At 59.4% G+C, this 57,671-nt stretch carries 50 protein-coding genes and 2 tRNA genes (2 of these 52 only partly in view); 17 read left to right on the top strand and 35 right to left on the bottom strand.

Annotation, left to right across the window (positions count from 1 at the left end; all coding sequences use genetic code 11):
* On the top strand, window positions 1-321 hold the 3' portion of the coding sequence (locus BM344_RS01100) for an isochorismatase family protein (RefSeq protein WP_091985041.1). Its footprint begins 210 nt before the window's first position; 321 of the gene's 531 nt are visible here — the last part of the coding sequence; the start codon falls outside the window, past its left edge; the stop codon is at window positions 319-321.
* A 68-nt stretch (window positions 322-389) separates the two neighbouring features.
* On the top strand, window positions 390-1,052 hold the full coding sequence (locus tag BM344_RS01095; RefSeq protein ID WP_091985038.1) for a cupin domain-containing protein: 663 nt from the start codon (window positions 390-392) through the stop codon (window positions 1,050-1,052).
* 71 nt (window positions 1,053-1,123) lie between these two features.
* Here BM344_RS01095 and BM344_RS01090 read toward each other — a convergent pair whose 3' ends face one another.
* From BM344_RS01090 to BM344_RS01065, 6 genes are all read right to left on the bottom strand, one after another.
* On the bottom strand, window positions 1,124-1,489 hold the full coding sequence (locus BM344_RS01090; RefSeq protein ID WP_091985036.1) for a DUF7352 domain-containing protein: 366 nt from the start codon (window positions 1,487-1,489) through the stop codon (window positions 1,124-1,126).
* Between the two features lie 107 nt (window positions 1,490-1,596).
* On the bottom strand, window positions 1,597-2,499 hold the full coding sequence (locus tag BM344_RS01085) for a LysR family transcriptional regulator (protein WP_091985033.1): 903 nt from the start codon (window positions 2,497-2,499) through the stop codon (window positions 1,597-1,599).
* A 20-nt stretch (window positions 2,500-2,519) separates the two neighbouring features.
* Window positions 2,520-3,137 carry a flavin reductase family protein gene (locus tag BM344_RS01080; protein WP_091985031.1) on the bottom strand — a complete coding sequence of 206 codons (618 nt, stop codon included), beginning with the start codon at window positions 3,135-3,137 and terminating at the stop codon, window positions 2,520-2,522.
* A gap of 11 nt (window positions 3,138-3,148) precedes the next feature.
* The gene (locus BM344_RS01075) at window positions 3,149-4,336 is read right to left on the bottom strand and encodes an MFS transporter (RefSeq protein WP_091985028.1); all 1,188 of its coding nucleotides are present in this window, start codon (window positions 4,334-4,336) and stop codon (window positions 3,149-3,151) included.
* A gap of 3 nt (window positions 4,337-4,339) precedes the next feature.
* Entirely contained in the window at window positions 4,340-5,167 is an 828-nt protein-coding gene (locus BM344_RS01070) for a CheR family methyltransferase (RefSeq protein ID WP_091985025.1), read from the bottom strand.
* Window positions 5,168-5,203: 36 nt separating this feature from the next.
* Window positions 5,204-6,133 (bottom strand): chemotaxis protein CheV, encoded by a 930-nt coding sequence (locus BM344_RS01065; protein ID WP_091985023.1) that lies wholly within the window; start codon window positions 6,131-6,133, stop codon window positions 5,204-5,206.
* 184 nt (window positions 6,134-6,317) lie between these two features.
* Between BM344_RS01065 and flgA the strand changes: the two genes are divergently transcribed.
* From flgA to BM344_RS01050, 3 genes are all read left to right on the top strand, one after another.
* Entirely contained in the window at window positions 6,318-7,019 is a 702-nt protein-coding gene (gene flgA, locus BM344_RS01060; protein ID WP_208603361.1) for a flagellar basal body P-ring formation chaperone FlgA, read from the top strand.
* 155 nt (window positions 7,020-7,174) lie between these two features.
* Window positions 7,175-7,501, top strand: a complete 327-nt coding sequence (gene flgM / locus BM344_RS01055; protein ID WP_091985017.1) for a flagellar biosynthesis anti-sigma factor FlgM — start codon at window positions 7,175-7,177, stop codon at window positions 7,499-7,501.
* Between the two features lie 7 nt (window positions 7,502-7,508).
* Window positions 7,509-7,979, top strand: a complete 471-nt coding sequence (locus tag BM344_RS01050; protein ID WP_091985015.1) for a flagella synthesis protein FlgN — start codon at window positions 7,509-7,511, stop codon at window positions 7,977-7,979.
* Window positions 7,980-7,998: 19 nt separating this feature from the next.
* Here the strand turns inward: BM344_RS01050 and BM344_RS01045 are convergent, their stop codons facing one another.
* Window positions 7,999-8,730, bottom strand: a complete 732-nt coding sequence (locus BM344_RS01045; RefSeq protein WP_091985012.1) for a pilus assembly protein PilB — start codon at window positions 8,728-8,730, stop codon at window positions 7,999-8,001.
* Window positions 8,731-8,940: 210 nt separating this feature from the next.
* Between BM344_RS01045 and BM344_RS01040 the strand changes: the two genes are divergently transcribed.
* The 3 genes from BM344_RS01040 (at window position 8,941) to BM344_RS01030 (ending at window position 12,147) form a co-directional block, all read left to right on the top strand.
* On the top strand, window positions 8,941-9,552 hold the full coding sequence (locus BM344_RS01040; protein WP_091985010.1) for a peptidylprolyl isomerase: 612 nt from the start codon (window positions 8,941-8,943) through the stop codon (window positions 9,550-9,552).
* 4 nt (window positions 9,553-9,556) lie between these two features.
* Complete coding sequence (mnmC, locus tag BM344_RS01035) at window positions 9,557-11,443, top strand: bifunctional tRNA (5-methylaminomethyl-2-thiouridine)(34)-methyltransferase MnmD/FAD-dependent 5-carboxymethylaminomethyl-2-thiouridine(34) oxidoreductase MnmC (protein ID WP_091985007.1); 1,887 nt, start codon at window positions 9,557-9,559, stop codon at window positions 11,441-11,443.
* A 71-nt stretch (window positions 11,444-11,514) separates the two neighbouring features.
* Window positions 11,515-12,147: a CBS domain-containing protein gene (locus tag BM344_RS01030; protein ID WP_091985005.1), complete on the top strand. Its 633-nt coding sequence runs from the start codon at window positions 11,515-11,517 to the stop codon at window positions 12,145-12,147.
* On the opposite strand, the gene BM344_RS01025 is transcribed toward BM344_RS01030, so the two are convergent.
* The 5 genes from BM344_RS01025 to BM344_RS01005 form a co-directional block, all read right to left on the bottom strand.
* Window positions 12,144-14,885 carry a hypothetical protein gene (locus tag BM344_RS01025; RefSeq protein ID WP_091985002.1) on the bottom strand — a complete coding sequence of 914 codons (2,742 nt, stop codon included), beginning with the start codon at window positions 14,883-14,885 and terminating at the stop codon, window positions 12,144-12,146. The genes BM344_RS01030 and BM344_RS01025 overlap by 4 nt on opposite strands.
* A 133-nt stretch (window positions 14,886-15,018) precedes the next feature.
* A complete protein-coding gene (gene ligA / locus BM344_RS01020; RefSeq protein ID WP_091985001.1) occupies window positions 15,019-17,055 on the bottom strand; it encodes an NAD-dependent DNA ligase LigA in 2,037 nt (678 codons plus the stop codon).
* A gap of 86 nt (window positions 17,056-17,141) precedes the next feature.
* Window positions 17,142-18,263 carry a cell division protein ZipA gene (gene zipA, locus BM344_RS01015; RefSeq protein ID WP_091984998.1) on the bottom strand — a complete coding sequence of 374 codons (1,122 nt, stop codon included), beginning with the start codon at window positions 18,261-18,263 and terminating at the stop codon, window positions 17,142-17,144.
* A gap of 122 nt (window positions 18,264-18,385) precedes the next feature.
* A complete protein-coding gene (gene smc, locus BM344_RS01010; protein WP_091984996.1) occupies window positions 18,386-21,880 on the bottom strand; it encodes a chromosome segregation protein SMC in 3,495 nt (1,164 codons plus the stop codon).
* Window position 21,881: 1 nt separating this feature from the next.
* A complete protein-coding gene (locus BM344_RS01005) occupies window positions 21,882-22,565 on the bottom strand; it encodes a GntR family transcriptional regulator (protein WP_091984993.1) in 684 nt (227 codons plus the stop codon).
* A 286-nt stretch (window positions 22,566-22,851) separates the two neighbouring features.
* On the opposite strand from BM344_RS01005, the gene BM344_RS01000 reads away from it, so the two are divergent.
* Window positions 22,852-23,778 carry a GGDEF domain-containing protein gene (locus BM344_RS01000; protein WP_091984990.1) on the top strand — a complete coding sequence of 309 codons (927 nt, stop codon included), beginning with the start codon at window positions 22,852-22,854 and terminating at the stop codon, window positions 23,776-23,778.
* Window positions 23,779-23,781: 3 nt separating this feature from the next.
* On the opposite strand, the gene rluB is transcribed toward BM344_RS01000, so the two are convergent.
* The 13 genes from rluB to sdhC all read right to left on the bottom strand — a co-directional run bounded on the left by rluB (window position 23,782) and on the right by sdhC (window position 38,897).
* Window positions 23,782-24,759: a 23S rRNA pseudouridine(2605) synthase RluB gene (rluB, locus tag BM344_RS00995; protein ID WP_091984987.1), complete on the bottom strand. Its 978-nt coding sequence runs from the start codon at window positions 24,757-24,759 to the stop codon at window positions 23,782-23,784.
* 38 nt (window positions 24,760-24,797) lie between these two features.
* A complete protein-coding gene (scpB, locus tag BM344_RS00990) occupies window positions 24,798-25,454 on the bottom strand; it encodes an SMC-Scp complex subunit ScpB (RefSeq protein ID WP_091984984.1) in 657 nt (218 codons plus the stop codon).
* 44 nt (window positions 25,455-25,498) lie between these two features.
* Window positions 25,499-26,332 (bottom strand): segregation and condensation protein A, encoded by an 834-nt coding sequence (locus tag BM344_RS00985; RefSeq protein ID WP_091990646.1) that lies wholly within the window; start codon window positions 26,330-26,332, stop codon window positions 25,499-25,501.
* A 68-nt stretch (window positions 26,333-26,400) separates the two neighbouring features.
* Window positions 26,401-27,615, bottom strand: coding sequence for a tryptophan--tRNA ligase (locus tag BM344_RS00980; RefSeq protein ID WP_091984982.1), 1,215 nt, complete (start codon window positions 27,613-27,615; stop codon window positions 26,401-26,403).
* A gap of 120 nt (window positions 27,616-27,735) precedes the next feature.
* Window positions 27,736-28,608 (bottom strand): succinate--CoA ligase subunit alpha, encoded by an 873-nt coding sequence (gene sucD / locus BM344_RS00975; RefSeq protein ID WP_091984979.1) that lies wholly within the window; start codon window positions 28,606-28,608, stop codon window positions 27,736-27,738.
* Window positions 28,608-29,774, bottom strand: a complete 1,167-nt coding sequence (gene sucC, locus BM344_RS00970) for an ADP-forming succinate--CoA ligase subunit beta (protein ID WP_091984976.1) — start codon at window positions 29,772-29,774, stop codon at window positions 28,608-28,610. Before sucC ends, sucD begins: the two co-directional genes overlap by 1 nt.
* A gap of 36 nt (window positions 29,775-29,810) precedes the next feature.
* On the bottom strand, window positions 29,811-31,253 hold the full coding sequence (gene lpdA / locus BM344_RS00965; protein ID WP_091984974.1) for a dihydrolipoyl dehydrogenase: 1,443 nt from the start codon (window positions 31,251-31,253) through the stop codon (window positions 29,811-29,813).
* A gap of 35 nt (window positions 31,254-31,288) precedes the next feature.
* The gene (odhB, locus tag BM344_RS00960; protein ID WP_091984971.1) at window positions 31,289-32,518 is read right to left on the bottom strand and encodes a 2-oxoglutarate dehydrogenase complex dihydrolipoyllysine-residue succinyltransferase; all 1,230 of its coding nucleotides are present in this window, start codon (window positions 32,516-32,518) and stop codon (window positions 31,289-31,291) included.
* A gap of 25 nt (window positions 32,519-32,543) precedes the next feature.
* Window positions 32,544-35,378 carry a 2-oxoglutarate dehydrogenase E1 component gene (locus BM344_RS00955; protein ID WP_091984968.1) on the bottom strand — a complete coding sequence of 945 codons (2,835 nt, stop codon included), beginning with the start codon at window positions 35,376-35,378 and terminating at the stop codon, window positions 32,544-32,546.
* Between the two features lie 311 nt (window positions 35,379-35,689).
* Window positions 35,690-36,394: a succinate dehydrogenase iron-sulfur subunit gene (locus BM344_RS00950; protein WP_091984965.1), complete on the bottom strand. Its 705-nt coding sequence runs from the start codon at window positions 36,392-36,394 to the stop codon at window positions 35,690-35,692.
* A gap of 14 nt (window positions 36,395-36,408) precedes the next feature.
* Entirely contained in the window at window positions 36,409-38,181 is a 1,773-nt protein-coding gene (gene sdhA, locus BM344_RS00945) for a succinate dehydrogenase flavoprotein subunit (RefSeq protein WP_091984963.1), read from the bottom strand.
* A 3-nt stretch (window positions 38,182-38,184) separates the two neighbouring features.
* Window positions 38,185-38,529, bottom strand: a complete 345-nt coding sequence (gene sdhD / locus BM344_RS00940) for a succinate dehydrogenase, hydrophobic membrane anchor protein (protein WP_091984961.1) — start codon at window positions 38,527-38,529, stop codon at window positions 38,185-38,187.
* A complete protein-coding gene (gene sdhC, locus BM344_RS00935; RefSeq protein WP_091984957.1) occupies window positions 38,523-38,897 on the bottom strand; it encodes a succinate dehydrogenase, cytochrome b556 subunit in 375 nt (124 codons plus the stop codon). Before sdhC ends, sdhD begins: the two co-directional genes overlap by 7 nt.
* Window positions 38,898-39,409: 512 nt before the next feature.
* On the opposite strand from sdhC, the gene gltA reads away from it, so the two are divergent.
* Window positions 39,410-40,684 (top strand): citrate synthase, encoded by a 1,275-nt coding sequence (gltA, locus tag BM344_RS00930; protein WP_091984954.1) that lies wholly within the window; start codon window positions 39,410-39,412, stop codon window positions 40,682-40,684.
* A 190-nt stretch (window positions 40,685-40,874) separates the two neighbouring features.
* A complete protein-coding gene (locus BM344_RS00925) occupies window positions 40,875-41,750 on the top strand; it encodes an NAD(P)-dependent oxidoreductase (RefSeq protein WP_091984950.1) in 876 nt (291 codons plus the stop codon).
* Between the two features lie 59 nt (window positions 41,751-41,809).
* Here the strand turns inward: BM344_RS00925 and topA are convergent, their stop codons facing one another.
* The 3 genes from topA to fadB all read right to left on the bottom strand — a co-directional run bounded on the left by topA (window position 41,810) and on the right by fadB (window position 48,063).
* On the bottom strand, window positions 41,810-44,446 hold the full coding sequence (topA, locus tag BM344_RS00920) for a type I DNA topoisomerase (RefSeq protein WP_091984948.1): 2,637 nt from the start codon (window positions 44,444-44,446) through the stop codon (window positions 41,810-41,812).
* Between the two features lie 261 nt (window positions 44,447-44,707).
* Window positions 44,708-45,883, bottom strand: a complete 1,176-nt coding sequence (gene fadA / locus BM344_RS00915; protein WP_091984945.1) for an acetyl-CoA C-acyltransferase FadA — start codon at window positions 45,881-45,883, stop codon at window positions 44,708-44,710.
* A 32-nt stretch (window positions 45,884-45,915) separates the two neighbouring features.
* Window positions 45,916-48,063, bottom strand: coding sequence for a fatty acid oxidation complex subunit alpha FadB (gene fadB / locus BM344_RS00910; RefSeq protein WP_091984942.1), 2,148 nt, complete (start codon window positions 48,061-48,063; stop codon window positions 45,916-45,918).
* Between the two features lie 428 nt (window positions 48,064-48,491).
* On the opposite strand from fadB, the gene BM344_RS00905 reads away from it, so the two are divergent.
* Window positions 48,492-49,310: a hypothetical protein gene (locus tag BM344_RS00905; protein ID WP_091984940.1), complete on the top strand. Its 819-nt coding sequence runs from the start codon at window positions 48,492-48,494 to the stop codon at window positions 49,308-49,310.
* A gap of 168 nt (window positions 49,311-49,478) precedes the next feature.
* On the top strand, window positions 49,479-49,910 hold the full coding sequence (locus BM344_RS00900) for a universal stress protein (protein WP_091984937.1): 432 nt from the start codon (window positions 49,479-49,481) through the stop codon (window positions 49,908-49,910).
* A 68-nt stretch (window positions 49,911-49,978) separates the two neighbouring features.
* On the opposite strand, the gene BM344_RS00895 is transcribed toward BM344_RS00900, so the two are convergent.
* The 6 genes from BM344_RS00895 to BM344_RS00870 form a co-directional block, all read right to left on the bottom strand.
* Window positions 49,979-50,647, bottom strand: a complete 669-nt coding sequence (locus tag BM344_RS00895; protein WP_091984934.1) for a DUF6901 family protein — start codon at window positions 50,645-50,647, stop codon at window positions 49,979-49,981.
* Window positions 50,644-52,596, bottom strand: a complete 1,953-nt coding sequence (locus tag BM344_RS00890; protein WP_091984932.1) for an ATP-binding cassette domain-containing protein — start codon at window positions 52,594-52,596, stop codon at window positions 50,644-50,646. Before BM344_RS00890 ends, BM344_RS00895 begins: the two co-directional genes overlap by 4 nt.
* Window positions 52,597-52,604: 8 nt before the next feature.
* Window positions 52,605-53,399 (bottom strand): MOSC domain-containing protein, encoded by a 795-nt coding sequence (locus tag BM344_RS00885; RefSeq protein WP_091984929.1) that lies wholly within the window; start codon window positions 53,397-53,399, stop codon window positions 52,605-52,607.
* Between the two features lie 138 nt (window positions 53,400-53,537).
* A tRNA-Gly gene (locus BM344_RS00880) sits at window positions 53,538-53,613 on the bottom strand.
* A 58-nt stretch (window positions 53,614-53,671) separates the two neighbouring features.
* Entirely contained in the window at window positions 53,672-54,388 is a 717-nt protein-coding gene (locus BM344_RS00875; RefSeq protein WP_091984926.1) for a murein L,D-transpeptidase catalytic domain family protein, read from the bottom strand.
* A gap of 176 nt (window positions 54,389-54,564) precedes the next feature.
* A complete protein-coding gene (locus tag BM344_RS00870) occupies window positions 54,565-55,167 on the bottom strand; it encodes a DUF924 family protein (RefSeq protein ID WP_091984923.1) in 603 nt (200 codons plus the stop codon).
* Window positions 55,168-55,276: 109 nt separating this feature from the next.
* On the opposite strand from BM344_RS00870, the gene BM344_RS00865 reads away from it, so the two are divergent.
* The 3 genes from BM344_RS00865 (at window position 55,277) to BM344_RS00855 (ending at window position 56,802) form a co-directional block, all read left to right on the top strand.
* The gene (locus tag BM344_RS00865; protein WP_091984921.1) at window positions 55,277-55,651 is read left to right on the top strand and encodes a sirohydrochlorin chelatase; all 375 of its coding nucleotides are present in this window, start codon (window positions 55,277-55,279) and stop codon (window positions 55,649-55,651) included.
* Window positions 55,652-55,704: 53 nt separating this feature from the next.
* On the top strand, window positions 55,705-56,622 hold the full coding sequence (locus tag BM344_RS00860) for a TIGR01777 family oxidoreductase (protein ID WP_091984918.1): 918 nt from the start codon (window positions 55,705-55,707) through the stop codon (window positions 56,620-56,622).
* Window positions 56,623-56,726: 104 nt separating this feature from the next.
* A tRNA-Glu gene (locus BM344_RS00855) sits at window positions 56,727-56,802 on the top strand.
* Between the two features lie 41 nt (window positions 56,803-56,843).
* Here the strand turns inward: BM344_RS00855 and ccoM are convergent.
* Complete coding sequence (ccoM, locus tag BM344_RS17525; protein ID WP_167363197.1) at window positions 56,844-56,999, bottom strand: cytochrome c oxidase subunit CcoM; 156 nt, start codon at window positions 56,997-56,999, stop codon at window positions 56,844-56,846.
* Window positions 57,000-57,238: 239 nt separating this feature from the next.
* On the opposite strand from ccoM, the gene BM344_RS00850 reads away from it, so the two are divergent.
* Window positions 57,239-57,671, top strand: the beginning of a protein-coding gene (locus BM344_RS00850; protein WP_091990644.1) for a bifunctional diguanylate cyclase/phosphodiesterase. 1,979 nt of this gene lie beyond the right edge of the window; the window shows 433 of its 2,412 coding nt (coding positions 1-433); its start codon is at window positions 57,239-57,241; the stop codon falls past the right edge of the window.

Raw genomic sequence — 57,671 nt, 5'->3', positions numbered from 1 at the left:
GTGCTTGCCAAGCACCACTTTGATGCCTGTCCGGACGGGTTGGTGGACCTGCTACCCGAGGGCAGGCAGCAGATTGTCGTGGGCGGCTGTGAAACCCATGTGTGCATGCTGCAAACCGCACTGAGCCTGCTCGACGCCGGCTACAAGGTATGGGTGGTGGCCGATGCCACCGGCTCCCGGAATGAATTTGATCGGGATGTCGCGCTGGACCGCCTGAGTGAGAGCGGTGCTCGGATTGTCACTGTGGAGATGGTGGCCTTCGAGTGGATGCGTCATAGCCGCCATCCGCAGTTCCGGAATATTCAGGCACTGATCAAGTAGACACATCTGCGGCAGGGTGTCGAACGTAGATTCATGCCCGGTCCGTTACCCGATTTCCGAGGTGCTTTGTGATCAATATGGATTTTTCCCGCCGGGTGGTGGTTCGCAGCCAGGAACAGGACTGGGTACCGAGCCCCGCCGGAGGCGTAATGAGAAAGCCGCTTGCCCGCGAGGAGGCCGAACGCGGCCATGCCACCAGCGTGGTGCGCTACGAGCCGGGCGCGACGTTCAAGCGCCATGAGCACCCGCTTGGCGAGGAAATACTGGTTCTCGAGGGGGTGTTTTCAGACGAGACAGGGGACTACCCGGCCGGTACCTATCTGCGCAATCCACCAGGCAGTGGCCACGCACCATTCAGCAAGGATGGCTGCACCCTGCTGGTAAAGTTGCATCAGTTCCATGAGCGCGATACCGCCACCGTGCGCATCGACACCAACAGCCAGCCCTGGCTACCGGGCATCGGGGGCCTTGAGGTGATGCCGCTGCACGAGTTCGAACATGAGCACGTTGCCCTTGTGAAGTGGCCAGCCCGGGAAGTGTTCCAGCCCCACCGGCACTTTGGTGGCGAGGAGATCTTCGTGCTTAGCGGGGAGTTCTGTGATGAACACGGCCGCTATCCGGCCGGCACCTGGATTCGCAGCCCCCATATGAGCCAGCATCACCCGTTTGTCGACACCGAAACAGTTATCTGGGTTAAAACTGGACACCTGCCGCTCACCCAGGCGCAGTAGTGTTCACTCGCGCACACCAGACGCCCACAAAAAAGGGCCCCGCAGGGCCCAAGTCTCGTCAGGAAACTGGTTTATGAAATCGCTGTGTGCTGCCAGTTGTGGCGGCTGAGAGTATCGTTGCTGGCCCCCTCACCCGCGGGATTGAACAAGGATTCTTCTCCAACCGGCACGGCAAACACGTGATAGGCTTCCGGATCGAACGGATCCAGCGCCGTGTCCAGATACTCATAACTGTCGGGCACCGGCTCTCCGGAGTGCGCGACACGGAACTGCCGTTCCAGCGTTGGAGTGGTTACGTTCAGCGGCTGCTCCACCCAGAGGTAAACGGCCTTGTGCGGCACGATGTATTCGCTACGTACCACCCGATAGCCCTCTTTGAGCGTGAGCGTTGTCGGCTCTTTGCCCGGTTCCAGGCGGAATTTATGGATGGTCTTCATGGCTCCTGCTCCTCTTCGGATTGCTGCCTCTCACAACTCCATCATGAACAGGTACAGGGATCGATAAAATAAGCTTTTCTGATCTTATTAGTTCGTTTTTTTCGAGGTCAATGCGTATCCTGGGGAACGCCGTGGGCCTCGCAAATGGCCCGTACACCCTCGTGGGCAATGTTCCGGCCCCGGGTGATCGCGAACAGCTCGTCCACCACCTCGTTAACCGAGGCAATCTGCTCAACCTCGTACTGTCGGCACACCTCGTCGCGAATGGCCGTCGGCGCGGCAAACACGCCGTACCCCTGGCTGCCAAACACCTTGATCAGCGCACTGTCGTCCACACGGGCCACCAGCCGCATGCGAACGCCTTTCAGCGAGAACCAGTTCATCAGGCGCTCGAAATACGGGGCATCCGTGGCATTGGCCAGCAAGGGCTGACCATTGAGGGACGCTGGAAAGCCCTTTCGCAGCCCGCGGGCCAGTTCCGGTGCAGCAAAAAGACTCATGGTTGAGCCCGCCAGCGGGTGAACGGTGAGATTGCCCTCTTCCTGGAGGCGCGGCATCCGGTCGGTCAGGACCACATCCAGTTCTTTACGCTTCAAGCTCAGGATCATGTCTTCGGTCCGCCCGGTCTGGCATTCCAGCTGTATCTGGCGGTCGCCGGCCATGGCGGGCTGCAGCAGGTAATAGGCAATGAGTTTATGAATGGAGGCGGACACGCCTGCCCGCAGCGTCAGGGGCCGCTCGGAAGGATCGAGACGGAGCGTTTCGGCAAGCTCGCCGGTCAGCTCGAAAATTTCGTCCGCATAGGTGAGTATCATCCGGCCCAGATCGGTCAGAATCAGCTTACGACGCTCCCGAATGAACAGTCGCCCACCCACCGACGCCTCGAACGTGGCCAGTTGACCGCTCAGAGTCTGGGGCGCCAGTTCAAGTACCTCGCTGGCGCGGGCAATTGAGCCCTCACGGCTGATCACCCAGAAGTAATAAAGATGGCGGAGGTTCAGCTGTTCCATAGCGGTTTCCTGTGTCCGGCTCAGGTGGGACGCGGAATCTTGAATACCTCACCAAACGTGACGTACTCGCTGCCGCCAAGGCGACCAATGGGATCTATGGCCGCGCCGTCAAAGCTCAGACGATTTTTTTCGTCGTATCGGGCAACACTGTCCGCCACCCAGGCTGCCGTTACCCTGCCGAAAATCAGGGATTGCGGCGCCGCGCCGATTTCCTTGATGTCGTAGAGCTCGCACGCCAGTGCCACGTGGCAATCCTTCACACGGGGCAGAGGCGAGCCCTCGAAGGGTGCCAGGTCCAGGCCCAGATGATCCAGTTCGGATTCTCCATGGGGCAAGGGGCGGGAGGATTCTGTGACGGCCGGCGCCAGGGCACGGTGCGCGATGTGGACCACGAAATGCTTTCTGGCCTCGATATTGACCCGCGTATCCTTCGCCACGCCCTCGGCAGGCTTTCGGCCCACCGAAATCATCAGAAGGGGCGGGTTACTGGTGATGGGCGTAAAAAAGGAAAACGGCGCCAGATTGAAATCGCCGTCGGGATTCTCGCTCAGGACCCAGGCGACCGGTCTCGGGATAACCGTCTGGGTGAGAATGTGATAAGCCTCTGTCGGATCCAGTCCGTCAAAATCGATCAGCATCAGTCATACCTTCAGTCTGTTGCGGCCGCCGCTGACCGCTCTCGCAAAAGCCAGAGCGTCATCAGCAGCCCGTGAAGAACGAGGAACGGCACGGCAACCATCACCAGACCACCCCACCCCAGCCAACTCAGGATGGCCCCGGCGGACAATGCGGCCGTGGCCTGGGAACCGAACACCATGATGTCGTTCAGGCCCTGCACCCGGAAGCGCTCGGCGTCCTGGTACCCGCGGGGCAGCAACGTGGTGCCACCAACAAACAGGAAATTCCAGCCGATGCCCAGTAACAGCAACGCCGACAGGTAATGGTGAAAGCTGATGCCGCTGGCCGCCAGACCAACGCAACCGAGATAGGCCAGCAGGCCCAGGGCCATCATCAGAGGAATGCCCAGCACCCGTGTCAGCCAGCCACTGATCAGTGACGGCAGGTACATGGCCATGATGTGGAGCTGGATAACCCGCTTGGCATCGTCGAGATCATGCCCGGCAATCTCGGTCATGCTCAGTGGCGTGGCGGTCATCACAAAGCTCATGACCGCGTAACCAATCGCCGCGGCGCTGATGGCCGCCAACACCAGCGGGTTGGCAACAATCTGCCGCAACGGTCGGCCTCCGCCAGGAAGAGACTCGCGAACCAGTTCCCCTTTTGCCCGGTAACCGGCGCCAAGCGTCACCAGGGCCAGGGCCTGAACAACCGCCAGAGCCGCCCAACTGGAAAGGAAAGGATGGGCCTCGCCCGCCCCACTGCCAATTCCCGCAACCTCGGGCCCAAGCCACGCCGCCACCAGCCCACCCAGGAGCACCCGTGCGGCTGCGGAGCCCGCCAGCTCCGACGGAACGGACTCCATGGCGGCAAACCGGTACTGGTGAACCACAGCCAGGCCCGTACCGCCAATCACCGACGCCAGGCACAGCAACAGGAAAGAGCCCGCCCAGGACGCCGTGGCGCCAACGAGGCCAGCCACTATGCCCATTATGGCGCCGAGCAGCATGACCCGCTTGCGCCCCACCCGCTCCATCAGCCAGGTTGCGGGTTTGATAGCCAACACGGTGCCCACCACCACAAGACCCACCGGAAGCGTGGCCCACTCGGGCGCCGGAGCGAGCAGGCGCCCCTGGATACTGCCGATGAACACAATGAAAGGCGCCGTACACATGGCCAGCGCCTGTGCAGCAACCAGAACCCAGACATTCAGGGGCATGGGTTATTTTTTCCTGTAGATGATGCCCGGGTGACACTGCACCATTTCGTAGAGATGCGGCAGCCCGTTCAGTGACTCGGATGCCCCCAGCACCAGATAACCGCCGGGGTTCAGGGTGGCGTGAATCCGGGTAAGGATGTCTTTTTTGAGGTCCGCCGAAAAGTAGATCAGCACGTTGCGACACATCACGATGTCGAACTTGCCCAGCATGTAGCGTTCCAGCAGATTCAGCTCCTTGAATTCCACCATGGTCTTGATCTGGGGCTTGATCTGCCAGCCGCCATTGAGAGAGGGCGTGAAGAACTGCTTCTGGCGATCTGGAGAGAGACCGCGGCCAATGGCGATCATCTCGTATTCGCCCTTGCGGGCAACCTCGAGGACGCTCTTGGAAATATCCGTCGCGGTGATTTTCACGTCCCGCAGTTTTCCTGGCCGTAGGCGGCGGAATTCTTCCACGATCATCGCGATGGAATAAGGCTCCTGCCCCGTGGAACAGGCGGCCGACCATATCCGTAGCGGCTGGCTGCCCTTGCTTTCCGCAAACTCGGGAAGCAGTTTCTCCTGCAGGATACGGAACGGATGACTGTCCCGGAACCAAAGGGTTTCATTGGTGGTCATGGCGTCGATGACCACCTCGCGCAGACTGCCCCGCCCGGGCCGACGCAACCGATCGAGAAGCTCACCCAGAGAATTGAGAGTGTTCTCCTCCAGGATCCGGCGCAGCCGACTTTTCACCAGATACTGTTTATTGTCACCCAGCAAAATGCCACAGGCATCCTGCAGGAACGACTTGAAGGCTTCATATTCCTGTGGGGTTATATCCGCTTTCATTGGGTCTCTGTTCTGAGTGAATCGATCGGCTTCCCATCAACCCTGGTCGATGATGTCCATCACCCGCTCGGCGAGTTCGTCGGGACTGAACTTCGCCATGAAGTCGTCTGCCCCGACCTTCTTGACCATGGCCTGATTGAACACGCCGCTGAGCGAAGTGTGGAGCATCACGAATATGTCCTCCATCGCGGGGTCACCTTTTACCTTGGTGACCAGCGTGTAACCGTCCATCTCCGGCATTTCGACGTCAGAGATGATCAATGAGAAGTGATCTCGTGCCCGGGAACCGTCGGCCGTTACCTCCTTGAGGTACTCGTAGGCCTGCTTGCCGTCGTTCTTGGTGACCACCTCCATGCCGATGGCCGTGAGGCAGCGCTCGATCTGCCGACGGGCGACAGCGGAATCGTCAACCACAAGCACCGGCAGGTGCCCGGGCACCCGATCGGCACTCTTGCTCAGGACCGCTTCCGTAACGTCCTCACCGAGCGGAGAAACTTCTGCAAGAATCTTCTCTACATCTATGATTTCGACCAGCTTATCATCAATCCGGGTGACAGCGGTAAGGTAAACATCCTTACCGGCACCCTTCGGTGGCGGGAGAATCTCCTCCCAGTTCATGTTCATGATGCGATCGACGCCGGTCACCAGGAAGCCCTGGGTCTTGCGGTTGTATTCGGTAATGATCACGAAGCTGCTGGCAAGCTCTTCCTGCGGAATGCCCGGCAGCCGGATGGCCATGCTCAGATCGATAATCGGGATAGTCTCGCCGCGGATGTGAGCGACTCCCCGAACCACCTGACGGCTGTTGGGGATGGAGGACAGCCGGGGGCACTGAAGCACTTCCTTCACCTTGAAGACATTGATGCCATAAATCTGGCGCCCCCGAAGCCGGAAAAGAAGCAGCTCAAGACGGTTCTGCCCTACCAGTTGCGTACGCTGGTTAACACTGTCCAATACCCCTGCCATTTGGTTTCTCCTGGCTTGCCGATTGCCGACGGCATATATCTTGCTGGTTACTCGTGTAAACGTGGAAAGACGGGAATTTGTCGCCCCACTGCCGATCAGCCCGGTTAACGGCCGACCGTGCCGAATCATTAATGCATTCGGCAGATCCACACTGATACCAACAGCATAGGACAAACTGATACGTATGCGCATCACCAATTTGGCTCTGATCCTGGTAATGTCCATCGCGAGTGGACCGCTGATGGCCGAAACCACGGCCGGACAGATCCGGAAGGCGGCGGTGGCATTTCTCCAGGCCTTTGCGACGGAACAGGCGGGCCAGGGTTACACCGTGACCTTCGAGCCCGGCGCCATTGACAGCCGCCTGGCGCTGGCCGAGTGCGCCGCGCCGCTGGAGGTACAATTCAGTGGTGATCCCTGGAAAACAACCAGCCCCTCCCTGCTGGTTGCCTGTGAAGGCGAGCGTCCCTGGCGGATGTTCGTTACCGCATCACTCTCCATCAAGGGCCCCGCCCTGGTGGCCGCTCGCCCCCTGACCCGTGGCGAGCGCATCACCGAGGCGCTTCTGATGAGCCATTCAGTGGAGGTAAATGCCTCCCGGCGTGGTGTCATCACCGACCCTCGCCAGGCGGTCGGCATGGAGGTCCGGCGCTCGGTCAATGCCGGCTCGCTGATTACCCCGGACATTCTCTCGGCTCCGGATGCCGTTGCCCGGGGTGACCATGTTATTATCACCGCCCGAAGCGGCAACTTCTCCGTGCGCTCCCGAGGCAAGGCACTGGCCAGTGCCAGCATCGGTGAGCAGGTCCTGGTTGAAAACCTGCGGTCCTCCCGCACTATCAAGGCGAATGTGGTAGGCCCGGGTCAGGTCGAGATTCCCATGTAGTCGGCCACCGGCAAGCGCTTGCCGAGGCGGCAAGGCTCTGCCCTGTAAAATCTGTCAAAAAAAGGTTAAAGAATTCGGCACCGCAGCCGATATGCAGATACAAACTCGAGTTAATGCCCTGTAAACAAGGGCTCATCAGGCAAGCAGGTACGATTATGTCAGTTGACTTTAATGGAATTGGCCCCGGCCAGGTCAACACCCAGAGAACCACGGCCGACAAGAGCACGGGCAACCAGAACACCCAGCCCGCAGCGCCGGAACAGGCGAAATCCCAGGCGCAGGGCGCCCGGGGCGACAGCGTCAGCCTGAGCAACCAGGCCAAGAATCTGAAACAGCTGGAACAGAAGCTGGGCGATTACCCGGAAATGGACGACGATCGCATCGAACAGATCCGCACCGCCCTGGAAAACGGCACCTACAAGGTCGATGCAGAGAAGCTGGCCCAGAAAATGCTTGAGATGGATGAAAGCATTTTCGGATGAGTAAATCATGGCCGCAATTGATGACCTGAAAACCCTCCTCGCCCAGGATATCAGCCAGCTCGACGAACTGGCCGATGTTCTGGGCAGGGAAAAGACCCTCCTTGGTAATTCCGATCTCCGCCAACTCGAAGCCCTGACGCAGGAAAAGAATCGCTTGCTGGGTGCTATCCGCGAACGAGCGAAACAGAAAATCCGCACTCTGGTCCAGATGGGCTATCGGCCTGAAAACGGTGAGCCTTCCCGGTTCATTCGCAGTGCAGGGCTGATTGACGTGACGGAGCTCTGGCAACAGGCCGACAGCAAGCTGAAAACCTGCCAGGCGCTGAATCAGACCAATGGTCGGGTTATCAGCCACCTGCAAAAGCGGCTTTCACGCCTGACGGACATTTTCCGCGGCGCCACGGGCCAGCAGAAACTTTACGGTGCCAGGGGCGAACAGACCTCGGTTTCAAGCTCCACCGTGCTCGCCAGCGCCTGACCCCGGCGCTGGCCGGGCGCTAGCGCGTGTACAGGGTCATTCGCGAATCCGGGTGAAACCGGATATTCTGGATGCTCACGTTCCCCATGGAAGCACCGTGACCGCCGGCGACCCGGATATTGTCCATGCGTATCTGCTCGATTCGCTCTGGCAGCGCGAGGATAACGGCACCATCGTCCCGGACCCGAAAGCGTGGTTCGCCGTCCCGATAATGCACACCGGACACCCTCAGGTCCGACTCCAGAAAATTCAGAACTGGCACAAACACGTTGGCGGCAAGCTTCAACCCCTCGATAGCGTCCGGTCTGCTCTCCGGGTCTTCCGGCTGGGCGGCCATGGCCGACACCGTTGCAATTCGCTCAAACAGCGCCGGGTCGCCCTGACCCGCAAATGACGCGAGCTCTGCCTCGGAAAGCGGTGAGAGGCCACCCTTTTCATAGAGCTGACCTGCCTCGGCACTTGCCTGGGACGACGCGGTGTTGCTAGCGGCAAAGCTGACCAGAGGCTGGAACGGCAGGGCCACCATGGTCACCAGCGCCGCGGCGTTTCGGTACCTGGACTGATGTTTGAGAACCCGATGCAGCTCCTTCTCGCTGATCCAGCCAGCCTGAATCAGCACCTCGCCCAGACGCTGCCCGGTTTCTCGCTGGAGAATCAGGCCGCGGTCGAGCTGGCTCTCTGACAGATAACCACGGTTGACGAGCAACCGCCCAAGACGCGATTTTTCCTCAAATCCCTGACGGATATTCACCCACCTTCTCCTTATGTCGAAAGCCGCACCGCCCGGCTCGGCAATCAGTGTCCTGACTCGTCAAGAAGATTAGTCGATTGTCAGGCAATCTGCGTTGATCCAGTCGCCGTTTTTCCACCGGCTTCTGATAAACTCTGGCGCCAGAGAGCACACTTTACTGCCCGACTGCGGGCCTGAACCAACTGCCACCTGACGAGAGAGCAGCTGACAATGACACATCCGGTCAAATTCCTGAAAAGCATGATTTCACTGTTCGTGCTGTTTACCACATTCGCGGCCTTGCCGGCCCTGGCACAAGAGAGCTCAACCAGTGGCGCATCGCTGCCAAAGGTCCGGATGGTCACCAGCGAAGGGGCCATCGAACTGCAATTGCGGCCGGATGTTGCGCCCGACACCGTGGCCAACTTCCTGCAGTACGTACGGGAGGGTTTCTACGACGGTACGGTATTCCACCGGGTGATTCCCGGATTCATGATCCAGGGTGGCGGCTTTACCGAGACCCTGTCCAGAAAGCCAACCCGCGACCCCGTTCGCAACGAAGCCAGCCCAACGCTACCCAACCTTCGCGGAACCATTGCCATGGCTCGTACCAACGCCCCGGATTCCGCCACATCGCAATTCTTTATCAACGTGGCCGACAACGGCTTTCTGAACGCAGGTGTTCGTGGGGCCGGCTACGCTGTATTTGGCAAGGTGACCGAGGGCATGGGCGTTGTCGACGCCATCGCCCGCAAACCGACAACCCGTAAACAGGGCATGGCCGACGTACCGGTTGAGCCGGTACGGATCGAGAAAGCCACGGTGATCGAACCCGCAGAGTAACGCCGTGGAATCAGCGCTCAAACCTCCGGCGATTGAGCCGGCCGATCTGGTCTGGCGCGAAGGCGTGCCGGAATCGGTACGCTTCGGTGATGTCTATTTCAGCCGGGATAACGGCCTGGAAGAGACACGCCACGTGTTTCTCCGCCACAATGATCTGCCCGAGCGCTTCGCCAAGGTGCCTGCCGGCGGCAGCTTTGTGGTTGCCGAAAGCGGCTTCGGCACCGGTCTCAACTTTCTGGCAACGTGGCAGGCCTGGCAAAGGTATCGGCCTGACCACGAGTCAACGCTGCACTTTGTTTCGGTGGAACGATTTCCGCTGACCCGAACAGACCTCGCAAAGGCACTGGCGCTCTGGTCGGAACTGGCGCCCCTGGCTGGCGCCCTGTTGGCCAGCTACCCCCCCCTGGTTCGTGGTACCCATCGGCTGGTCCTGGACGGTGGTCGGGTACGACTGACGCTGTTTTTCGGCGACATCGGTGACGCCTGGCGGGCACTGGATTTCCGGGCCGACGCCTGGTTCCTCGACGGCTTCGCCCCGGCTCGAAATCCCGACATGTGGCTCGAAAGCACCGTTGCCGACATCCGCGCGCACAGTAAACCCGGCACCTCCCTGGCCACCTTTACCTCGGTGGGACGGGTTCGACGCGCGCTGGCAGAGAGCGGGTTTGAAATGCAGAAAGTTCCCGGCTTTGGGCGTAAGCGGGAGATGCTCAAAGGGGTTCTGCCGCCCGTCGACCGGGTGCAAGCTCCCGACCTTAGCCCGGTGGCGATCATTGGCGCAGGCATTGCCGGTTGCACACTGGCTGCGAACCTTGCGGCGAGGGGAATACCGGTCACTCTCATTGATGAGGAGGGCCCCGGCGCGGGCGCCTCCGGCAACGCCCAGGGCGCGCTCTATGTGAAACTGGGCGTGGATTACAATGACCAGACCGAGCTGGCGCTGACTGCCCTCACCTTTTCCCAACGCTTTTACCGCCCGTTCAGTAACGAGGGCTGGTACCCGACCGGTCTCCTCCAGCTGGCCCACAACGACCAGGAGGCGGATCGTCAGCGCCGTTTTCTGGAGCGCAATGGCTATCCCGGCGACGTGCTCAGCGGGGTAAGCCGGGAACAGGCCTCGGAGCTGACGGCGGTTCCCGTGAATACTGGTGGGTTATGGTTCCCGGCCAGTGGCTGGTTGGAGCCGGCGCGGTTGTGTCATGCACTGGCCCGAGTGAGAGGCGTAACCGGCGTCTGGCACTCGCCAGTGGAAAAGCTGCTCCCTGAAGCAGGCGGCTGGCGTATTGAGATAAACAATGCCCAGCCGGTTTGGGCCCGACGCGTAGTGGTTTGCGGGGGGCCGGCCAGTGGCGGCCTGTTACCTCTGGCGGGCACCGTTCGACTCAAATCCATCCGTGGTCAGGTCACACGCCTGCCGGACTCCGAACTGAACCCGCCCAGGGCGGTCATATGCGGCAGTCGCTACCTGAATCCGACACTGGACAATAAAGTGTTGACCGGAGCGACGTTTGACCTCCATGACGACAACCCGGCCCCTACCCTCGAAAGCCGCGCTGAAAATATCCAGGAGTTGAAGGCCATGCTTCCCGGCGCTTTTTCTGGCGCTGATGCCGGGCAGGAAAAGCAGGCCAAACAGAGCCAGGGCGACAACCTTGCGGACGACCGGGTGGCCTTCCGATGCACGACGCATGATTACCAGCCGGTTGCCGGTCACGTGCGGGATGAGCTGCACCTGTTTACCGGCCTCGGCAGCAAAGGCCTGACCTACGCCCCACTCCTCGCCGAGTATCTCGCGGACCAACTGACCGGACAACCTGGCTGTTTGCCAGCCAATCTGGTGCGTCGGCTGGAAACCGGACGCCTTTACCAGTCTGATATGGCAAACTCGTAATAAACTTTCACTGGAGAATGTGCTGCGATGGCCGATAAACGGCTATAGAAACCTGTTTACGGAGACAGTCCATGTCCATATTCGTCAGCGAACCGGGCCGACCGGTCGGAACCCGGCTTCCGGAAGCCTTTCGGGCCAGGCGCGTCGGTGACGTGACAGAGCTGACGGAATCCCATGCCATCAACCCTGGCCGCAGCGAAGCCACCGATGCCGAGTTCCAGGCAGCAGCCAATGCGGGCCGCTACCGAGCCCTGCAGGAGTATGGCGCCGCAGCCGCCGGAGAGCGCCGGGAACAGCGCCCGTATCTGCCAGTCTCGGAGATTGCCTCACCCGCTCTCTACCGCCTGCCAGCAACGGCAACCATTTCCGAGGCCCTGTCAGTCATGGATGAACATCAGGTTCACCATCTTGTCATTACCGCTGACGAGAATGTGGCGGGCCTGATCGACCTGCGTTGGCTCCTGGCGTGGCTGCACGAAAACCAGGGCGATGCCATGAGCCAGACCTTTGTTCATATCGAGCTGCCGGCCTTTCTCACCGCCTCCCCGGAAACCGACGCCCATCAATTGGCCAGGCTGATGCTGGCACATCAGTTGAACGCCGCCCTGGTTGTTGATGAACGGGGTGTCGCCTCTGGTATCGTAACCAGCACAGATTACCTGCGTCTGTATGCCAACGCCGGCCGCCACGAGGGCACTGTTTAGGGCAAGGGCGTCAGCAACTGCCCCTCCGGGCTGAACACCAGCAAGCGCCAATCACTACCCAGCCGGGCCAGCGTTACGATTTCATCATCCCGATAGGTTTGCACGGCCAGGAATCCGGAATTGTCTGCTGCCAGCTGATAACGCCAGTTTCGGAAAGCAGCGCTGCCAGTATTGGTATTCGTGGCCACCGGCAGGCGGGCAATGATCGCCTGTTTCTGGCCGGAAGTGGCTGCCTGGCTGGCGAAATCGCCGTCCGAGTTCCCGGCAACCACCAGATCGCCATCGAATCCGGCCAATGCCCGCAGTTGCTCCGTTGCCGTGTCATTGTCATCGTTCAGCGAGAACGCCTGTCGCACCTGCCCGATGGTGGAGTAACCCAGCAGGAATCCGGCATCGCTGCTGGCCTGTTCACGGGTCAGTTCCGGGTCGCCCTCGTCAGGGTTCGAGACCCCATAGAGGCCGGTGCTGCTGCCGGTCAGCCAGAGCAGATTGCCGAACAGCAGGCCATCAGAGACTGGTTCATCGGCGTCTGACCCCACCTGATACACGTTCAGATTGCCGCTGCCACTCTGGGTGTTGTAGAAGAAAGCATCAATGCCACCAATTACCGGAGCGCCGCCCACGGAGCCGGACGCGGAGCCGAACAGCAAGGGGGTCACCGTCTCAGTGCTGCCACCCGCCACCTGGTCGTTGTTACCTGAGCCGGCCTGACGGGTCCAGGCCACCACCGGCACCTGGGAATTGCCATCCAGTTCTGTATCAATTCGTTGAAGGAAACTGTCTACACCGCCGGCTGCGGTCTGGCCTTCAAAGGTGCCATCGGTTTCGCCCGCCAGCACCACATAACCGCCCTCCTCGTCGATACCCGCCCATCGCACATGGTCATTTCCCGACGTGCCGGTCCGTGTTGTCCAGGTTTCGACGTATTCGCCGCCGTTACTAGCGCTGTCGTACCAGTAGAGCGAGGTTACCGCATCCACTGCTCCCTGTTGGCTGGTGCCGGCAACCGGTTGGTCGGTGCTGTAGGACACAATGAATTCGAACCGGTCGACTTTGGTATCGCCCTCCGAGACCTTCCGCCGCACCGTACTGATAACCGCAGCCGGCTCAACCAGGCTGTCGCCGGCAGATGACACAGCAACCTGCTGAAGCTGGCTGCCGCGCTGATCGTAGATCCGTACCTGCACCCGGTCGTTGTCCTGGCTATCGTACCCTGCCACGAAACTTCGGCCGTTATGCCCCATGGCGAAATCCGTGGCCACAAAGCCGTCGCCATTGTTCAGCACCAGTGGCGACGTCAGCTGATTCAGGCTTATGCGAATCAGGTTCTCGGACTGGGCCCGGGCGTAATCCTCCCGCCCGGCCTGGTAATCGCTGTTGATGCCCAACAGGATAAACCGGTCAACAAAGTCGGGGTTCGAGTAACTGCCCTCAGGCACGCGAATCCGGAACGGCACCTCGTTGGTCCCCTCCGGAAACACCAGTTCATCGTTTTCCACCCAGTTACTGCCTTCCCGCCGCTCGATAACGAATTCCGAGCTCAGGCGGGCGGAGGAATCTTCCGTGTCGGTCAGTTTGGCGTAAATGGTCCGGTCCCGTTCACCACTCAGTCTGGCCACGTATTCACGGACACCACCCACGTTCAGGGCATCCCGTACCCCACCGTTGACCGTTTCCAGGGCCAGCGATGGCTCGTTATCCTCAATCGAGAGATTGATATCGATACCCTCGTTGGAGCTGCCCAGACCGGCCAGCCCGGAGCGCACCTCGGTCAGGGCCAGTTCGAGGGACTCTGCCTGTTCCGGAAAACTATCATCAATCACCTCAAGCGGGATGTAGCATTCAGTAATACCCGGCTCGAGCGTTATCACTCCCCGCGTGTAAAAGCCGTTTTCATCCTGCTCATAAGTTACATAATCGATTTCCCGCTGCTCGGATTCCGCCCGGGGCGGCAGGCTGCCGCTGCCCAACCCGACAATATCCTTACCCGGAATGGCATCACCCAGGTTGGCCGCGCTGTGGTCACAGTTCTGGTGCGGCGGGTTGAAGCCCTGTTCGCAGTTGGTGGCGTCGTATTCCGAGCGAAGCTCAAAGGCGATGGCCACCCGGGTAACCGAGGGCTTGTCCAGCAGCACCTTGGCATACACTCGCCGTGTGGTGGCGGTAACATCCTGAGTGCCCGATACCGAGCCGTCATCGTTGTAGAGATTGATGGTAAAGGTGTGCTCGCCTTTCGTTGACAGGTCGGGGAGCGTGCAGTGGTTCTGGCTGCTGGCGCTGGAAGATCCACTCTCGCCTTCCTTGAACGCCTCCACTTCAAGCGACACCAGGTTCTGTTTGACATCGATATCGAACGGCTGGGTGCCGAAGCTGGAGCCATCGGTGGTTACCAGGTTGATCCCGGTGGTCTTGCCGAGATCCGCCTCTCCTCGGCTGCCCCCGGTGAGCCCGGGAACTCCTCGCATGATAATGCCCTGACGGGCCTTGTTACTGGTGTCTTCCAGGGCCAGCCAGGACGGGGCGTTGGTGAGCGAATAATCGAGAATGCCTTCGCCCCCGTAGGCGCCGAAATTGTAGTAGTACTCAACGCCAAGGTAAGCAGATGTGGGCGGCACGCCCAGGATGGTGGGCTGGTCGGGATCTTTCTCTGTTTTACATCCGGCAAGCCCCACCACGATGAGGAAAGCAACGGCAATACGGTGAACAGGAGACATGCGAGGGGAGAGATCGGCGCCCATGAAGAAATCCGTTTACGTTGTTGTTATGGCGGCGACCGCCCCACGGAAACCGGGCGGTTTACACACCGTTACAGAACAACGCCATGGTAGCCAATTTGCTCCGCAGTGGATCTGCGCGAGTTCTCAGATTCGGTCAGCTTGCCCCGGAACCGTATTTCTCCAGCAGTTCCAGCAGCCCGGCCTCATCCAGGACCGGAACCTCCAGCTGTTCCGCCTTGGTGAGCTTGGATCCGGCCGCCTCACCGGCCACCACGCAGGCGGTCTTCTTCGAGACACTGCCCGACACTTTCGCGCCCAGAGCCTCAAGCTTCTCCTTCGCCTGGTCCCTGGTCATCGCCGAGAGCGTACCAGTCAGCACCCAGGTTTGACCGGTCAAGGGGCGTTCGCCCTGGCGGATCTCCTCTTCCTGCCACGCCACCCCGGCATCGCGCAGGGCATCCAGGGTTTCCCGGTTATGTGGCTGCTCGAAAAAGCTGCGGATATGGCCCGCCACAATGGGGCCAACGTCCGGCACGGTCTGCAGGGTCTCTTCGTCGGCTTCGGCGATGGCCTCCAGGGTGCCGAAATGGGCCGCCAGCCCTTTTGCGGTGGCCTCGCCGACCTCACGTATGCCAAGGGCGTACAAAAAACGCCAGAGCACAGGCCGCCGTGACTGATCGATGGCATTGACCAGGTTGGCGGCGGATTTCTCGCCCATGCGGTCCAGCTTCACCAGGTCATCGATGGTCAGGTGGTACAGGTCGGCCACCGTCTTGACCATGCCCTGATCCACCATGATGTCGATCCACTTGTCCCCCAGACCCTCGATGTCCAGGGCTTTGCGGGAAGCATAATGGCGAATGGCCTCCTTGCGCTGGGCCGGACAGAACAGGCCGCCGGAACAGCGCGCAACGGCTTCGCCTTCAATCTGGACCACATCGGATTCACACACTGGGCATTGGGCCGGCAGTTCAACCGTGCGCGCATTGGCAGGACGTTTTTCCGGCACTACCTTGACCACCTGAGGGATAACATCCCCGGCGCGCCGGATAAACACGGTATCGCCGATGTGCACATCGAGTCTTCGAATCTCGTCCATGTTGTGCAGGGTGGCGTTGCTTACAGTGACACCGCCCACAAACACCGGCTTGAGCCGCGCCACCGGCGTCACCGCCCCGGTGCGGCCAACCTGGAACTCCACATCCTCGATAACGGTCAGCTCTTCCTGGGCCGGAAATTTCTGGGCGATGGCCCAGCGCGGCGCCCGGGAAACAAAGCCGAGGGCCTGCTGTTGATCAAGCCGGTTCACCTTGAAAACGATGCCGTCGATTTCGTAAGGCAATTCATCGCGCTTGGCCATCAGCTCGTTATAAGCCTCGAGGCACTCCTCAACGCCCCGGGCCCGACGCATTTCCGGATTGATTCGAAAGCCCCAGCCCTTCACTCTTTGCAGACCATCCCATTGGGTATCCGGCAGCAGGCTTTCATCGGTGACTGCCATACTGTAGGCGCACATTTCCAACGGCCGCCTGGCGGTGACCGTGGATTTTTTCTGGCGCAAGCTGCCCGCAGCGGCATTACGCGGGTTCACAAAGGTTTTCTCTCCGCGCTCCGCGAGCGTTCGATTGAGCTGCTCGAAACCGCTTCGGGGCATGTAGACCTCGCCCCGGACTTCCACCAAATCGGGCACCTTGTCGCCGCGAAGGGTCAGGGGTACCGAGGGAATGGTGCGAATGTTCGCGGTAATGTCCTCACCGCTGTACCCGTCGCCGCGGGTGGCGGCTCGGGTGAGCTGACCTTTTTCGTAATGCAGGCTTACCGCCAGCCCGTCGAGCTTGGGCTCGCAGACGTATTCGATGTCTTCCGTTACGCCGAGCCGCTCCCGGACCCGTCGATCGAAGTCTCTCAACTCGTCCTCACTGAACGCGTTGTCCAGAGACAGCATCGGCAGGCGATGCACCACTTCCTCGAAGCTGGTTTCCGCAGAACTGCCGACACGCCGGGTGGGCGAATTGTCCGACGCCAACTCAGGGTGGTCCCGCTCAAGGTTCTGCAACTCACGAAACAGGCGGTCGTACTCTGCATCGGGTATGCGCGGATCATCCAACACGTAGTAACGGTAGTTGTGGTCGTCGATGGCAGACCGGAGTTCCTCAACACGCTGGATGACGTCTGGCGTGGCTTTGCTCATTGGCTGGCGTTCTCGCTTCTCAGAAAAATGCCCGGTGCGGACCGGGCATCTATACGTTTCTGGTGTTCATCAGGGTTTGCCCGGGCTCACGCCTTCTTGGAGCGCTGCTTGCGTTCGAATTCCCGGATCCTCTGGCGACAGTGCTCTATGGTCTGGGGTGTCATCACACTGCGGCGCTCGTCCTTTAGCTCACCACCAAGGTTGCGAACCACGCACTGGGCCGTCTCGAGCATAAAATCAAACGCCTGCATCGCGTTCGACGGCCCTGGCAGGCTCATGAAGAAACTGATGCCAGGCGTTGCCATGGCAGGCATATCCTCGGGCTTGAAGGTGCCCGGCTCCACTGCATTGGCAACGCTGAACTGCACCGGGCTGGTGGTATCCGCCTGTTCGTGCCGATGGTAGATGTCCATGTCCCCGTGCTCCAGACCGCAAGCCTCGAACAGCTTTTTCAGGGCCAGACCCTTGAATTCTTCCCCTTTACGGGCGAGGACGTTGATCACGACCACTTCCCTGGCCTCGGGACGATTGGCCCCCGCCAGCGGCTGCCCCCTTTCACGGCGCGAGGGCGCTCGCCTTGCGGTATCTTCTTCTACTTCCGTGGTTACCGTTGGTGGTACCGCCTCCGCTTCGGGCTCAGGTGCCGCTTTGCGGGCTTGGGGCGCGGCAGTTCCGCCACCGGACCCCACAACCCTGGGCTCACCGACGATACCTTCATCGCCCTCGACGTCGTCCCCCGTATCGCTCCTGCGAGCAGTCTCAGCAGCATCGTCAACAGAACTCTCCACCGCCCCCCAACCGGATTCTGGCTCGGTGTCGTCGGGCTCCCGGCTCGTCAGCGGATAGTCCGGTACATCATCGCTCTGATCGCCTGGTTCGGACGACAGCCCGGATTCTTGGGGTTTCCCCGCCGGCGCAGTGACAGGACGCGTGGGTTTGGGCTTGGGAGCACCAAACCGGCTGGATTTTTCCCGTTTCACATAACCCCGCTCTTCGAGTGTATCCCGGGAAATCGTGCGGGCACCGCCGTTTGGAAGTTCAGGGTTGTATTCATCATCCAGTGGCGAATCTTCCAGGTCGTCGGCGCCCATGCCCGACGAAATCGCCATGGATTCCTTACGGGCACGACGCATGCGGCGCAGTCCGTCCAAAACAATGCCGATGATAAGCAGGGTACCGATGGCAATTAACCATTCCCTAAGTGACATAGTGCTGCTGTCCTGTTTGCAGATCCCGTAACGTTGCTACTCTAAGAAAAGCCCGTAATGAATACAACGCACACCGGGCCTTGATGGCGTTATTGTCATGGTTGGCGCGCCAGTGACCAGCCTTATGCTTCCGCCAGCGCTGCCGCCTCGTCCACATCCACCGAGACCAGCCTGGAACACCCGGGCTCATGCATGGTGACGCCCATCAGCTGGTCGGCCATCTCCATGGCAATCTTGTTGTGGGTAATGTAGATGAACTGCACCTGTTTGGACATCTCCTTGACCATATTGGCGTAACGGCCAACGTTGGCGTCGTCCAGCGGCGCATCCACCTCGTCCAGCATACAGAAAGGCGCGGGGTTCAGCTGGAAGATCGAGAATACCAGGGCGATGGCGGTCAGAGCTTTCTCGCCGCCCGATAGCAGGTGGATGGTGCTGTTCTTCTTGCCCGGGGGACGCGCCATGATGGCAACCCCGGTTTCCAGAAGATCCTCGCCGGTCAATTCCAGGTAGGCATTGCCACCACCGAACACTTTTGGAAACAGCGCCTGTAGGCCGCCATTCACCTGGTCAAAGGTTTCCTTGAAGCGCTGTCGAGTCTCGCGATCGATCTTGCGAATGGCGTTATCGAGGGTTTCCAGCGCCTCCATCAGATCTTCGTGCTGCTCATCGAGGTAGGTCTTGCGCTCGCTCTGCACCTGGTACTCTTCGATGGCGGCCAGGTTGATGGCGCCGAGACGCTGGATCCGGCTACCAATGCGCTCCAGCTCCTCGGCCCAGTCTTTCTCGTTGGCGCCCTCGGGCAACTGCTCCAGCACATCCTGCAGTCTGACATCCAGCTCCTTGAGCTGATCGATGTGGTTGCCGGAACGGATTTCCAGGGCCTGGGATTCCATCTTCAGTTTTTCCAGGCGCGAACGGACGTCCTGGATCTGATGGTCGGTACGGCTCCGACCCTGCTCTTTCTCCCGGACTTCCCGGTCAGTGTCCTCCAGGGCGTCCCGGGCGGCGGACAGTTTTTCTTCTTCGGCAAGGCGACGGTCCAGCAACCCCTCCAGCTGCATCTGCAGGTCTTCGATAGGCTCCTCGGCGCTCTCGCGGGACTCCCGCAAAATCTCCAGGCGCTCATCGATCCGTTCTTTCTGGAGCTGCATGCGGTCGATGGTCTGTCTCAGGCCATCACGCTGGCTGTTCAGGGACTGCAGTTGCAGTTGCAACTGATGGGCATGGTCTCGATCGTGGCGGGCCTCCTGGCGCAAGCGGTCCAGGTTTTCCCGAAGACCATCACGCTGCTCCAGCAACCGCTCCTTTTCCTCATCGCTGTCTTCACTCGCCGCCAGCGCCTGCTGCCATTCCTCACGGGCGTCCTGCAGGCTCTCCTTCTGGCCAGAAACGCTGTCGTCCACATCCGACAGATCTTCCCGGATGCGCTGCAGCCGGGCGTCAATTTGTTCCGCCCTCGCCTTCAGGCCACTGACCCGGGACGTCAGGGTGCTCAGCTCCCGATCGCACTCACCGAGGCGGGCCTGAGCGTCGTCACGGGCCGCTTCGGAGCGTTCTGCGCGCTCCTGAAGGTCTTCCAGGCGCCCGGTTGCCGACTCCAGGGCTTCTTCCGCCTGGCTCAGCTGCTCGGACAGCCCGGCGACTTTTTTCTGGCGCTCGATCACGCCCACCTGGCCGGCATCGGAATCCGGCATCAACACCCAGTCGGCGGACATCCAGACACCGTCAGGCGTGATGACACTCTCGCCGGGCTGGAACGTCGATCGGATACCAAGTGCCTCTGACAGGGTTTCCACGGCGCGGATACCGGAGAGCAGACCCGCCAGCGCCGGCACACCAGAGACCTTTTCCGCCAGGCCTCCAGAACCACGACCAGAAGACGACCCACCGCCAACCAACGCCAGGCCCCGGGGCGCTTCCTCAAGCGAGGAGGCAAGCGAATTCAGGTCCGGCAGGCAAAGCCCCTGGGTAAAACGCCCAATGACCTGCTCCACGGCAAATTCCCAGCCGTCCTCAATGTCGAGCTCACTGGCCACTCGGGGGCTGTCGCTCAGGGCGTGTCGGGACAGCCAACCTTGCAACACATCGTCACCGGCACCCATCTGTTCGTCCAGCAACGCCTGTTGGGACTCCAGGGAGGCCCTCAGGCTCTGCACCCGCTGGCGTTCCTCGGCGACTGCCTGCTCGGCTTCCTTCTGGTTCTGCCGGGCCTCGTAAAGCTCATCCTGGATGGTTGCAATACGCTCGGCCGCTTCCTCCCGCTGCAACTCCAGGGTCTCCTGCTGCTCCAGCAGGCCCTCCAGCTCGGCACGATCCATCTGGCCTTCCAGTAGCTCCTGCTCATCCCGGAGCTTGCGCTGGCGAGCCAACAGCTGTTCTATTGCATCCTCCAGCGAACGAATGCGTGACTGGGCCAGTTCCGCCTGACGTCTCGCATCCGAGGAGCGGGCACTGAACTCCTCCCACCGGTGCTGCCAGTCACTCATGGCATCTTCGGCGTGCTGAAGCTTCTCTCCGGACTCCTCGGAGCGGATGGCTAGCGCTTCCTGTTCAGGCTCCATCATGTCGAGCTCTTCCTGGATGCCGGCCAGCTTCTCTTCGTCCTGTTCCAGCTCCCGGGACAGCTCTCTCTGGTTGGCCAGGGCCTGGTCGAGCTCGGCCGCCATCTGTCGGCTGCGCTCACGCTGGTGTTCCAGGCTCTGTTCAATACGGGCAATGTCGGCACCGGCCTCGTAGTAACGGGCCTGGGCACGGTTGAAATGCTCGGTGCGGTCCTGGTGACTTTCCCTGAGGGACTCCAGGGAGGTCTCCAGGCTCACCCGCTCGGTAAGCAACTTTTCCAGTTCCAGCTCGGTGTCGCGGATCTTGCCCCGCCAGGCCTGGAGGTCGTTGTCCAGGGATTGCCACCGCAGGACGGTGAGTTCGGCTTTTTTCTGGCGCTCGTCCTGCTTGTAGGCCTTGTATTTTTCCGCTGCCGCAGCCTGACGCTCAAGGTGCTGAAGCTGCCGATGCAATTCTTCTCGCAGATCGGTCAGGCGTTCCAGGTTTTCCTGGGTCCGGCGGATGCGGTTCTCGGTTTCCCGACGACGTTCCTTGTATTTTGAAATGCCGGCCGCTTCCTCGATGTAAATGCGCAGTTCCTCCGGCTTGGCCTCAATCAACCGGGAAATCATGCCCTGTTCGATAATGGCGTAGCTACGCGGCCCCAGACCGGTGCCCAGGAACAAGTCGGTGATGTCCCGGCGACGGCACTTGGAACCGTTCAGGAAATACTCGGACTGCCCCTCACGGGAGACCCGCCGACGCACGGAAATTTCATTGAACCGGACAAACTCACCCGGGGCCGAGCCATCGCTGTTATCGAACACCAGTTCAATCGACGCCTGCCCAACTGGCTTGCGGGCACTGGAGCCGTTGAAAATGACGTCGGTCATGGACTCGCCCCGCAGGTACTTGGCGGAACTCTCGCCCATGACCCAGCGCACGGCGTCGATGATATTGGACTTGCCACAGCCGTTGGGGCCCACAACAGCTGTCATGTTGGAGGGAAAAGGCACCGTGGTGGGATCAACGAAGGATTTGAACCCCGACAGCTTGATGGACTTGAGCCGCATCTCAGGCGCCCTCTTCCTGATGGAGAATGGTCAGTACCTGCTGGCGCTGGTGCTCGCCGAATGCCCGGATCACGGCCTCAAGCCGGCCAATGTCATCGCTGACGGCGGCCTCTGCAAGCTGCCGGAAAAAGGTGGCGGTTTCGCCGATCTCGTCGCGGAAGTTCTCCAGGGCCACAAAGTACGTGCGGCTGATGGCGGGGCGAAAGTTCTCCAGGGTCTCTTCCAGGAAAGGGTTTTCCACCAGTCCGTAGGCGTAGCGCATCACGCCGAAGCCGGCATCAATCACCTGTTCGGCGGCATCGGCACCCGGAGCATTCAGGGCATCAATCACCGCCTGCACCTCCCGAACCTGTCCCATGACGCCGCCCAGTTCACTCCCGGAACGACGCTCCAGAACTTTTCTGCCGAGCATGCACAGCAACTCGATGTAGATGTCATAGAGGCTGTTGACGCTGTCCACCGTCAGGCTGGAGACCACTGCGCCGCGCCGGGGGAATATCTCGATCAGGTGCCGGCGCTCCAGAATCAGCAGGGCTTCGCGCACGGAGCCTCGGCTAACGTTCAGTTCGCCGGCTACCTTGAGTTCCTGAATACGCTCACCGGGCTTGAGATCCCGCGTAATGATTCGCTGCCCAAGATGCTGGGCAATCTGTTCGGACAGACTTTCCGGGGCCTGAAACCTCATAGAATGGATCGCTCGCTTCTGCAGACGGCACAATTGCAAACGCAGGAGTTTACCACAGGGTTCCGGCAGCCCCATCCCCTTGCAGGACATTTTGCCAGCGGTTTATCAAACCGCGGCAATCCCATGCCGTGTTTTTGACGCTTCGCTCCCCTAACCGCGACTAAATCCAGAACTCACATCAGGTTCTAACCCTATCACATTGGTTTTAATGTAATTTAAATTATCGGCACAGTTTCTGCTTTTCCAGAGTTCAACGCCTTGTTACAGCCTCGACAGAGGGAGCACTTTGAAACACATTCCATCAATCCAAGAGCGCAGCTCCCAGCCCCTGAAACTGGCCGCACTGCGTCAGGCACATCAGGACTGGAACACCACATCGGATGTGCTCACTCGGCTCACCCGCAGGTTGGCTACCACCCTGTCCCTGGAGGAACAGCTGGCCATACTTGCCGAGGAACTCAATGAGATCGTGCCCTTTGGCACGATGAATTACCGGCACCGTATCGGTTACCAGGACTTTGTTTACGCAACCGGCATGGGCGGGCCCCATCGTTGCGAGTACCGCCTGGCGCTTGAAGGAGTAAGCTACGGCACTCTGGTTCTGCAGAGGCGCCACCGGTTCACCGAGCAGGAACTCGAGGGCATTGAGATTCTTCTGGGCGCCGCCATTTGCCCGATTCGAAATGCCTGCAAGTATGCGGCAATCGAACAGGCATCGCTGACCGACTCCCTGACCGGTGTTCCTAACAAGAGGGCCCTGGATGACGCGCTCAGGCAGGCCGGGCAGTTGTCAGAGCGCCACGGCCAGCCCTACTCACTGATTTTGTGCGATCTGGACCATTTCAAGTCGGTCAACGACACCCACGGCCACGTGGTGGGCGACCATCTGCTGCAGGTGGCTGCCACAGAACTCGAGCGCTCGGTGCGAACGTCTGACAGCGTTTACCGTTTTGGAGGTGAGGAATTTGCCATCCTGTTGCCACACACCGATGATCTGGCGGCACGGGAAGTGGCGGAGAGAATACGGGAAGCCATCGCCACGATTCGGGTAGATACCGGCGAGAAAGAACTCCAGGTTACCACCAGTTGCGGCGTGGCAACCTGCCTGTCCGGAGAGTCTACCCAAGCCTGGGTGGCACGGGCGGATGCCGCCCTGTACCAGGCCAAAAGACACGGCCGGAACTGCACCCGCCTGTTTGCCAGTATTTCCTGACCGTCAGCCTTTCGGTGACGGTCGCCGCGGCCTTGCGGATGCCCGGCCCGATCGCTTCGCCGGGGGTGCATCACTGACCGCCCATTTGTTGCCCGGAGCCTTCTTGCCAGCCCGCCCGGGGCTCTTTCGGCGCTGCCGGTCATGGGCAGCCTGCTCATTCGGCGTTTTCTGGGGAATCTCCACCGGGGCCAGACCTACGGTCCGGCTGAGGGTATCAACCGCTTTCTGATCCAGTTCTTCCCACTTGCCCAGAGTCAATCGACTAGGCAGGAAAATGGGCCCATAGCGCACGCGCTTGAGGCGGCTGACACGAACGCCCTGTGACTCCCAGAGGCGCCTCACTTCCCGATTCCGCCCTTCCAGCAGGGTGACATGGAACCAACGATTCATGCCACTGCCGCCGGCTGGCGTAATGTCTGAGAATTTCGCCATGCCGTCCTCGAGCAACACGCCTTCGAGGAGCCGTTCAATCATGGCGTCGTCGACCTCGCCGAAAACCCGAACGGCGTATTCCCGGTCGATCTGGCTGGACGGGTGCATCAGCCGGTTGGCCAGCTCGCCATCGGTAGTGAACAGCACCAGCCCGGTGGTGTTGATATCGAGGCGACCAATGGAGATCCAGCGATGCTCCCGGAGCCTTGGCAGGCGATCGAAAACCGTCGGCCGCCCCTCGGGGTCCTTGCGGGTGGTCACCTCGCCCTCGGGCTTGTTGTAGATGAGCACACGACGCATAACGTCGGCAGCGCCGCCCACGTCGAGGCGTTTGCCATCAAGTTCGAACCGGTCAGCCACCGTTGCTTTCTGGCCGGGGCTCACGGGCTGGCCATTTACGGTAAGGCGACCAGCCTCCATCCAGCCCTCGACCTCGCGACGGGAACCGACGCCGGCCCGGGCCAGCAGCTTCTGAACGCGCTCTGGGCCCGTATGGCTGAGTGTATCCTGACCGGCTCGCGCCGGTTTTTCGGGGCGATCTGCCGCCATGAATCAATCCTTAGTCTCTGTCCGATACCCGTCTGGTATCAGTGAAGTGTCTCACCGGGCGATTCGTCATCGCCGTCGTCCTGGGCAGCGTTCTTAGCCCCGGGCGAATCAAATTCGATCTCGGCCTGCATGTTCTTTTCAATCTCCCGGCCGATCTCCTCCAGGTCCCGGATTTCCGACAGGGGCGGCATCTGATCCAGCCCTGTCAGGTTGAAATAATCCAGGAACTGCTTGGTGGTTGCGTACATGGCAGGCCGACCAGGCACGTCCCGGTGCCCTACCACGCGCACCCACTCTCGCTCAAGCAGGGTGCGAATGATATTGCTGCTTACCGTAACGCCCCGAATGTCCTCGATCTCGCCTCGGGTAATGGGCTGGCGATAGGCAATCAGGGCGAGGGTCTCAAGAAGCGCCCGGGAATACCGTTGGGGCTTGTCCTCGAACAGTCGGCCTACCCAGGGCGCGAACTCTTCGCGGACCTGCAGGCGATAACCACTGGCCACTTTGCGAAGCTCGAAGCCCCGCCCCTCACAGGCCGCTTCAAGCAGAACCATGACGTGCTCCATAACCTGCCGGGCCGGCCGCTCATCCTCGTTGAACAGGTCCCGCAGTTGGTCCAGCGACAGCGGCTTGCCTGCCGCCAGCAGGGCTGCCTCGGTAATGGCCTGGATTCTGAGAAGATGTTCTTCGTTCATGGTCGTCAATCCGTGGTTCGCGGCTTACATCGAATGGGGCTGTCTCAACTGGCGGCCCGGGCCCGCACGTGAATCGGCCCGAGCACTTCTGCCTGCACCACCTCTATCAGCTGCTCTTTGACCAGTTCCAGGGTGGCCAGAAAGGTCACCACAACACCCAGGCGCCCTTCTTCAGGTGTAAACAGGCTTTCGAAGCTCACAAACCGGTCATCCTGCAGCGCCGAGAGAATCGCGGACATGCGTTCCCGGGTCGACAATTTTTCTCGTTCAACATGGTGGCTGGTAAACAGGTCGGCACGCTTCAAAACGCCCTGCAACGCCAACAGCAGCTCCCGCAAATCGACATCCGGGTGTGGCTGGCTGGAGGGCATTTTCGGAAGCGCCGCCGAACCGGCGAAGGTGTCCCGCTCCATGCGTGGCAGCTCGTCAATGTCCTCGGCCGCCTGTTTGAACCGCTCGTACTGTTGCAGTCTCCGGATCAGCTCCGCCCGGGGATCGATCTCTTCCTCATCGTCACTTTCCTGACGGGGCAGAAGCATCCGGGACTTGATTTCCGCCAGGGTGGCGGCCATCACCAGATACTCCGCCGCCAGTTCGAAGCGCATGGCCTCGACGGCGCCGATGTAATCCATGTACTGCCGCGTGATCTCGCTGACGTCGATGTCCAGGATATTCATGTTCTGGCGACGGATCAGGTACAGCAACAGGTCCAGGGGGCCTTCGAAGGCCTCGAGGAACACCGCCAGCGCATCCGGGGGTATGTAGAGATCCTTGGGCAGATCCACCACCGGCTTGCCGGACACCCGGGCCAGCGGCGGCTGATCCGACGCCGGCTCGCCGGCTTCCGGGCGGACCTGCTCTGTGGATTCGTCGGTCATCTCTTCTCCCTGCATGACGGCATCATGCCAGAACGCCTCGCGCCCCGATTGCAGCGTGGATCAGGCCTTCAGCGGTAGTGCAGCCCCATGGCAGCCCGTACTTCTTCAAGCGTATCGCGGGCCGCGTCGCGCGCCTGCTCCCGGCCTTCCTGAAGGATCGAATGGACCAGGTCAGGATTACCCTCGTATTCCATCGCCCGCTCATGCAAGGGGCGCTGCTCCTCGATAATCGCGTCAATCAGGGGTTTCTTGCAGTCCAGGCAACCAATGCCGGCGCTGCGGCATCCGGTCTGTACCCATTCCTGGGTTTCAGCATCCGAGTAGATCTTGTGCATTCCCCAGACCGGGCACTTCTCGGGCTCGCCCGGGTCGGTCCGGCGTACCCGCTGGGGATCGGTCTGCATGGTCCGGATCTTCTGGGCTACGCTGTCCGGCTCTTCACGCAGGCCAATGTAGTTGTTGTAGGACTTGGACATCTTCTGACCGTCCAGACCCGGCAACTTGGATTCGGGGGTCAGCAGTGGCTGGGGTTCCGGCAGGATGACCTTGCCGCCGCCCTCGATGTAGCCGTACAGGCGCTCACGATCGCCCAGGGAGATATTCTGTTGCTCTTTCAGCAGCGCGCGGGCCGTCTCCAGGGCTTCCATATCGCCCTCTTCCTGGTACCGCTTCTTGAGGTTGCGGTACAGCTTGGCGTTCTTCTTGCCCATCTTGACGATGGCGCCCTCGGCCTGCTCTTCAAAGCCCGGTTCCCTGCCGTAGATGTGGTTGAAACGGCGGGCAATCTCCCGGGTAATCTCCACGTGGGACACCTGATCGGCACCCACCGGCACCTTGCCGGCCCGGTAGATCAGGATATCCGCGCTCTGCAACAGCGGATAACCCAGGAAACCGTAGGTGGCCAGGTCTTTTTCCCGCAGCTTTTCCTGCTGGTCCTTGAACGTAGGAACTCGCTCCAGCCAGCCCAGAGGGGTGATCATGGACAACAGCAGGTGCAGCTCCGCATGCTCCGGTACCTGTGACTGGATGAACATGGTGGAGGAGCCGGGATTGACACCCGCGGCCAGCCAGTCGATGACCATGTCCCAGACACTCTGTTCAATACCGGAGGGATCGTCGTAATTGGTGGTCAACGCGTGCCAGTCGGCCACAAAGAAAAAGCATTCGAATTCATGCTGGAGTTTCACCCAGTTTTTCAGGACACCGTGGTAGTGACCTAGGTGAAGCTTGCCGGTCGGACGCATGCCGGACAAAACCCGTTGCTGGGAATCTACAGAACTCAAAGCACGAACTCCTTATTTGGTATCGGAACCGCCATCATAGTCCAGGCGACCCGGCATTATAAATAAAAAACCCCCGCTCTGCAGGGCAGAAACGGGGGTTTTTCCTGAAAGAAAGGCAGCTTACCAGCCAGTGACTTCCTTCAGTGCCTTGCCGATCTCGGCCAGGCTGCGCACGGTTTTAACACCGGCGTCGTTAAGAGCCGCAAACTTCTCGTCTGCGGTGCCCTTACCGCCGGAGATGATTGCACCGGCGTGGCCCATACGCTTGCCAGGAGGCGCTGTTACGCCGGCAATGTAGGAAACCACCGGCTTGGTGACGTTTTCCTTGATGAAGGCAGCCGCTTCTTCTTCAGCGGTACCGCCAATCTCACCAATCATCACGATCGCTTCGGTTTCAGGGTCTTCCTGCAGCAGCTTCAGGATGTCGATGAAGTTGGAGCCCGGAATCGGGTCACCACCAATGCCCACGCAGGTAGACTGGCCGTAGCCGAAGTCCGTGGTCTGCTTGACCGCTTCGTAGGTCAGGGTACCGGAGCGGGACACGATGCCCACCTTGCCCTTCTTGTGGATGTGACCCGGCATGATGCCGATCTTGCACTCGTCCGGAGTGATCACGCCCGGACAGTTCGGACCAATCATCCGCACGCCCTTGCGATCCACGTATTCCTTCGCGTAGAGCATGTCGATGGTGGGGATGCCTTCGGTGATGCAGACGATCAGCTGAATGCCTGCATCGGCCGCTTCGATGATGGCGTCCTTACAGAACGGCGCCGGTACGTAGATCACGGTAGCTTCCGCACCGGTTGCTTCAACCGCGTCGCGCACGGTGTTGAACACCGGCAGACCCAGGTGCTCGGTACCGCCCTTGCCCGGGCTTACGCCGCCGACCATCTTGGTTCCGTAGGCAATGGCTTGCTCGGAGTGGAAGGTGCCCTGCGCGCCGGTAAAGCCCTGACAGATAACCTTGGTGTCTTTGTTAATCAGGATGCTCATTATTTACCCCCTGCGGCTTTAACGACTTGCTCTGCCGCATTCGACAGACTGGTGGCGGCAATGATGTTCAGACCGCTGTCGGCGAGTACCTGGGTACCCTTCTCAGCGTTGTTGCCTTCAAGACGAACCACAACAGGTACTTTCACACCCACTTCCTTCACGGCACCGATGATGCCCTCCGCGATCATGTCGCAACGAACGATACCACCGAAGATGTTGACCAGAACCGCCTTGACGTTGGAGTCAGACAGGATGATCTTGAACGCTTCGGATACACGCTCTTTGGTGGCACCGCCGCCAACGTCCAGGAAGTTGGCCGGCTGGCCACCGGACAGTTTGATGATGTCCATGGTACCCATGGCCAGGCCGGCACCATTGACCATACAGCCGATGTTGCCTTCAAGCGCCACGTAGTTGAGTTCCCACTTGGCCGCTTCCGCTTCCCGGGAATCTTCCTGGGAGGGATCGTGCATCTCGTGGATCTTCTTCTGGCGGTACAGTGCGTTACCGTCAACACCTACCTTGGCGTCCAGGCAGTGCAGGTCGCCGGCCGGGGTGATAACCAGCGGGTTGATCTCTACCAGAGCCAGGTCGCACTCTTCAAACAGCTTGGCCAGGCCCAGGAAAATCTTGGTGAACTGACCGATCTGCTTGCCTTCCAGGCCCAGCTTGAATGCCAGCTCGCGACCCTGGTACGGCTGTGCGCCAACCAGCGGATCGATCTCGGCCTTCAGGATCTTTTCCGGAGTCTCTTCAGCAACCTTCTCGATCTCCACGCCGCCTTCGGTAGACGCCATGAACACGATGCGGCGGGTACCGCGGTCAACAACCGCGCCCAGGTACAGTTCTTCCTGGATGTCGGTGAGGGATTCAACCAGAATCTTGCTGACCGGCTGGCCTTTCTCGTCGGTCTGGTAGGTCACCAGGTTCTTGCCCAGCCACTTCTCGGCAAACTCACGGATCTCGTCTTTGCTCTTGACCAGCTTTACACCGCCAGCCTTGCCACGGCCACCTGCGTGAACCTGGGCCTTGACCACCCAGCCGTCACCGCCGATTTCGTCGGCGGCCGCAACCGCTTCCTTTGGCGTGTCACAGGCAACGCCCTTGGATACCGGCAGGCCATATTCAGCAAAAAGCTGTTTGCCCTGATATTCGTGCAAATTCATAGTTAATGTCCCGAATTAAAGAATTCCTGGTTTGCGTTACTTCTTCTTGCGGCGGTTGGCGATGTGAATCGCGCCACCACCGACGGCCAGCGCTGCTTCGTGCACGGACTCTGACAGAGTCGGGTGTGCAAAGCAGGTCAGGGCCAGATCTTCGGCGCTGGAACCGAATTCCATGGCGATCACGCCCTGGGCAACGATTTCAGAGGCCTGGGGACCAACTACATGAAAACCGACGATGCGGTCAGTCTTCGCGTCCGCGATGATCTTGACCAGGCCAGCCGCCGAGTTTGCGGCCATGGCACGACCATTGGCGGCAAACGGGAACGTACCTACATTGTATTCCTCACCCTCGGCCTTGAGCTGCTCTTCGGTCTTGCCGACCCAGGCCACTTCCGGAGAGGTGTAGATCACGTTCGGGATGCAGTCGTAATTGACCTGGGGCTTGTGCCCGGCAATACGCTCGGCAACCATGATGCCTTCTTCAGACGCCTTGTGGGCCAGCATCGGGCCACGCACCACGTCACCGATGGCCCAGACACCCGGGGCCTCGGTCTTGCAGTTGTCATCCACGAAGATGAAACCGCGCTCGTCCATCTGAACACCGGAATCCTCGGACAGCAGGTTATCGGTGTACGGACGACGGCCAACGGCAACAATCAGCTTGTCAAACTTGGCTTCTTGCTTGCCCTTGGAATCTTCATAGGTCACGTTGACCAGTTTGCGCTTGACTTCAGCGCCGGTCATACGGGCGCCCATGACAATGTTCAGGCCCTGCTTCTGGAACTGCTTGAGAGCATCCTTGGCAACCTGCTGGTCGACCGCGGGCAAGAAGGTGTCCACGGCTTCCAGAACCGTTACCTCGGAGCCCAGGCGAGCCCATACGCTGCCCAGTTCAAGACCGATAACGCCGGCACCGATTACACCGAGGCGCTTGGGCACTTCGGTGAACTCCAGGGCGCCTTCGGAATCGACGATGTATTCGCCGTCAAACGGCGCGGGCGGAATCTGGATCGGCTTGGAGCCGGTGGCCAGAATCACGTTCTCGGCCTCGTAAGTCTTGGTTTTGCCGTCCTTGTCGGTCACTTCCACCTTGCGGCCGGCGAGCAGCTTGCCGTGGCCGTGGATGGAGGTCACGCCGTTGGACTTGAACAGACCGGCAATGCCGCCGGTCAGCTGCTTAACGATGCCGCCCTTGCGCTCCATCATCTTGCCGATGTCCATCTTGACATCCTTGGCGATGATGCCCTGCATCTCGTAGTCGTGGGTGGTTTCCTCAAACTTGTGGGAAATCTCCAGCAGCGCCTTGGACGGAATACAGCCCACGTTCAGACAGGTGCCGCCGAGAACCTGGGACTTGCCGTCTTTGGAAGTCCAGGATTCAACACACGCGGTCTTGAGACCAAGCTGGGCCGCCTTGATGGCCGCAACATAGCCCCCCGGGCCCGCACCAATGACAATGACGTCGTACTTATCAGACATAATTAATCCCGTTTTCCGATTCGTTAAAGGTCGGCTCAGACGTCCAGCAGAATACGTGCCGGGTCCTCAAGCATTTCCTTGATGGCAACGAGGAACTGCACCGCTTCCTTGCCATCGATCATCCGGTGGTCGTAAGACAGTGCCAGGTACATCATCGGCAGGATTTCCACCTTGCCGTTGACGGCCATCGGACGCTCCTGGATCTTGTGCATGCCCAGGATGGCTGTCTGCGGCGGGTTCAGGATCGGCGTGGAGATCAGCGACCCGAAAATGCCACCGTTGGTAATGGTAAAGGTACCGCCGGTCATGTCTTCGATGGCCAGCTTGCCTTCTTTCGCCTTGGTGCCGTACTCGACGATCTTCTTCTCGATGTCGGCCAGGCCCATGGCGTCCGAATCACGCAGAACCGGAACCACCAGGCCGCGATCGGTGGATACCGCCACGCCGATGTCCTGATAGCCGTGGTACACCATGTCGTTGCCATCAATGGAGGCATTCACCGCCGGGAAGCGCTTCAGGGCTTCAGTGGCGGCCTTGGTGAAGAAAGACATGAAGCCCAGCTTGATGCCGTGACGCTTCACAAAGCTGTCCTGGTACTGCTTGCGCAGCTCCATGATCGGCGCCATGTTCACTTCGTTGAAGGTGGTCAGCATGGCCGCGGTCTGCTGGGCGTCCACCAGGCGCTTGGCAATGCTGGCGCGCAGACGGGTCATGGGTACCCGCTTCTCGGGGCGCTCACCCTGGGCAACGTTCACTTCCGGCATGCCGGCCGTCGACTTGGGCGCAGAGGCACCACCGGAGGACTTGGCGCTGTCCACGTGGTTCTGCACGTCTTCCTTGGTCACACGGCCGTCTTTGCCGGTGCCCTTGATGGCGTTGGGATCGACGTTGTTCTCTTCGGCCAGCTTGCGCGCGGCCGGGCTCAGGATCGCCTCACCGGAGGAAGCCTCGCTCTTGGCCTCTTCCTTGGGCGCTTCGGCCTTGCTTTCTTCTTTATTGCCTTCGGCAGGCTTGGACTCACCCGCAGCGCCTTCCTTGAACTTGCCGACTACCTCACCGCTTTCGACGGTATCGCCTTCGTTCTTGATGATTTCCTCAATCACGCCATCCGCCGGCGCAACCACCTCAAGAACCACCTTGTCGGTTTCGATATCGACAATCAGTTCATCGCGTGAACAGGCTTCACCGGGCTGCTTGTGCCAGGTCGCAACAGTACCCTCTGCGACCGACTCCGGGAAAACGGGGGCTTTAATCTCAGTTGACATTACAGATCCTTAGTTCGGTAGCTCGTCAAATTTCAAACGCGTCGTTAACCAGTTTCTTCTGCTCTTCAATGTGGACCGACATATGGCCACAGGCGGGAGCAGCAGAAGCGTCACGACCGGCGTACTGAAGGTACAGCTTGGGGTTCAGGCGATGCAGTGCGTTGCGCATGTGATGCTGGCTGCAGTACCAGGCACCCTGGTTCATCGGCTCTTCCTGGCACCAGACCACGTGCTTGAGCTTGGAGTAGTGGCTCAGAAGCTCATCCAGATCGTCGGCCGGGAACGGGTACAGTTGCTCGATCCGGACAATCGCAACGTCGTCGCGTTCATCGGACTTTTTCTTTTCCAGCAGATCAAAGTACACCTTGCCAGAGCACAGGATCAGGCGAGTGACCTTCTTGGGATCCGACGGCTCTTTCTCTGGCAGAACGGTCTTGAAGGTGCCGGTGGTCAGATCGTCCAGATCCGACGTGGCTTCCTTATGCCGCAACAGGCTCTTGGGCGTGATTGCCACCAGCGGCTTGCGCAGCGGGCGCTTGACCTGTCGACGGAGCATGTGGAACACCTGGGACGGCGTGGTGGGCACGCAGACCTGAATGTTGTGTTCGGCACACAGTTGCAGGAACCGCTCGAGACGCGCGGAACTGTGTTCCGGGCCCTGCCCTTCGTAGCCGTGCGGCAGCAGCAGCGTCAGACCGCACAGGCGGCCCCACTTATGTTCACCACTGGTGAGGAACTGGTCGATAACCACCTGCGCACCGTTAGCGAAATCGCCAAACTGGGCTTCCCAGACCACCAGGCCGCTCGGAGACGTGGTGGCATAGCCGTATTCGAACGCCATGACCGCCTCTTCCGAGAGCAGCGAGTCGTAGATCTCGAATTTCGGCTGATCGTCGGCAATCTGTTCCAGGGCGATGTGGGTGGAACCGTCCTTCTGGTTGTGCAGTACCGCGTGGCGGTGCGAGAAGGTGCCACGGCCCACGTCCTGGCCGGTAATCCGGATCGGGTGCCCCTCGTTGAGCAGGGTGGCGTAGGCCATCACCTCACCGTAACCCCAGTTGATCGGCAGCGCGCCGGCGGTCATCTTCTCGCGGTCAGAGACGATCTTCGCAACCTGGCGCTGGATACTGAACCCTTCGGGCACCGAGGTCAGCTTTTTACCGAGCTTCTGGATAGTCTTCAATGCCACGCTGGACTTGCACTTGGCCGTCCATTCGTGACCGAGGTAGGGAGTCCAGTCAACGTAGAGTTCCTTGTTGGGCTCCTTGACCAAGGACTTGACCACGTGATCGCCGTTGTCGAGCGCATCGCGGTAGTCGTTCTCCATCTGCTTGGCTTCTTCCTCGGTGATCACACCGGCTTCAACCAACTGATCCACGTACAGATTGCGGGTGGTCTTGAGCTTGCGGATCTTGTCGTACATGACCGGCTGGGTTGCCGCCGGCTCGTCCGCCTCGTTGTGACCACGACGACGGTAGCAGACCAGATCGATCACCACGTCGTTCTTGAACTCGTTGCGGTAATCCATGGCCATCTGGGTCACGAACATCACCGCTTCCGGATCGTCGGCGTTAACGTGCAGGATCGGCGCCTGAACCATCTTTGCCACGTCGGTGCAGTACTCGGTAGACCGGGCATCTTCCTGCTTGCTGGTGGTAAAGCCGACCTGGTTGTTGATCACAATGTGGATGGTACCGCCCACGCCGAAGCCCCGGGTCTGGGACATCTGGAAGGTTTCCATCACCACGCCCTGACCGGCAAAGGCCGCGTCGCCGTGCATGATGATCGGCACTACCTTGCTGCCGTCTTCGTCATTACGGCGGGTCTGACGGGCGCGAACCGAACCCTCGACAACCGGCGATACGATCTCCAGGTGCGACGGGTTGAACGCCATGGCCAGATGCACTTCTCCACCCGGGGTCATCACGTTGGACGAGAAGCCCTGGTGGTATTTCACGTCACCGGAGCCGGAATCCGCCAGCTTCTTGCCCTCAAACTCGTCAAAGAGTTCCCGGGGATTCTTGCCAAGGGTGTTAACCAGCACGTTCAGTCGGCCACGGTGCGCCATGCCCAGAACGATTTCTTTCGCGCCGTAGGAACCCGCCCGCTGGATCAACTCGTCCAGGCAAGGAATCAGGCTCTCGCCGCCTTCCAGACCAAACCGCTTGACACCCGGGTACCGGGAGCCGAGGTATTTCTCGAGACCTTCAGCGGCAGTCAGTCGCTCAAGGATGTGCTTGCGGGTGGCAGGCTCGTACTCGGGGCGCGAACGTACGGGCTCCATGCGCTGCTGGAACCAGCGCTTGATGCGGGTATCCACCACGTGCATGTATTCGGCGCCGATGCTCTCGCAATAGGTCTGACGCAGGCCCGAAACAATGTCGCCGAGCTTCATGGTCTCGGAGCCGAAATTCAGTGACCCGGTCTGGAATTCGAGGTCGTAATCGGATGACGAAAGCTCGTGGAACGACGGATCCAGATCTTCAACCTGTGGACGCTGCCAGACACCCAGCGGATCCAGCTTTGCTTCCTGATGCCCGCGGAAACGGAACGCGTTAATCAGCTGGAGAACGCGAATCTGCTTTCTATCGGCGTCGGAGGTGACGCTGGCAGGGACGCCGCTGGCGAGGAAACGTTGGTTGCGGGAAATGTGTTCGAATTGTTCGCGGATGGAAGAGTGGACAATATCGCGGCCGTGGTAGCCATCGACACTGGGGAGTTTGTCGAAATAGCTGCGCCACTCTTCAGGTACGGCGTTCGGGTCGGTCAGGTAGGTTTCGAAAAGCTGTTCAACATAGGCCAGATTTCCACCCTGCAGGTGGGAAGTCTGCCATAACTGCTCCATTATGCTTTCATGCATCTTGAATAGCTCACCTTGGGCTGGTGCGGGGAGCCCGATATGGTCGGCCAGGGGTATATCTCAGTCAATACGGGTTTTTACGGGATCGACTTTGGCCACCACACCCGACATTGGATGTTTTCCTTTCCCCGGTGGTTTTTGTGCTCAGCAAACTGGGTGAAAACTTTATAAGTTCCCGCCACGGCTTGCGTAGTGTGCACCCGGGTAAGACTTTTGACTATAAGCCTTTCGTTGAAGACCCCGCAATTTGCGGGGCCTTCCGGGTACAACTCTGGTCAGAACAGTATAGCGTCTGTCGTCAATCCTGCCGCTTAAGTAGCCCGTTGCAGCAGAAGATTCCGAATGTGGCCGATAGCCCTTGTGGGGTTCAGGCCTTTCGGGCAGACACTGACACAGTTCATGATACCCCGGCAGCGGAACACGCTGAACGGGTCGTCCAGGTTGGCCAGACGCTCTTCCTGGGCGGTATCCCGGCTGTCCGCGAGGAACCGGTACGCCTGCAGCAGACCGGCAGGCCCCACAAACTTGTCCGGATTCCACCAGAACGACGGGCAGGAGGTAGAGCAACAGGCGCACAGGATACACTCGTACAGGCCATCAAGCTTCTCCCGGTCCTCAGGCGACTGCAGCCGCTCGATGGCCGGTGCCGGCTTGTCGTTGACGAGGTACGGCATGACCTTCTCGTACTGCTTGTAGAAGAGGCTCATGTCGACCACCAGGTCACGGATGACCGGCAGGCCCGGCAGCGGACGCAGAACCAGCTTGTTGTTCTTAACAACCTGCGACACCGGCGTGATGCACGCCAGGCCGTTCTTGCCGTTCATGTTCATGCCGTCGGATCCGCACACGCCTTCACGGCAGGAGCGACGGTAGGCCATGGAAGGATCGCGCTCCTTGATCAGGTTCAGGACATCCAGAACCATCAGATCCTTGCCTTCCGGAAGCTCCAGGTCCACGTCCTGCATATAGGGCGCGTTGTCGGTTTCCGGGTTGTAACGATAAAGGCTTACTAACATTTTCGGCGTCCCCCTTAGTAAGTCCGGATCTTCGGCTCAAACTTGTCCACGGTCTTCGGCGCGAAGTTTACATCTCGCTTGCCAACACGCTTGTCCAGCGGGAAGTACATGGAGTGCTTCAGCCAGTTTTCATCGTCACGCTCGGTGAAGTCGTTACGGGCGTGAGCACCACGACTTTCCTTACGCTCGAAGGCGGACACGGCAGTGGCCAGGGCCACTTCGTACAGGTTATCAAGCTCCAGCGCTTCAATCCGCGCCGTGTTGAAGGCGCTGCTGGTGTCGGCCAGCTTGGTCTTGCGAACCCGCTCACCGATGGCTTCCAGCTTCTTGAGACCTTCCTCCATGCTCTTGCCGTCACGGAACACGCCGAAGTACAGCTGCATGCAGTTCTGGAGATCCTTGCGGACCTCTGCAACGCTTTCACCCTCAGAGGCACTGTTGAGACGGTCGAGACGCGCCATGGCACGCTTGATATCGTCTTCGCTGGCGCCGTCCACCTCGAAGCCACCACGCAGCTGCTCCTCGATGTGCAGACCGGCCGCGCGGCCGAAGACCACCAGGTCGAGCAGCGAGTTGCCGCCCAGACGGTTGGCGCCGTGGACCGATACGCAGGCGGCTTCGCCACAGGCGAACAGGCCGGGGATCGGCTTGTCGTTGCCGTTTTCATCCTGGGTCAGGGCCTGGCCACCCACATTGGTCGGGATACCGCCCATCATATAGTGGCAGGTCGGCACAACCGGGATCGGCTCTTTCACCGGATCCACATGCGCAAAGGTGCGCGACAGCTCACAGATACCCGGCAGACGCAGGTTCAGGGTCTCTTCACCCAGGTGGTCCAGCTTCAGCAGCACGTGATCCTTGTCGGGACCGCAGCCGCGGCCTTCCAGTATCTCGATCACCATGGAGCGGGCCACTACGTCACGGCCAGCGAGATCCTTGGCGTTCGGAGCATAGCGCTCCATGAACCGCTCGCCTTCGGAGTTGATCAGGTAACCGCCCTCACCCCGACAACCTTCGGTCACCAGGGTGCCCGCGCCGTGAATACCGGTCGGGTGGAACTGCCACATTTCCATGTCCTGCACCGGGAAGCCGGCGCGCAGCGCCATGCCGATACCGTCGCCGGTGTTGATCAGAGCGTTAGTGGTGGAGGCGTAGATACGGCCAGCACCACCGGTGGCCAGCACCGTGGCCTTGGACTTGACGTAAGCCACTTCGCCGGTTTCGATCTCGATCGCCACAACGCCGACCACTTCGTCTTTACCGTTTTTGACCAGATCCACCGCGTACCATTCGTTCAGGAAGGTGGTGCCGCCCTTGAGGTTGGCCTGGTAGAGAGTGTGCAGCAGCGCATGACCGGTACGGTCGGCGGCGGCACAGGTACGGGCGGCCTGACCACCCTTACCGTAATCCTTGGACTGACCGCCGAACGGACGCTGGTAGATACGGCCCTGCTCGGTACGGGAGAACGGCAGACCCATGTGCTCCAGTTCGAAGACCGCCTGGGGACCAACAGAACACATGTACTCGATGGCGTCCTGGTCACCAATGTAATCTGACCCCTTGACGGTATCATACATATGCCAACGCCAGTCATCGTTCGGGTCGGCACTGGCAATCGCGCAGGTGATACCGCCCTGGGCGGAAACGGTGTGAGAGCGGGTCGGGAAAACCTTGGTGATACACGCGGTGTCGACGCCTGACTCGGTCAGCTGGAGGGCAGCACGCATACCGGCACCGCCGCCGCCGATCACGATCGCGTCAAAGGACATGGTCTTGATATTTGCCATCGATTAAAGCCCCCAAAGAATCTGAATGCCCCAGACCACATAAACGAACATGGTCAGCCCACACGCCGCCTGCACGACGAACCTCGGACCCATGGCCTTGATGTAGTCAGTGGTTACCGTCCAGAGCCCCACCCAGGCGTGCGCGCCAATGGAAAGCAGTGCCATGAGAGTGAAGATGCGGAACCAGGTCTGGTTGAACAACGCATTCCAGGTGTCGTAGTTGACGTCCGAGGTCAACAGAAAACCAAGAAGAAAAATTGTATACAAAGCAAGTACGTAGGCCGTTACCCGCTGGATCAGCCAGTCGTAGACACCGCTGCGACCCAGGTTCGTGACGCTGTTTACCATACCCAGACTCCTGCCAGAACGATGAGAATGACGGAAACCACAATCGTGATCTTCGAGGCGAGGCGGCCGCTCTCAAGCTCTTCACCAATGCCCATATCCATCAACAGGTGCTTGATACCTGCCACCAGGTGGTACAGCAGAGCAGACAAGATGCCCCAGATAATCAGCTTGGCAAGGAAGCTGTCCAGCAGTTCACTTACGCGGCTGAAGCCCTCTTCCCCGGACAGGGAAAGCTGAAGCCCGTAAAGCATGAACGCAACACCAACAAAAATGATGATGCCGCTGATACGGTGCAATATGGACGTAATGGCTGGCAGCGGAAAATGAAACTTGCCGAGATCGAGATTTACTGGTCGTTTGCTATTCACAGCGCTCTCACACTCTCTCTTGGTTCCGCGGGACCGGAAAACCGGGTGCGGATGGTTGGTATGTAAGGATCAGTACGTCAACACAGCGCCGACGCATGATTGGCTCGGAAGGGTGCAAGGCTTACCGGAAACCCGCTATAGACAGGTTGAGCCCGGACGTTCCCCCATTTCCGGGCTACGGATTATAAGGAGTAGGCTAAGCAATTACAAACCTGCAAGGCCGCACGGGGCCGGGTATTTCAGAGGGTTAAGCCAGCTATAAGGATGATTGACAACTCCTTTTGGTACCCACAGCGTGCATTATGGGTGATATCCCTCATTTACAACCTATGTCAAATTCTGACTTTTCCCGCCCCTTCCATTGACAAAAAAAGCCAACGCCCTATATTTTGCCGCCAGTTTTGCGATAATACGCGCCTTCCATGAGTCTGTGCAGCGGGAACGGCCCAGACTTTATGCGCATCTATAACCATGTAGATAAAGCTGTCAAAGCTGATAAATAGGAGAGCACCATGACCGACAGGAAAGCCACGCTCTCGGTGGGGGACAAGTCCATTGAGCTACCGATCTACTCCGGCACCGTCGGCCCTGACGTTATTGACGTACGAGGCCTGGTCCAGGAAGGCGTATTCACCTACGATCCGGGATTCGTTTCCACGGCCGCCTGCGAATCAGCCATCACCTACATCGACGGCGCAAACGGCGTTCTCCTTCATCGCGGCTACCCTATTGACCAGCTCGCCGATCACTCCGACTATCTCGAAGTCTGCTATCTGCTGCTGAACGGCGAACTGCCGAGCGCCGAGGAAAACCGCAAGTTCCACGAGACCATCAAAAACCACACCATGCTGCACGACCAGATGCGCAATTTCTTCAACGGCTTCCGCCGTGATGCGCACCCGATGGCCATCATGTGCGGCGTGGTGGGCGCCCTGTCTGCGTTCTACCACGACCAGATGGACGTGACCGACGAAACCCAGCGCCAGATCACGGCCCACCGCCTGATTGCCAAGATGCCGACCATCGCGGCCTGGTGTTACAAGTACAGCCTGGGTCAGCCGTTCATGTACCCGCGCAATGATCTGTCCTACTCCGAGAACTTCCTGCAGATGATGTTCGGCGTGCCCTGTGAGGAGTACAAGCCGAACCCGATCCTGGCCAAGGCCATGGACAAGATTTTCATCCTGCACGCAGACCACGAACAGAATGCGTCCACCTCCACCGTACGCCTGGCGGGCTCAACCGGCGCCAACCCGTACGCGTGTATCGCCTCCGGCATTGCCGCCCTGTGGGGCCCGGCACACGGCGGTGCCAACGAAGCGGTTCTGGACATGCTCGCGGAAATCGGCGACGAAGCCAACATCGAGAAGTTCATTGCCAAGGCCAAGGACAAGGACGACCCGTTCCGCCTGATGGGCTTTGGTCACCGCGTTTACAAGAACTTCGATCCGCGTGCCAAGGTGATGCGCGAGACTGCCCACGAAGTGCTGCAGGAACTGGGCCTGGAAAACGATCCGCTGCTCAAGATCGCCCAGCGCCTGGAGAAGATCGCGCTGGAAGACGAGTATTTCGTGGAGCGCAAGCTGTACCCGAACGTCGACTTCTACTCCGGCATCATTTTGAAGGCGATTGGCATCCCGACCTCCATGTTCACAGTGATCTTCGCGATGGCCCGCACCATCGGCTGGTTCTCTCACTGGAACGAAATGGTCAGCGGCAACTACCGCATCGGCCGTCCGCGCCAGCTCTACACCGGTTCAGACAAGCGGGACTATCCCCAGAGCTGATTGCCTTCAGGGCACACCGGGTTGAACAGAAAAGGCCGCTGAGATCAGCGGCCTTTTCTTTTTTCCGCGCCAGATTATCAAACGAAAAAGCACGAGCGCCGGATCTGCGGTATGCTCTTGCCTGTTTCCTGTTATACGATCCTGTTCACAACCAATCATAATCAGCAACTTACAGCAGGCGGAGATCACTATGACAACGACAGTATCCTTCATTGGCCTGGGCGTGATGGGCTACCCGATGGCGGGCCACCTGGCAAAGGCCGGCTACCAGGTGCGCGTATGGAACCGTACCTCCTCAAAAGCCGAGCAATGGGCCGGCGAATACCAGGGTACGGCGTGCAAAACCATCGCGGAGGCCGTGCAGGGTTCGGAATTTGTCATGACCTGCGTGGGCGCAGACAAGGATCTGGTCGAAGTCTTCCAGGGCGACGACGGCATCATTGCCAAGGCTCCGGAGGGCGCTATCCTGATTGACCACACGACGGCCTCCGCTGGTATCGCCGAGTGCTTGTCTGCGGCGGCCGCAGAACGAAACCAGGCCTTTATCGACGCCCCGGTGTCGGGTGGCCAGCAAGGCGCAGAGAACGGCAAGCTCACCGTTATGTGCGGCGGACCCGAGACGGCTTTTACCAAGGCAAAGCCGGTGATGGACAACTACGGTCGGGCCGTCACCCTGATGGGCCCCGTGGGTAGCGGACAGAAAACCAAGATGGTGAACCAGATTGCCATTGCCGGCCTGGTTCAGGGGCTGTCAGAGGCCCTGCACTTCGCCGAACAGGCAGGCATGGATGTGGAAAAGGTGGTGGATGTGATTTCCAAGGGTGCCGCCCAATCCTGGCAGATGGAAAACCGCTCCGGAACCATGATTGCCGGCGAATTCAACCACGGCTTTGCGGTGGACTGGATGCGCAAGGATCTGGGGTTCTGCCTCGACGAGGCCCGCAAGATCAACGCCTCACTGCCGGTAACCGCGCTGGTGGACCAGTTCTACGCAGACGTGCAGTCCATGGGCGGGAATCGTTGGGATACGTCGTCGCTGATCCAGAGGCTGCGGAAGTTTCGCTAGGAGAGAATGGTGGTAACGCCCCCTCTCCCCTGGCGGGAGAGGGGAATTGAGGAGTCGCGCTACTTCTCTTTGGGCTGCCACTTCCCGTTCACATACCACGCCGACCAGCCTGTCGCTTTGCCATCCTTCTCCGACATCACGTACTGTTCCTTGGTCTTGCGACTGTAACGGATCACCGTGGGATTACCTTCCGGATCCCGCTCCGGGGCATCCATCAGGTAATCGTATTTGGGGTCAACTTCCTTGCGATGGGGCTTGATCTCCATCACCAGGGGCGGACGGGTCTCACGGTTCTTGGGAAACTTGCTGGCCGCCAGGAACAGCCCTGAGGCGCCATCCCGGAGCACGTAGGTATCGTCCACTTTCTGGCACTGCAGCTCCGGCATGGGCACCGGATCCATCTTGGGCGGCGCAGGCTCACCGTTTTTCAGCAGCTTGCGGGTGTTCTTGCACTCGGCGTTGGTGCAGCCGAAGTACTTGCCGAAACGGCCGGTTTTCAGCTGCATCTCGGAACCGCACTTATCACACTCCAGGGTCGGCCCATCGTAGCCCTTGATCCGGAAGGTGCCCTTCTCCACCTCGTAGCCGGAGCAGTCCGGGTTGTTACCACACACGTGGAGCTTCCGGGTTTCGTCCACCAGGTAGCTGTCCATCGCGGTGCCGCACTTGGGGCAGCGACGCTTTTTGCGCAGCAGTCTTGTTTCGCCCTCGCCTTCCACGTCGTCGTCGGCACTGACCACTTCGTCGCCGGACACCAGGTTGATGGTGGTCTTGCAGCGTTCTTTCGGCGGCAGTGAATACCCGGAACAGCCCAGGAACACACCCGTGCTGGCCACCCGGATCTGCATGTTGCGGCCACAGGTGGGACACGGTATGTCGGTCTCCGTGGGGGTATTGGCGCGCATACCGCCCTCTTCGGGGCTTTCGGCCTTCTCCAGCTGCTGCCGGAAACGACCGTAAAAGTCGTTCAGCACCTTTTTCCAGTCAACGTCACCCTCGGCGATCTCGTCGAGCTCGTCTTCCATCCTCGCCGTGAAGTCAAAATCCATCAGGTTCGGGAAGGATTCCGACAGGCGTTCGGTGACGATTTCGCCCATCTTCTCGGCGTAGAAGCGCCGGTTCTGCAGGCGCACATAGCCCCGGTCCTGGATGGTGGAGATGATTGAGGCGTAGGTGGAGGGCCGACCAATGCCCTGCTTCTCCAGTTCCTTGACCAGACTGGCTTCCGTGTAACGTGGCGCCGGCTTGGTGAAGTGCTGGCTGGGATCGAGTTTCTTGAGATCGAGCACCTCGTCTACCTGTATATCCGGCAGCGCGATGTCCTCGTCTTTCTTGGCGGCCTGCGGTGCTGCCTTCAGGAAACCATCGAATTTGATGATGCGGCCACGGGTGCGGAGTTCGTAGTCGCCATTGGCCACCACAATCGAGGTGCTCAGGAATTCCGCATCGGACATCTGGCAGGCAATGAACTGGCGCCAGATCAGGTCGTAGAGCTTCTCTGCGTCTTTTTCCAGGCCGGTGATATCGGAGGGCCGACGACTCACCTCGGTCGGCCTGATGGCCTCGTGGGCCTCCTGGGCGCCTTCCTTGCTGCCATAGACACGAGGCTTCTCGGGCATGTACCGATCGCCAAACTGTTTCTGGATAAAGCTTCGACAACTGGCCACCGCGTCCTGGCTCAGGTTGGTGGAATCGGTACGCATGTAGGTGATGAAACCCGCCTCGTAGAGGCGCTGGGCCAGCATCATGGTCTTCTTGACGCTGAAGCCCATGCGGTTGCTCGCCGCCTGTTGCAGGGTCGAGGTAATGAACGGCGCGGACGGCCGCGAGCGGGTTGGCTTGTCCTCACGCTTGGCCACCTTGAAGGTGCCGGCCTTGAGGCGATTAACATGTTCGGTGCTTTGCTGTTCATTGATCGGGCGGTAAGCTTTGTCTCCGTGGCGGGTTACCTCGAAGCGAACTGGCTGGTCGGCTTTGCCAGACAGCAAATCAGCGTGCAACTGCCAGAACTCTTCCGGCACAAATTTGCGGATTTCACGCTCACGCTCGACGATCAGTCGCACGGCGACGGACTGCACCCGGCCTGCGGAGAGCCCGCGGGCAATCTTGGCCCACAGCAGCGGCGACACCATATAGCCCACAACGCGATCCAGGAATCGGCGGGCCTGCTGGGCGTTTACCCGGTTGTTGTCAAGATTACCCGGGTCCTTGAAGGCTTCCTGAATGGCACGCTTGGTGATCTCGTTGAACACCACCCGCCGGTATTTGTCCGGCTCGCCACCAATGGTTTGCTGGAGGTGCCAGGCAATGGCCTCCCCTTCCCGGTCCAAATCCGTCGCCAGATAAATGTGGTCTGCCGACTTGGCCAGCCGCTTGAGTTCGCTGACCACCTTTTCCTTGCCAGGCAGGATTTCGTATCGGGCACTCCAGTCCCTGTCCGGATCCACCCCCATACGGGCAACCAGTTGCTCCCGCGCCTTGCGCTTCTTATGCGCGGCCTTTTCTTCAGGACTCATCTTACGGGTGGCGGCTGCCTGCTTTGCCCGCTCCTTGGGATCAGACTGGCTGCCGCTCCCGCTCACCGGCAGGTCACGGATGTGGCCAACACTGGACTTAACGATGTAATCGGAGCCCAGGTATTTGTTGATGGTCTTCGCTTTCGCTGGCGACTCGACAATAACGAGACTTTTACCCATATCGGAGATCTGTATCCTTGGCGATCATTCGGTTGTTTTCTGACCAGAACCGTAAACTCGCATAAAAATCAGGCAACTGGAAACCACAGAGGCTGCCATTCTGTATAGGCTCACTGTTTTACAGGGTCAAGATAGGCAAGACAACCCATTCTTTGTTAAAGGCCTGCCTTTTTCTGCGCGCGATCGCATTTTCCCATGCCCTAAACAACAAGGCCCGGCATACGCCGGGCCTTGCATTCGCTTACTGATCAGCGGGGCCGATCAGAGGCGCTCCCACACGGTGGCAATGCCCTGGCCGAGGCCGATACACATGGTGGAGACACCAAGCTTACCGCCTTTGGCCTGCATCACGTTCAGCAGGGTTGTGGAGATCCGGGCACCGGAACAGCCCAGCGGATGGCCAAGGGCAATCGCGCCGCCGTTCAGGTTCACCTTCTCTTCCATCACGCCCAGCAGCTTCAGGTCCTTCAGAACCGGCAGCGACTGGCCTGCGAAGGCTTCGTTCAGTTCCCAGAAGTCGATGTCTTCGACTTTAAGGCCTGCACGCTTGAGCGCCTTCTTGGTGGCTGGAACCGGACCGTAGCCCATGATCGCGGGATCACAGCCGGCAACCGCCATGCTGCGGATCTTTGCAATCGGCTTCAGGCCCAGGGCTTCGGCACGCTCGGCGGACATCAGCACCATGGCTGCAGCGCCGTCGGTCAGCTGTGAGGACGTACCGGCAGTCACGGTACCGTTTTTCGGATCAAACGCCGGACGCAACTGAGACAGTGACTCAGCGGTGGTTTCCGGGCGAATGGTCTCGTCCTCTTCGATCAGCTTCACAAAACCGTTCTCGTCGTGACCTTCGATCGGCACGATTTCGTTCTTGAAGCGACCTTCAACGGTGGCTTCATGTGCCAGGCGGTGGGACCGGGCACCGAACTCGTCCTGCTGCTCACGGGTAATACCGTGCATCTTGGCCAGCATTTCCGCGGTCAGGCCCATCATGTTGGAGGCCTTGGCGGAGTATTTGGATGCGGCCGGATTGTGGTCGAAGCCTTCGGTCATGGGTACGTGACCCATGTGCTCGACACCACCCACGAAGAACACGTCGCCATTGCCGGTCATGATGGCCTGGGCCGCGGTGTGGATCGCGCTCATTGCGGAACCGCACAGACGGTTGACGGTCTGGGCCGCAGACTCGTGAGGAATGCGGGTCAGCAGGGAGATCTGCCGGGCTACGTTAAAGCCCTGCTCCTTGGTCTGGTTCACACAGCCCCAGATCACATCTTCCACTTCTTTCGGGTCGAGCTTCGGGTTGCGCTCAAACAGTGCTTCAATCAGCGCGGCCGACAGGGTCTCGGCGCGTACGTTGCGGAAACAGCCGTTTTTGGCACGACCCATCGGAGTCCGCACGCAATCGACGACGACAACGTCTCTCGGATTAAGGCTCATAGATCTTTCTCCGTTCGGAAATCTCGTAAGGGTTAGCCAAAGAACTTCTTGCCAGTCTTGGCCATTTCACGCAGCTTCTCGGTCGGTGCGTACAGAGGACCAAGATCTGCATACTTGTCTGCCAGTTCGACGAACTTGTCGACGCCCATGTCGTCGATGTAGCGCAGAGCACCACCACGGAACGGAGGGAAACCGATACCGTAGATCAGGCCCATGTCTGCATCGGCCGGATCTTCAACAATGTTGTCTTCGAGGCAGCGAACGGTTTCCAGGCACAGCGGGATCATCATGCGGGCGATGATCTCGTCTTCCTCGAAGTCCTTCTTGCCGTTCACCACAGGCTCGATGAGCTTGTAGGTTTCTTCGTCGACAACCTTCTTGGGCTTGCCCTTCTTGTCTTCTTCGTACTTGTAGAAGCCTTTGTCGTTCTTCTGACCGTAACGCTTGTTCTCGAACATCACGTCAATGGCAGACTTGAAGTCGGCCTTCATGCGCTCGGGGAAGCCGTCAGCCATCACCTCGTTGGCGTGCTTGGCGGTGTCCATGCCAACCACGTCCAGCAGGTAGGCAGGACCCATGGGCCAGCCAAACTTCTCCATGACCTTGTCGATCTTCTGGAAATCGGCACCGTCGCGCACCAGCGCGGCAAAACCGCCGAAGTACGGGAACAGAACACGGTTCACCAGGAAGCCCGGGCAGTCGTTGACGACGATCGGAGTCTTGCCCATGGCCTTGGCGTAGGCCACGGTGGTAGCAATGGCGCGATCGCTGGTCTTCTCGCCGCGGATAACCTCAACCAGGGGCATCATGTGCACCGGGTTAAAGAAGTGCATGCCGCAGAAGTTCTCCGGACGCTTCAGGTTCTTGGCCAGAAGGTTGATGGAGATGGTGGAGGTGTTGGAGGTCAGGATGGTGTCCTCACGAACCGCATCTTCGGTTTCGCGCAGAACCGCGTCTTTCACCTTCGGGTTTTCAACAACCGCCTCAACCACCAGATCAACGTTCTTGAAGTCGCCGTAGTTGAGGGTTGGCGTGATGTTGTTGAGCACGTCACCCATCTGGCCAGCGTCCATCTTGCCTTTGGCAACACGCTTGGACAGCAGCTTCTTGGCTTCATTCAGGCCCAGCTTGATGCCGTCCTGGTTGATGTCCTTCATGATGATCGGGGTGCCTTTCAGTGCAGACTGGAAGGCCACACCACCGCCCATGATGCCCGCGCCGAGAACGGCCGCCAGGTTGACATCAGACGCTTCCTTACCCCAGGCACTGGCTTTCTTCTTGAGGGCCTGGTCGTTCAGGAACAGGCCAACCAGACAGGCAGCCACGTTGGTCTTCGCCATCTTGGCGAAGCCCTTGGCCTCTACTTCCAGGGCCTTGTCACGGGTCATGCCGGCATGCTTCTGCATGGTCTTGATGGCTTCCACCGGCGCCGGGTAGTTCTTGCCAGCCTTGCCGGCCACGAACGCCTTGGAAATCTCGAACGCCATCATGCTTTCCATGGCGTTGAGCTTGATCTTGCCTTTCTTCTCTTCGCGACGCGCCTGGTAGTCCAGCTTGCCGTCGTTGCACTGATTGATGATGGCAACAGCAGACTCAACCAGTTTGGCATTCTCAACCACCGCATCCACGGCGCCGGTCTTGAGGGCCGCATCGGCACGGTTTTCAGCACCGCCGGAAATCCACTCAACCGCGTTGTCCACACCCACCAGGCGCGACAGGCGCACGGTGCCACCGAAGCCCGGGAAGATACCCAGTTTCACTTCCGGCAGACCAACCTTGGCCTTGGGCGCCATAACACGGTAGTCCGTGGCCAGGCACATCTCGAAACCGCCGCCCAGGGCAATGCCGTTGATCGCGGTTACGGTCGGGAACGGCAGGTCTTCAATGGCATTGAAGACTTCGTTGGCGCGCAGGTTGTTGGCAACGAGGTCTTCCTCAGAACCGGCAAACAGCTCGGTGAACTCGGTGATATCGGCACCGACAATGAAGCTGTCCTTGGAGCTGGTAACGACCAGACCCTTCAGATTCTTCTGGGCTTTGAGCGCTTCAGCCGCTGCGCCCAGCTCTTCGATGGTGAGACGGTTGAACTTGTTGACTGACTCGCCCTGCAAGTCGAAGTTCAACTGCGCGATCCCGCCTTCGATCTCTTTAACCGTGATGGCTTTACCTTCGTAAATCATCAACTGATCTCCAGTCTGTGTTTGGAACTGCTGACAACCGGCGCCAATGCGTTCGAGCCGGCTGCTTGTGCAGCGAGATTTCGGTCACTGCCCGATCATTCGATCCAAAATTCATACAGTCGTTTGAATCGTGAGGGCACACGATGAAAAAAAACAGCGCGTTTGTCAATTTGTTTCTTTCGGAAGGGCTGCAAAAGTCCCCGAAAAACCGGGGGCGGCCGAAGAATCTGATGCGGAGTTGTTATATTTCAGAGCACTGCAGGCCAGTGCTGAGAGAAAACCGGAACTTCATCACGCAAATTTAATAGTTCTTTACATTTGCCTGAGCCGGCGGCGCCAAAACTGCTTGATTGGCTGTCGGAGTTACTTTACCTTCGACCTACGACTTTGGTCCACAATAATAAAACCGTATTACGGAGCCCCATCCGATGAAAGACGCTTACCTGCGGGTCCGATCGCTGATCACCGCACTTGTTTTGCTGGTAGTGACATCCATGAGCGCCCAGGCCCAGGAAGGTGCCGACGGATTCCTCTCCAACCTGCACAGTTTCCGCGTCAGTAACTACATGGCGCTGGACGCCTACTATCGCTTCAGCGGCACCGGCGACACCGACACCCTTAATGAGATCGTCCAGGGCATAAATGCGGCCAACGATGCCATGAACAATCTTACGGGCAGCGACTCCACCGCGTTGTCTGAAGAGGAACTGAATTCCCTGAACCAGGAGTTCGACAAGTTCAAGAATCTCATGCGCGACAACATCAACGATGTTCGCAACCGGGGCTACCCCGATCTCCGCCTGGTATCCGACATGGCCAACCAGGCCCTGACCATGAACGAAAAGGCCACTGAGCTCTACCGTATCGCCCAGGAAAGCTCCCAGACCGAGACCAGCCCACGGGTTGAGGCAGCGCGCTCCGCTGCAGTCAAAATGGCCCAGATGATGGCAAAGTACTCGGTGCGGACGAATTCTTCGGTGGCGCAGACGTTCCAGGGCTCCGATCTGGAAGTACCACTGGATGAACAGGCCCGGCAGCTCGACAAACTCCTGGCATCCGTTGCCCAGGGCGATAACTCCCCGGAACTTAAAGCCACCCTCGACGACATCATCTCCAAGTGGCAGTTCATCCGCGGTTCTTACATCAACTACAACGAGAACAACGTTGGCTTCGTGATTGACAGGTACTCGAAAGGTATCCTTGACGGGCTGGCCACCACGATTCGGCTGCTTAAGGGCAACGCCTGACCATTTCTGATCAGTGATCCGGCCCGTCTCTCCAACGGCGGGCCAACCTCCCCATCGTAACTGCCCTATTATTGAATTCTTGATGCCTGTCAGATCGGCACCCGCCTTTTCCGATTAGAGTTAAGGTACTATCCTCAATACAAAAGCCGTGTACGAAGGAGCGATACGATGTCTGCCTACAAGAAAATGCTTGTTGCCATTGATCTTACGGAAGAAGCCCCACAGGTCCTCGACAAGGCCAAGGCCGTCTGTGAGGCCCATGGCGCTGACTTGATGCTGGTACACGTGGTTGAGCCCGTTGGCTACGCCTACGGCGGCGATATCCCGATGGACCTGACCGAGCTGCAGGACCAGCTCGACAAAGCCGCGCGGGAGCAACTGAGCGCCTACGGCGATCAATACGGCGTTGCGAAGGAAAATCAGGTGGTGACTGTGGGACGCCCCGAATCGGAAATCCATCGGTTGGCCAAAGAGCAGGAGGTTGATCTGGTGATTGTCGGCAGCCACGGGAGAAAAGGCTTCCAGTTGCTGCTCGGGTCAACAGCCAACGGAGTTCTGCATGGCACCGAATGCGATGTGCTTGCGGTGCGCATTCACTGACAGCCTGGCCAGCCTCTAACACCAGCCCGGGAATCGCTTATCCCGGGCTGCCATCCGGCTGAGCTGTCTCAGCCACCTTCCCCTTTCATTTTGGCTTCCAGCTTGCGCAGCTGGCTCTCCAGGGAAAAACTGACGCTCGAAGCCATAGAAAAGAAGTTCAGCAGGGCCTTGAGATTGCTGTCCCCTTTGCAGACCGAATGAATTCGCTGCCAGAGCGCCTGATTTACCAGCTGTAGCCTCTGGTTGCGCTCCACCAGCCCCTTCAGTTCCCAGTCGGGCGTCTGGTGGTTGCGTTTGGCGAAGTACTGCTGAAGCAGATAGTGGGAAACGCTGCGCATGATGAACTCATCGCTGCTGGCAAACGGCAGGTGGTGGACGGCCATGGGCTTGAGCTCCGACAGCACAGGGCATCCACTGGTGGCCATCTTGAGACCGAGAAGCGAACGCAGTGCCTCCTCGAGGGACGTTTCCTTGGCATAGCTGCGCCGGTCATCGGTGACTTTCACGGCCACCTTCTGATAAGCGTCCTCGGCCTGGAAAGCCTCCACCACCGGAAGAATTTCTGTGGCCGCGGGACAATGCGGTGACTCCGATGCCTTGAGCGGACAGTTGCTGCACTGGCAATGCTCGAGCCGGGTCCACGCGGGCAGGCTGCCGGTCCGGGTGGTAGGCTGATCCGTGACCTTGAATTCGACCGCGCGGCCGTCTTTAAAACTGAAACTGTAATTCACATTCATTGATTTGCCTGTTCTTCCAGCTCCATCCACCGCTCGATGACCTTCTCCAGACGGCTCTCCGTTTCCGTCAACTGCTCCAGAGTGGCCGAGACTTCATTCGGCGGGCCTGAATAAAAATCTGGTGACGATATTATCTGCTGCAGGCTGGCGACTTCCTGCTCCAATGCCTCAATCTGCCCCGGCAGCTGCTCCAGTTCCAGCTTGAGTTTGTAACTGAGCTTGGCTGGCCGAGCCTTGCTTTCCTTAACGGAACCACCGACGGCCTTTTCGGAAGCCCCACCGTGGTGTTCGGCAGGCGCTTTCTCCTCCCTGGGCGCCTTGTCCTGCTTGTCAGGTCGATTTCCACCCGCTTCTGAGGGAAACCTGCCGCCTTGCCGGCGCCAGTCGGTGTATCCGCCAACAAACTCCCGGACCCGACCGGAGCCGTCAAGAAAGATCGTTTCGGTGACTACATTATCAAGAAATTCCCGGTCGTGGCTGATCACGATCACGGTTCCGGAAAATTCCGCCAATTGCTCTTCAAGCAACTCCAGAGTTTCTACGTCGAGATCGTTGGTCGGCTCATCAAGCACCAGAATATTGGCAGGCTTACTGAACAGTTTGGCAAGCAGAAGTCTTGCCCGCTCCCCGCCCGAGAACACCCGAACCGGCGAGCGCGCCCGCTCGGGCGTGAACAGGAACTCCTGGAGATAGCCCAGCACATGTTTGCTCTGGCCATTGATATCGATGTATTCCCTGCCTTCTGAGAGGTTATCAAGGGCGTTCCGCTCCAGATCCAGCTCTCCCCGGAGCTGGTCGAAATAGGCCACCTGCAGATTGGTACCCAGGCGCACCGCGCCCTCAGTGGGTTTCAGCCCTCCCAGCAGGAGCCGAACCAGGGTGGTTTTGCCGGTGCCGTTTTCTCCGACCAGGCCAATCTTGTCGCCACGCAGGATGGTGAGATTCATGTCGCGAATCACCGGAGTTCCGTCCGGATAATGGAAGCCGGCGTCCCGGGTCTCCACCACCAGCTTTCCGGAACGGGCTGCCTCTTCTACTGCGAAACTGGCGGTACCGCCCCGGTTGCGGCGCTGCCGATGTTCCTCGCGCATGGCCTTGAGTGCTCGCACGCGACCCATGTTGCGAGTCCGCCGGGCCTTGATACCCTGTCGAATCCAGGCCTCTTCCTGCTTCAGGCGCTTGTCGAACAGCGCATTCTGACGCTCCTCTTCCTCCAGGGCCTTCTCTTTGAGCTCAAGATAGCGATCGTAAGTGGCAGCGAAACTCACCAGTTTACCCCGGTCCAGCTCCACAATGCGCGTGGCCATGCTGCGTATAAAGGCGCGGTCGTGGCTGACAAACAGCATGGCGCCGCGAAACTGCCCGAGGGCTTCCTCGAGCCACGCGATGGCAGGCACATCCAGGTGGTTGGTGGGCTCATCCAGTAACAGGATGTCGGGATCGGCAACCAGCGCCCGGGCCAGCAGGACCCGTCGCTGCCAGCCGCCAGACAGAGTGTTCAGCCGTCGGTCAGCGTCTACACCGTATTGTCCCAGGATGGTGGTCACTTTCTGATCCAGGCGCCAGCCATCCAGGGCTTCCAGGCGCTCCTGCACCTTCATCAGTCGATCGAGTCCGGCTTCGTCTGCCTGCTGTGACAGCTGGTGAAACTCTGCCAGTAGCTCGCCGGTCTCCGGAAACGCACCGGAGACAACTTCGTAGGCGGTCCTGGAATCGTTGACCGGCAGATTCTGTGGCAGAACCGCCAGCACGGCACCGTCCTCCAGCCGCACGACTCCGCCATCGGGTACCACGTCTCCGCTGACAATCTTCAGCAGGGTGGATTTGCCCTCACCGTTACGTCCGAGCAAACAGACCCGCTCGCCGGCATCGATTACCAGCGAAGCGTCGTCCAGCAGCGGGTGCATACCATAGGCCAGCGACACGGCATCCAGAGTTAAGAGTGGCACGTTTGATTCTACTCCGATCGTTTTACAGTGACGGGATCGCCCACGCGAATCCTCCCCGTCGATTCGTGGATGGCATTCTGCCCGAAAATCACTCCATCGGGAGTTCGGCGATAGCGAGAGAGTGTGCGAAGAGGCTGAACTTCAGGATCTTTGGTCCCCGACTCCGGGTCCACCGTGGTGACCACGCAACGGGAACAGGGCTTCACAATACTGAAAACCTGCTCAGCAATGGTCAACTCCTGCCAACCGTCCTCGTCCCACGGCTGTGTCCCATCGATCACAATATTGGGACGGAACCGGCGCATTTCCACCGGTGTATCCAGCCGGCCGTTCAGCTCCTCCAGAGAGGATGTGCTGGTGATCAGAAACGGAAAACCATCGGCGAAGCCCACACGGCGGTATGCTTCAACACGACCGGCATCTACCCGCCGGAAACTGGTGTCCGGCATGAACACAAAGCGTACCGGCTTGCCGCAAAAACGGCTCAGGGCCTCATTGGCCCGCGGCTCGGCACCGATGGCTTTGACCCAGTCCTGCCAGACCAGTACGCGCAACTCTTCCGTCGTCTGCACCAGGGGGTAGTTGCCCTCTCCAGGAATCTCTACCCTCACCTGCCCGTTCTCAAGCGACGTTGTTATCAGGGCGAGCTCCGGGTGCTCACGCTGGGTGACAAACCGTCGATCCTCATCGATGATCATCCAGCGCCTGTCATGCTCGGGGCCGAAATCATCCATTGCAAACGCAGGGACTTCGATGCCCGAGAGGGCTTTGACCGGGTAAACGAAGAGCGAGTGAACCTTCATGGCAGGCGAACCTCCACCGGGCGAATGAAACGGGATACTCCGGCCGGAGAGTATACCCGACCGAGGCTTCGGTAACCGAGTTCGAGGGGTCCGGAAACGAAAAAACCCGGGCCTTTTCAGGACCGGGTTCTGGAATTCTGGAGCGGGAAACGAGATTCGAACTCGCGACCCCAACCTTGGCAAGGTTGTGCTCTACCAACTGAGCTATTCCCGCAATGCTGATCGGCTGTTACCGACAACGGAGGCGTATTCTACGGATCCAGTTGAAGCCGTCAACCACTTTTTTTCAGGTTTTTTCCTGCCAGTGTCCGGTTGTCACATTTAAGGAAACCGGAACTGTGGAGCCACTGCTGGTCGGGGAAGTACTTGAACACCAACTGCCCTCCTTTCAGGTTGTCGACCACCTTGCGGACGACCTGGTTGTCCACGGCCGGACAGCCATGACTACGACCAATGCGACCATACTTGTGGATCCAGTCCTCATTCACATAGTCTGCACCGTGAATGACAATGGCACGCTGCCGGGCCAGATCGTTGATACCGGGCTCGAGGCCATCCAGACGCAACGAGTAACCGTGCTTTCCATAGTAGCTCTCGCTGGCACGGAACAACCCGATGCTTGATTGATGACTGCCTTCTACGTTGGAAAACTCGGTTGACTCCAGGTTGCCAGAATTCCTGCCATGGGCCACGAGGTCCCGGAGCAACAGTTTTCCGGTGTTCAGGTCAAAAATCCACAGCCGCTCCTCCGTTGAGGGCAGCGAGAAATCAATCACCGCCAGCCGGTCTGGCATGTCCACACCGTTGGAAATCGCGCAACGGGAAGCACTGAAGGCCGTTTTCAGGACCTGCTTATCGATTTTCGGTGCGGATTGCCCCAGCCGGGCCAGTAACTGATCGTCGAGAGAAGCCGAAAATGCCGACGCTGACCAGATGAATCCCAGGACCAGGGCCACCGTTGCCAGCACGGAACGCCGTGTGTTTTTCATCAACTGTCCTCGATAAGATGCTCATGGGCGGTGTGGAAGACTGCCGCCTTTCCGGAATTCAGTGTCGCGCATTTTATCAGCCAAATTTGCCAACGCCTTCCGAATGTACGATTTTTATACAAAAATTTAACGAAAAAGCCGTACTTGGAGCCCGGTAATGCGGCATGCCATCGCCTTTACTGGCCAAAACTCCGACCACCCTTGAGATAGTCCAGCTCTTGCGAAGTCGAGAACCGGGACAGCGCACGGTTCCTGTGGGGAAAGCGGCCATATCGCGCAATAATGTCCCGATGATCCCGGGCGGATTGCAGAAAACTGCCCATGAAGTCGGAAACGAGGCCCTGGGTGGATCGGGCGAGCTGCTCGTAGCACTCCACCGAATCGTCCTGGTCTTCCAGACGTTCGGAATGCTGCAAAGGCATATACAGAAAGGCTCGATGGACCGGGGGCAGCATCATGTCCTGGCCCTTCTGCATGGCCTGGCGGCAGAGCTTGCGCGCCTGGCGATCCTGCTCGAACGCCATGGCAGCACCCCGGAAAATATTGCGTGAGAACTGATCAAGCAGAATGATTTCCGCCAGCACGCCACCGGCCTCTTTACGCCAATGATCAAGACCCTGTTCCGATGCGAACAGCACCATGGAAAGGAAGCGGCGCCGGATTTCCTGGTCAAACCGGCGATCCGAGCGAAACCACCGGTTTCGATGCTCCGCATCCGGCAAGCCGTTCTCATCCAATTCACCGAACCAGAAATCCAGAATCTCTTTCCAATCGAACATTCTGCGTCACCCTGCTAATTTAGGAACATCACTCCGTAACTTGGTCTGGAGCGGAATTTACGACCGCCCCCACCAAACTGACTACCACACTTGAACCCCGGGAGAGGTAATGAACAGCCCCTGCATCATTCTGTTGGCCCATGGAAGCAGTGACAAGCGTTGGTGTGAGACCTTCGAGAAACTGGCGGAACCGACGCTGAAGTCAATCGACGATGCCCGCATCGCCTACATGGAGCTGGCCGAGCCTTCCATGGATACCGTCATTGGAGAGGCCGTCAGCCGAGGCACCAGAGACGTGATCATCGTACCACTGTTCCTGGCGGCCGGCCGTCATCTGCGCAAAGACGTACCGGCCATGATTGCCGATCTGGAGAAAACCCACGGAGCCCGGATTCGACTGGCACCGCCTATCGGGGAAAACCCGCTCCTCGGCGAAGCAATCCGGGACGTTGTTATGCTTCAATTGGAACAGGCGCCGGCCTGAGAGAGCGTCGTCGCCAAGCGTCGGTTGCTGAACAGGCAGACGGAGGATCAACCATGGCAAAACGGATACTTGTCACCGGCGGCACTGGCTTTATAGGCCAGGCCCTGTGCCGGCAGCTTCACGAACGGAAACACGAACTGACGATTTTCAGCCGACAGCCTCCGGAGTCCGTCAAGGCGTGTTGCGGGCGTGTCGACGCGGTGCGCAGCCTGGAACATCTTCGGGGCCACGGAGGATTCGATGCCGTCATCAACCTTGCCGGTGAGGGCATCGCCGACAAACGATGGTCCAGCTCACGCAAGGAGGCCCTCAGAGACAGCCGCATAGGCGTCACCAAGACCCTCGTCGAGGTGATTAGAAGCTGGGATAAGCGGCCGGAAGTGCTGGTGTCCGGCTCCGCCGTTGGCTTCTACGGTGATCAGGGTGCTGAAACAGTAACCGAGGACACACCGCCTCACGATGAGTTTACCCACCGACTGTGCCGGGATTGGGAAGCAGCGGCCGGGCCACTGGAACAGGATGGCGTACGGGTATGCTTTTCACGCACCGGCGTGGTTGCCGGCCCCGGCGGCGGATTCCTCGAGCGGATGCTGCCGCCGTTTCGGCTCGGTCTGGGCGGTCGCCTTGGTAATGGCCAACAGTACATGCCCTGGGTTCATCGGGAAGACGTTGTAGGGGCTCTGGTGTGGATGCTTGAAACGCCGGAAGCCGCCGGCGCCTACAACGTGGTCAGCCCCAACCCGGTAACGAATACGGAATTCACTCGGACACTCGGGAAGGTTCTTGGTCGCCCGACCATCTTTCCTGTGCCCGCGCCTGTGCTCAAGGTCGCCCTGGGCGAGATGGCAAGGTTGCTGTTGACCGGACAGAAAGCCATGCCGGCGCGACTGATGGATGGCGGTTATCCGTTTCGCTATCCGGATCTATCGCAGGCGTTGGAGAATGCTACCGCCCCGGGCAAAGGTCGGTGACAGGGCGCTTGGGCGCAGCTTTTTTCACAAAAGTCGTTGACACCGCCGGGGGCCTTTCTTAATATACGCGCCACCTCGACGAGGCAAGGTGTTGAAAACGTTGCGTCCCCTTCGTCTAGTGGCCTAGGACTCCGCCCTTTCACGGCGGCAACAGGGGTTCGAACCCCCTAGGGGACGCCAATTTTTCCCACCCATCCTTCCTGAAACAAAATTCCCGAATACTAAGCTGGCTTTTTGCCCTGCCCATCTTTTCTGGCTGCTCGCTGAGGTCCATGCTCCTTCTGATCCTTCATCACGAAGATGCCAACCCCTACGAAAAATCCGACAATCAGAAGCACTGTCGCGATACCTGAAATAACCACAGCATCCATATACATGGCGCGTCTCCTTTCCTGAGTGAACTTGACTAAACTCAGATTACGCCGGGCCCTCTCTCGGGGTATTGATCCAGATCAAACACGGCCCTCTGCTCCCGATACGCACAAATACTGAACAGCGCCACATTTCTCTCGATTTTTCCTGCATTTGCGAGGCATTTGAAAGAAACTGCTGCTATAGTCGGGAAAACGGAATCCGTCCGATCTCCGAACCCGTCCAGGTGGCTGAATTTAACGACATGCAAAAACTGTCGACGCGTCTGCAACGTTTTCGCACAGGGTCTCCCCTGTCATTCCGGCTTCTGGCCTGGATCCTCCTGTTCAGCTCTGCGTTCACCCTTGTTGCCTCCGCAATCCAGATCTATTCCGACTACCGCAAAGACCTCTCCCAGATCAACAACCGCATGGAAGTGGTGGAAGCCGGTTATTCGTCAAGCCTGGCCCGAAGCCTCTGGGCTCTCGACCAGAAACTGCTGCAAACGCAAATGGAGGGCATTCTCAGCCTCCCGGACGTGGTACACCTCAGGCTTCGTATCGAGCCGGATTCCGAGCTTGTCATGGGGGACATCCCGAGAGATGCGGCGACCACGTCCCACAGCTTCAGCCTGGTGCACCAGGGCGATGAAATGTTCAAGCTGGGCGAACTGACCGTAACCGCCAATCTCGAGCGGG

Source organism: Marinobacter gudaonensis (genome assembly GCF_900115175.1).
In the GTDB taxonomy this organism is placed as follows: domain Bacteria; phylum Pseudomonadota; class Gammaproteobacteria; order Pseudomonadales; family Oleiphilaceae; genus Marinobacter; species Marinobacter gudaonensis.
This window is presented reverse-complemented; position numbering and strand designations above follow the sequence as displayed.

Excerpts from the sequence above, each read along its gene's own strand:
- BM344_RS01075 (WP_091985028.1), bottom strand. The coding sequence starts at position 4,336 with ATGCCCCTGAATGTCTGGGTTCTGGTTGCTGCACAGGCGCTGGCCATG.
- fadB (WP_091984942.1), bottom strand. The coding sequence starts at position 48,063 with ATGATTTACGAAGGTAAAGCCATCACGGTTAAAGAGATCGAAGGCGGG.
- BM344_RS00895 (WP_091984934.1), bottom strand. The coding sequence starts at position 50,647 with ATGAATGTGAATTACAGTTTCAGTTTTAAAGACGGCCGCGCGGTCGAA.
- BM344_RS00955 (WP_091984968.1), bottom strand. The coding sequence starts at position 35,378 with ATGCATGAAAGCATAATGGAGCAGTTATGGCAGACTTCCCACCTGCAG.
- BM344_RS00925 (WP_091984950.1), top strand. The coding sequence starts at position 40,875 with ATGACAACGACAGTATCCTTCATTGGCCTGGGCGTGATGGGCTACCCG.
- gltA (WP_091984954.1), top strand. The coding sequence starts at position 39,410 with ATGACCGACAGGAAAGCCACGCTCTCGGTGGGGGACAAGTCCATTGAG.
- flgM (WP_091985017.1), top strand. The coding sequence starts at position 7,175 with ATGTCAGTTGACTTTAATGGAATTGGCCCCGGCCAGGTCAACACCCAG.
- BM344_RS00875 (WP_091984926.1), bottom strand. The coding sequence starts at position 54,388 with ATGAAAAACACACGGCGTTCCGTGCTGGCAACGGTGGCCCTGGTCCTG.
- odhB (WP_091984971.1), bottom strand. The coding sequence starts at position 32,518 with ATGTCAACTGAGATTAAAGCCCCCGTTTTCCCGGAGTCGGTCGCAGAG.
- BM344_RS00950 (WP_091984965.1), bottom strand. The coding sequence starts at position 36,394 with ATGTTAGTAAGCCTTTATCGTTACAACCCGGAAACCGACAACGCGCCC.
- ligA (WP_091985001.1), bottom strand. The coding sequence starts at position 17,055 with ATGAGCAAAGCCACGCCAGACGTCATCCAGCGTGTTGAGGAACTCCGG.
- BM344_RS01070 (WP_091985025.1), bottom strand. The coding sequence starts at position 5,167 with ATGAAAGCGGATATAACCCCACAGGAATATGAAGCCTTCAAGTCGTTC.
- BM344_RS01085 (WP_091985033.1), bottom strand. The coding sequence starts at position 2,499 with ATGGAACAGCTGAACCTCCGCCATCTTTATTACTTCTGGGTGATCAGC.
- BM344_RS01005 (WP_091984993.1), bottom strand. The coding sequence starts at position 22,565 with ATGAGGTTTCAGGCCCCGGAAAGTCTGTCCGAACAGATTGCCCAGCAT.
- ccoM (WP_167363197.1), bottom strand. The coding sequence starts at position 56,999 with ATGTATATGGATGCTGTGGTTATTTCAGGTATCGCGACAGTGCTTCTG.
- BM344_RS00900 (WP_091984937.1), top strand. The coding sequence starts at position 49,479 with ATGTCTGCCTACAAGAAAATGCTTGTTGCCATTGATCTTACGGAAGAA.
- BM344_RS00865 (WP_091984921.1), top strand. The coding sequence starts at position 55,277 with ATGAACAGCCCCTGCATCATTCTGTTGGCCCATGGAAGCAGTGACAAG.
- scpB (WP_091984984.1), bottom strand. The coding sequence starts at position 25,454 with ATGAACGAAGAACATCTTCTCAGAATCCAGGCCATTACCGAGGCAGCC.
- zipA (WP_091984998.1), bottom strand. The coding sequence starts at position 18,263 with ATGTCACTTAGGGAATGGTTAATTGCCATCGGTACCCTGCTTATCATC.
- topA (WP_091984948.1), bottom strand. The coding sequence starts at position 44,446 with ATGGGTAAAAGTCTCGTTATTGTCGAGTCGCCAGCGAAAGCGAAGACC.
- BM344_RS01080 (WP_091985031.1), bottom strand. The coding sequence starts at position 3,137 with ATGCTGATCGATTTTGACGGACTGGATCCGACAGAGGCTTATCACATT.
- BM344_RS01065 (WP_091985023.1), bottom strand. The coding sequence starts at position 6,133 with ATGGCAGGGGTATTGGACAGTGTTAACCAGCGTACGCAACTGGTAGGG.
- rluB (WP_091984987.1), bottom strand. The coding sequence starts at position 24,759 with ATGGCGGCAGATCGCCCCGAAAAACCGGCGCGAGCCGGTCAGGATACA.
- sdhD (WP_091984961.1), bottom strand. The coding sequence starts at position 38,529 with ATGGTAAACAGCGTCACGAACCTGGGTCGCAGCGGTGTCTACGACTGG.
- BM344_RS00885 (WP_091984929.1), bottom strand. The coding sequence starts at position 53,399 with ATGAAGGTTCACTCGCTCTTCGTTTACCCGGTCAAAGCCCTCTCGGGC.
- BM344_RS01040 (WP_091985010.1), top strand. The coding sequence starts at position 8,941 with ATGACACATCCGGTCAAATTCCTGAAAAGCATGATTTCACTGTTCGTG.
- sucC (WP_091984976.1), bottom strand. The coding sequence starts at position 29,774 with ATGAATTTGCACGAATATCAGGGCAAACAGCTTTTTGCTGAATATGGC.
- lpdA (WP_091984974.1), bottom strand. The coding sequence starts at position 31,253 with ATGTCTGATAAGTACGACGTCATTGTCATTGGTGCGGGCCCGGGGGGC.
- BM344_RS01050 (WP_091985015.1), top strand. The coding sequence starts at position 7,509 with ATGGCCGCAATTGATGACCTGAAAACCCTCCTCGCCCAGGATATCAGC.
- flgA (WP_208603361.1), top strand. The coding sequence starts at position 6,318 with ATGCGCATCACCAATTTGGCTCTGATCCTGGTAATGTCCATCGCGAGT.
- BM344_RS01090 (WP_091985036.1), bottom strand. The coding sequence starts at position 1,489 with ATGAAGACCATCCATAAATTCCGCCTGGAACCGGGCAAAGAGCCGACA.
- fadA (WP_091984945.1), bottom strand. The coding sequence starts at position 45,883 with ATGAGCCTTAATCCGAGAGACGTTGTCGTCGTCGATTGCGTGCGGACT.
- sucD (WP_091984979.1), bottom strand. The coding sequence starts at position 28,608 with ATGAGCATCCTGATTAACAAAGACACCAAGGTTATCTGTCAGGGCTTT.
- sdhA (WP_091984963.1), bottom strand. The coding sequence starts at position 38,181 with ATGGCAAATATCAAGACCATGTCCTTTGACGCGATCGTGATCGGCGGC.
- BM344_RS01030 (WP_091985005.1), top strand. The coding sequence starts at position 11,515 with ATGTCCATATTCGTCAGCGAACCGGGCCGACCGGTCGGAACCCGGCTT.
- BM344_RS00860 (WP_091984918.1), top strand. The coding sequence starts at position 55,705 with ATGGCAAAACGGATACTTGTCACCGGCGGCACTGGCTTTATAGGCCAG.
- BM344_RS01025 (WP_091985002.1), bottom strand. The coding sequence starts at position 14,885 with ATGGGCGCCGATCTCTCCCCTCGCATGTCTCCTGTTCACCGTATTGCC.
- BM344_RS00905 (WP_091984940.1), top strand. The coding sequence starts at position 48,492 with ATGAAAGACGCTTACCTGCGGGTCCGATCGCTGATCACCGCACTTGTT.
- BM344_RS00985 (WP_091990646.1), bottom strand. The coding sequence starts at position 26,332 with ATGACCGACGAATCCACAGAGCAGGTCCGCCCGGAAGCCGGCGAGCCG.
- smc (WP_091984996.1), bottom strand. The coding sequence starts at position 21,880 with ATGCGGCTCAAGTCCATCAAGCTGTCGGGGTTCAAATCCTTCGTTGAT.
- BM344_RS00870 (WP_091984923.1), bottom strand. The coding sequence starts at position 55,167 with ATGTTCGATTGGAAAGAGATTCTGGATTTCTGGTTCGGTGAATTGGAT.